The sequence below is a fragment of the Bradyrhizobium sp. ARR65 genome, assembly GCF_000472385.1.
Classification (GTDB): domain Bacteria; phylum Pseudomonadota; class Alphaproteobacteria; order Rhizobiales; family Xanthobacteraceae; genus Bradyrhizobium.
The window spans coordinates 115343-159535 of record NZ_AWZU01000015.1 but is presented as its reverse complement, the minus strand read 5'-3'; the positions used below and the strand labels follow the sequence as shown (position 1 = coordinate 159535).

The following is a 44193-nucleotide window of genomic DNA, read 5'->3' as shown; positions in this document are numbered from 1 at the left end:
CTCGGCCGATGCGCCCGAGCGCCACGTTGGTCACATGCGCGTAGGCAGGCCATGGCGGCTTGAACTCCGGCCGTGCCGTGATCAGCAACAGCACCGGCAAATATTGCACGCGCTCTATCACGAGCGTCAGGATTTCCAGCGTCGTTGGATCGATCCAGTGCACATCCTCGTAAACGAGCAGCATGGGTTGGCGCGCCGCCAGCCGCTCCAGCTGCGCCAGCAGGGCTGCCAGGGTCTTCTCCTTGCGCTTTTGCGGGCTCAGCTCGGGAACAGGGTAGCGCTCAGCGCTCGAGATCGACAGCAACGCGGCAATGAGGCCGATTTCCTCAGGCGGCGCATCGGATTGGACTAGCACGGCTTCCAGCTTGGTGAGCTTCTCCTGGACCGTGTCGTCGCGCGTGAAGCCAGCGGCCCTTTCAAGCTGGCCGATCACTGGGTGCAACGCGGTGTCCTGGTGATGCGGAGAGCAAAAATGGCGCAGCCGGGTGTGCGAATCGCCTTGTAGATGCGCCTGGAGCGCAGCCGCAATGCGAGATTTGCCGATGCCCGCCTCGCCGGCGAGGACCACCACGCGTCCTTGGCCGGACTTGGCCTGCTGCCAGCGTCGCAGCAGCAACTCGAACTCCTCAGTCCGACCGACGAGCGGCGTCGTCCGGCCTGAGTGCAAGGCCTCGAAACGGCTCTCAATGGAGCTGCCCCGCAGCACTGCCCAGGCCCGCGTCGGTCCGGCAAGGCCCTTCAGCTCCTTGGCCCCGAGATCAATGAGCTCAAAGAGATCGCCGAGCAGCTTTCGTGTGCCTTCGCTGATCACGACGCTGTCCGGCTCCGCGATTCCCTGCAGGCGTGCGGCGAGGTTCGGCGTCTCGCCGACGATCCCACGTTCCTGGGCTTCCCCGGACCCAATGATGTCACCGACCACGACGAGGCCGGTTGCAATGCCGACGCGAGTTTGCAGCAGGGCGCGGGTCTTGAGCGCCCTCACGGCCGCGGTCAGCTCCAGTCCCGCCCGCACGGCGCGTTCAGCATCGTCCTCGTGAGCCTTGGGGTAGCCAAAATACACCAGGACCCCATCACCCATGTATTTCGCCACGAAGCCGTCGAAGCGCCGCACTGTCTTGGCTACGCATTTCTGATACGCCGAGATGACCTCGCGCAAATCCTCCGGGTCCATGCGGGCGGAGAGTGCAGTCGAGCCGACGAGATCGGTGAACATCACCGTCACATGGCGGCGCTCGGCATCATGCTCTCGCTCGGCATCATGCTCTTGCTTCGGCTCGGGCGCGGCTGCGGACTGAACCGTGGCGGTCGTGGTGGTGCCAATATCCCGAATCGCGCGCAAAATCTTCCGACGATGCCCCAGCGAAACGCCCAGCTGTTCCAGGTCGCGATCCGTTAGCTCGGGGAGAACGTCGATATCGATGTCGTTTTCGGCAAAACGGCCCGCATACTCAGACAATCCGAGCGAGGCCAGCCACTCGGTAATCGTAGCCACTGGATTTCCCCTCGCGGCTGTACAACAAGGAGAGGGTACATCAAAGCCCGGCCGGTTTGAATAGGCGGATATTGGCAGTGCGCGGTCGTCGGCCTTGCCACTATGCGACCACAAAGCTGCGCGCGTCGTCCTGGTGTTCGGGAATCCCTACAACGGCTGTCTTGGAGGCGCAGAATTTCGCCCAGTGCAGCGCTTCTCAAGCAAATCGCCGCGACGATAGGCCGCTTCAACCTTGCTACTGATTGCATGTGCTAGCACCATCTCGTTGCTGGCCTCACGCTAAGTCATTGGTTCGGGTCGCGACCACGATAAAAGAAGCTATGCTCGGCACCGGGATGCGACCTTGGACAGCCTAAAGACATCCATCGCAATCAAAGCCAAGGCGGCTGGTTTCACTCCGGCGATCTAGCGTGCTCGACGAGCACGGCTAGGTCATCGCCAAGTGTTCGAAAGAAATCATCATCTCAGAGGACGCGAATATCTCCTCCGTCCAGGTCGAGGACATCCTCTAGAAGCAAAGGCCGTGGCCTTTGGCAGCCGTGCTGCAAAGCTTCATCCGAAATGGGGCGAAGTGCCGTGCGCCTTCACTGAACAGAAGCGCGCTAATTTAGCCCAGCCGCAGATGATAGGCTTCTGCCGTGAGCACATGTCGTAGTTGACGGAGATCAAGGAGAAGGACCTTCTGCTCGTCGCCGGCGCAAGCGTTGGCGGGCGCCCCTAGCTAGAGGCCCCCTTCTGCCTATTGCCCGGAGCTCTAGCGAGCTCCGGGCTCTTCTGGTGACAGGCACGAGAGCGAAGGCGGCCCGCGATATTCTTTGCGATCATTCATCTAACCGTAGTTGGCAAGCTAATCTGTCCCCTTGTGTGTTGCCGGGTCCGCATCGAACGCCTGCTTCCCCTTTGCGGCCCAGAGCGCTCGTGCCCGTTCGCCTTGATCGCTCTCGAGCTTGTCGGCCATCCAAAGCAGCGCGCCAAGGATGGTGGCGCGATCATCGCCGGTTAGGTTGACGAGTCCAGCTTTCACGATGAGGCCGCCGAGTTCAATGAGATGCCGCGTGCGCTTGCGGCGCTCGACCTGCCACGAGCGCATGTCATGCCGCGCCCTTGCGGCCTGATGCCGGTTGCGCGCCGCCCGGTTGCGCCGCAACGCCGCCAGCGTCGCGCCCAGGTGCTGGAGCAGATCGCCGCGACCGCCCTTGGAAAAACGTGGCACCGCGTTTCGCCCATGCCTCCCGTTTTGCGGCGTCCTTCGTCTCGGCCAGCACGATCAGCGCGCCTGCTAGTTCGTCGGCACTGAGCGCGTCGGCTCCGGTTGCAATGACCAGTTCGCCGAGCTGCTGCACTTTGCGGCTCTTGAGGTCGCGGGCCTTGTCCTGAAGCGCTTTCAGTTCTCCGTCGAAATCCCGCGGCTTGCGCATCACGTCCTCCACCAATGTTGATGGAGCGATGATAGTTGAGCCTTGGGCATAATGCTGTAAGGTCGCCGGGACGGTTTGAGACGGTGTAATCCCGCCCGAGAATTTTTCGAGGGAGGGCGCGCTTATACGTCGTTCCGACGTGCGCTTCGCTGTGCCACTGATCTGATCGCGATGGCGATCTATCATCTTCACGTCAAGGTCATTGGCCGCAAGTCTGGCTCCAGCGCGGTGGCCTCTGCTGCCTACCGGTCGGGCTCGCGGCTGCGCGACGAGCGGCTTGATCGCAGCCACGATTTTTCCGGAAAGCGCGGCGTCGTCCATTCCGAGGTGATGCTGCCCGAAAATGCGCCGGAGGCATGGAGCGACCGCGAACGGCTCTGGAACGATGTCGAGACGTTCGAAGTCCGGAAAGATGCCCAGCTTGCCCGCGAGGTCGAATTCGCCATCCCGCGCGAATTGACGCAGGCCCAGGGCATCGAACTGGCCCGCGACTTCGTTCGTAGCGAATTCGTCGATCGGGGCATGATCGCCGATCTCAATGTGCATTGGGACGTGGCCGACGACGGCATGCCTAAACCCCATGCCCATGTCATGCTGACCATGCGCGCGGTGGACGAGAGCGGTTTTGGCCCGAAGGTGCGGGACTGGAACCGCACCGAGTTGGTCGAGCGCTGGCGAAGGCGCTGGGCGGAGATAGCCAACGAGCGCCTGGCCGAACTCGACATCGACGCCCGTATCGACCATCGCAGCCTGGAAGCACAAGGCATTGCGCTTGAGCCGCAAAGCCAAGTCGGCGCGTCGGCACAGCGGATCGAGGGTGAAGGGTTCGATGCCGCCGACCGCGCCGAGATGCACCGCGAGATCGCGCGCGGCAATGGCGAGAGGATCATTGCGGATCCTTCCCTTGGCCTGGACGCGATCACCCAGCAGCAATCGACGTTCACACAGCGCGACATGGCGAAGTTTGCGCATCGGCACAGTGACGGGATCGACCAGTTCAATGCGGTGATGGGCGCGATGCGCGGCGCGCCCGATCTGGTCGAGCTCGGCCAGGATGCTCGCGGCGAGGACCGCTTTACCACCCGCGACATGATCCAGGCCGAACGGCGTCTGCACCATGCTGCCAGACTCATGGCGGAATGGGAACGACATGAGGTGAACGACGCCGAAAGGCAAGCGGCGGTGGCGCGTGCGGAAGCACGCGGTCTTGTTCTGTCCGGCGAGCAGGCTGACGCGCTGGCGCATATCACGGACGGGCGCGATCTAGGCATTGTGGTCGGCCATGCCGGAACGGGAAAGAGCGCGCTGCTGGGGGTGGCACGGGACGTCTGGGAATCGGCGGGCTATGAGGTCCGGGGTGCGGCGCTGTCCGGCATCGCGGCGGAAAATCTCGAAAGCGGATCGGGCATACCCTCCCGCACCATTGCCAGCCTGGAGCACGGCTGGGGACAGGGCCGTGACCTGCTCACGAACAGCGATGTCCTGGTGATCGATGAGGCCGGCATGGTCGGCACGCGGCAGCTGGAGCGCGTGCTGTCCCATGCGGCAGCGGCCGGCGCAAAGGTCGTGCTGGTCGGGGATCCGCAGCAGTTGCAAGCAATAGAAGCGGGCGCGGCGTTCCGGTCGATCCATGAGCGTCACGGCGGGGCGGAAATCGGCGAGGTGCGCCGTCAGCGCCAGGACTGGCAGCGCGACGCCACGCGTGATCTGGCGACTGGCAAAATCGACCAGGCGCTTGGAGCCTATCGCGCGCACGGCATGGTGCATGAGGCCCCGACCCGCGAAGAGGCGCGCGGCGATCTGATCGAGCGCTGGGACCGCGAGCGGCAGGCCTCGCCCGACCAGAGCCGGATCATCCTCACCCACACCAACGACGAAGTCCGGGCGCTTAACGAGGCCGCGCGCGAGCGGATGCGGGCCGCCGGCGATCTGGGCGATGAGGTGCGTGTGACGGTCGAGCGCGGCGAGCGAAGCTTTGCCAGCGGAGACCGCATCATGTTCCTGCAAAATGAGCGCGGCCTTGGCGTGAAGAACGGCACGCTCGGGACCATCGAACAGGTCAGCGCGCATTCCATGACCGTGCAGACCGACGATGGCCGATCCGTTGCCTTCGACCTCAAGGACTATAACCGGATCGACCATGGCTATGCCGCGACCATCCACAAGGCGCAGGGCATGACGGTGGACCGGACCCATGTGCTGGCGACCCCGGGGATGGATGCCCATGCGAGCTATGTCGCCCTCTCGCGGCACCGCGACGGCATGGAGCTGCATTATGGCTGCGACGATTTTGCGGGCGAGGGTCGCCTTGTCCGCACCCTGTCGCGCGACCGGGCCAAGGACATGGCCTCGGACTATGATCGTGCCGATCCGGTCCAGAGCTACGCCGAGCGGCGTGGGATCACCTTCCGCGAGCGCGTGGCCGAGATTGTGCGCAAGGTCGTACCGGAAAAGCTGCGCGGCGTGCTCGACGGCCTTCGCGCTCCTTCGGATGTGGCCGACCCGGACGGCGGACGGAGGCCGGAGCGGGAAACGCCGGGAAGGGAAAGGAGCGGTATGCAGACCGACCCGCGGCGCGAAACCCAAGCGCCGGAAAGGAAGGTGGCGGAAGACCCAGAAAAGGAATTGCGTCGCCTGCGCACCCGAGCGCTCCTGCGCCATGCCCGCGCCGTCGATGCGATCTTCGAGGCCCAGGAGATGGGTGGCAAGGCAAGTCCCGAGCAGGTCAAGGAATTGCAGCAGGCCCGCAAGGGTTTCGAGGAGCTGCGACCCTATGGCTCGCGTGACGCCGAAGCCGCCTACAAGAAGAACCCGGAGCTGGCCCGCGAGGTGGCTGGCGGCCAGGTCAGCCGCGCCGTCCGCGCACTCCAGTTCGAAACCGAGCTGCGGACCAATCCGAGCCGCCTCGCCGATCGCTTCGTGGAGCGCTGGCAGAACCTCGATCAGGCCAGCCTGCGCCAGTATCAGGCGGGCGACATGTCCGGCTATAAGGCCACGCGCTCGGCGATGGGCGACATGGCGAGAGGCCTTGAACGCGAACCGCAACTGGAATCCATCCTCGCCAACCGCAAGATCGAGCTCGGCATTGCGTTTGAGTCAGGCCGCCGGCTCGGCCTCGAACTCGCCTTCAGCCTCGGCATCGACCTTGGCAGAGGCCGCGGCCTCGGAATTTGACCCATCCGATTTACCGCCGATCCTTCGCCAGAGTACGGCGACGCCAAAAACTCTCTTGCGCGCCCGCGACGGCCTGCCCTGTCTAGTCTCAGACCTCGTCAGAAACAGCGAGCAGGAGGCAGCGCAGCCATGCGCGAACCAGACCGTATCATCCGTTTGAAAACTGTCCTTTCCCGGACCGGGCTGTCCCGGTCCACTATCTACCGCAAGATCGCCGACGGTACGTTCCCGGCTCAGCTCAAGATCAGCACCAACGGGACTGGATGGCATGAATCCGACATCAACCGCTGGATCGCAGATCCCGCCTCGTGGCATCCGAAACGCGAGTTAGATGAAGTCCGGTGAGGTTGGGTTGTACCGTTTTCTCAGGCAGCTGCTCCGGGCCTCCGCAGCCAAACCCGAGTCTGGAAGGTCGGCATGCCGACCAGCCAGGCTGCCGTCTACCGTCGACAAGACTTCAACAACACGCAGAGCCCTCTTGTCCACGCGATGGTCGCCGTTGCGCACTTCCGAATAAGCCGGCGGCCGTACAGGAACTCGCGCGGCGGGATAAGGGTCGGTCCAAACTCAGGGCCTCGCGGTAATGCACGCTTACGCCTGAGCGCCAGCTTCGCCTGCTAGCCGTCTGTGGTTCGCGGGCTAAGATCCGTCCGCACGCTGGATGCGAGTTCGTGGTGTATGTATGAGTGTATGTAGCCAAACGGTGCGTGCTATCGATCCCATAAAATGGGCGTCTCTTACATTTTTTTGGCGGACACTCTCTCCGCCAGTGCTCACTCCCCTGCAGGCTTCGACCTGACGGACGCCGCCTTCGGCGTAGCTTCATCGGCATCTCACCGCCGCAAATCTGTTCGCAAGGGGCGCGACAGTCGGCAAGGGCTCCGAAGATGGCTTGGCGGCCGGGCGCGTGCCCTCATCGATCATGTCAAGGATCTGGCTGAACGGGAGCGGCTCACGTTCAAATAGGCCTTGCAAACAAGCTTGGTCACAAAAAGCCCGCCGGCACGGCCGGCGGGCTCTCAGCGGCCGGTCAAATCCGGCTTATTTCTCGCGCTGGTCGTTCATGTTGCGCTGATCGTTCATACGGTCGCCGGGCGAATATTCGGAGGCGCCTTTGCTGGAGCCACGCGACATCCCGGTGGTGTTCTTGTCCTGCATGCGATCGCCGGGGCTATATTCCGATGCGCCCTTGCCGGTGTCGGTCGTCGAGTTTTGCATCTCGTGACCGGGTGACATGCTCGATGCTCCCTTTTCCGCCGCATTGGCAAAAGGCCCGGTTCCAAGCAGCACCGCGGCCGCGACGATGAGCGTCTTCTTCATCGATGTTCTCCATTGCTGGGCAAGTGCCCGACAACGAAGCGGTCAGGGGCGTGTTCCCAACGACTCGGCAAAGTTGATCGGAGGCAGGTCACGAAGATGCACAACAAAGAAACAATTCGCGTGTTCGGAAAACTCCTCGGCGATCTCGCGATAGAGCGAAAGCTCGGCATCGGACGCCGAGCGGGTTCGTGAGGTTGGATTGTCGTTCCATTCTTCGCGTTTGCTCATGTAGAACTCGGCAATCGCGCGCGCAAACCAGGCTGCGCCGGAAAATTCCTCTGCCTGCGACAGGCAGTCGGCCTCGAATGCGAATCGTGGCTCGTCGTCGACGTCCAGGACGAAGATGGGACGCTGCGCGTGCGGCATGAGCCAGTCCTTGCTCGAGCGTATGGAGTGCCTCACTAATCCGAGCTGCCGGCCGCCGTGAAGCTGCGGTCCACGGCTTTGCCGATGTCGAGCTGTTTGCTCAGAATGCCGTAGCGCGTCGCGCGATCGGATGCCTGCTGCACCTCCTTGATGATGTCGTCGTCGATCGCAATCGGGCTGGTGTGTTGTGCCGTGTAGGCCGCAAGTAACACGTCCTCGGGCAGCCTCGTCAGCTCGGCTGTGTTCCTGGCGTACTCCGCGAGATGGTCGAGTGACCACAGTCGCGCCTTGTTCAAGCGCTGCACGAGATCGGCCACCGCCTCGCGTTTGGTCGCGATCGCGCTGTCCGAAGCCACGATGAAGGTGATCGTCGGCGTCAGCCCCGCGCCATCAGCGACGACGCGCGCATTGTCCCTCAACTTGGCAAAGGAGACATAGGGCTCCCACACCGCCCAGGCATCGATCGAGCCTGCAAGCAGCGCGATCTTGGCGTCAACGGGGTCAAGCGGCGCGAAGATTGCGTCCTCTATCTTGCCTCCGTCCTTCTCCAGCGTCGCGTCAATCAGGAACTGGCCCCAGCCGCCGCGTGTACCCGCAACGCGCTTTCCCCTGAGGTCGGCAGCCGACTTTATTGGCGAATCCTGGCGGACCAGGATCGCCTGAGTCCTGGGATCGGAGCGCGTGCCTCCGACCGCCTTGATCGGCGCGCCGGTGGCGTAGACGGAGAGAAAAGCGAGATCACCGGTATAGCCGACGTCGAGCGCGCCGGCGTTGAGCGCTTCGAGAATGGGCGCGGCGGCGGGGAATTCCGACCACTGGATTTTGTACGGCAAGTCCTTTGCAAGGCCGGAAATTTCCAGCAGCGAGCGATTGCCGCCCTTCTGGTCGCCGACCCGAAGCACAATGCCGTCGGCCGCAAATGCGGCGATGGCTATGCACAGCGAGAGCGCCGCGGCAAGCAGCGCAGCGATGGCGTTGCGCGCAGTTGAGTTCGATTGGATCGTCCATTTACCGCGTGGGCTCATTGTCCATGCCTGTCTGCCGCATGTCGTCGTGACATGATGAGGAACGTGTAGGGAGTCTATGAGCCGGCCTCGTGCAGTCAATGAAATGACTAACCGAATTGGCGTCGACGCGAACAACGAATGTGTCGCCATCGGCATGCGCGTTAGAAAGCGATATCCGCGAGTTACCCGGCTGCTGAAGACCCATGCAACTAAATGCGCAGCGAATCGCGAGATCGCGCCGGTAAGGCTCGAAAATCCTTTCATCGCCATTGTGGGCGGCGGTGGAGACAATCAATCGCCGACGCGGAACATTCGAAATTCCATTTCATTGACGATGATGCGATCGCACCGCATCATTTGCGTGTTGAACTGATCGGCGAGAAGCCGCCAGGCGGACCACTTACTCTGAACGAAGCTTCTTGGTTTCAAGGCGCGCAACGCGAAGGCGTTCGCGCGCAATGGCGGAGCTTTGTCCAATGCGAGGTACTGAAATGTCTAATGACGAAAATCGCGGCGGATCGCCGCTCGATCGCCGCGCGGTGCTGCGTGCCGGCCTTGCTGCGGCCATGGCCCTGCCGGCCGGTGCGATCGGCGCGCAGGCGTTTTCGCCGCGCGCCATGCGACCCGCGACTGACTTCTCACAATTTCCGCTCTGCAAGACATCGTCCGATGCGCCAGCTCTGACCGGCGCGCCACGCAAACTGAAATTGTCGTGGAATGCCGGCGCGGTGTGCCTAGCTCCGCTCCCCGTTGCGATCGATCACGGCTTCTTCCAAAAGCAAAATCTCGACGTCGAGCTCGTCAATTACTCAGGTTCAACCGATCAGCTCCTGGAGGCGATCGCGACCGGCAAGAGCGATGCCGGGCTTGGCATGGCGCTGCGCTGGCTCAAACCGCTGGAGCAGGGGTTTGACGTCAAGATCGCCGCCGGCACGCATGGCGGCTGCATGCGCGTGCTGACGCGAGCCGATTCCGGCGTAGGCAAGCTCGCCGATCTCAAAGGCAAGATCGTTGCGGTCGGCGACCTCGCCGGACCTGACAAGAATTTCTTCTCGATCCAGCTCGCCAAACTCGGCATCGATCCCAACAAAGAGGTCGATTGGCGCGCTTATCCCGGAAACCTCCTTAATGTGGCGGTCGAAAAGGGCGAGGTGCACGCTTTCCTCTCATCCGATCCGTTGGCTTATCTGTGGCTGAAGGATGCCGCCTATAAGGAGGTTGCTTCCAATCTCGACGGTGAGTACCGCGACAAGACCTGCTGCATCGTCGGCCTTCGCGGCAGCCTTGTGCGCGACGAGCCGCAGGTGGCGCGCGCGGTGACGCAGGCGCTGCTCGATGCGGCGATGTTCACGTCGCAAAATCCGCAATTGGCGGCTAAATCCTTCCAGCCCTATGCGCCGAAGGCGGCGACGCTCGCCGATCTCGAAGGCATGGTGCTATCACACCCACCACCATCATCCCGTCGGCGAGGTGCTCAAGCGCGAGCTCAAATCCTATGCGGATGATCTGAAGGTGATCTCGGTGTTCAAGCCCTCGACCGACACCGCCAAATTCGCGGAGCGTATCTATGTCGACCTATTCTCTGTCTGAGACGGGCGCCGGCCCCCCCGAAACTGCGACGCAGGGGTTGCGGGACTTCCTGCGCGTATCCGGCCCGGGTGTCGCCGCGAGTGCGGCGTGGGTCGCGTTCGGCCTGTCGTGCCTGTTGTGGGAAGATGTCGGCGATTGGTCGCGCACGCATTCGCTCGGCATCGGCGCCTTCGTGGTCGCGGCCGTCGTGCTGCTCGGCACGTTCTCCGCCGACTATCTCGGCGGCGCCGGCCGTGCCTTGCGGATCCGCGCGCCATGGCTCTTGGCGCTCGGGCTCTACTTCGCACTGTGGGAGGTGGCCACCGCGAAATTCGCGTGGCTGCCGCTGCCGTTCTTCCCGCCGCCGCAAGCCATCATCGAGGTCTATACCGACGATCTGCCGAAACTTTTCGACAGCGTGTTTGCTTCGGTCAAGCTGCAGCTCGGCGGCTATCTGATCGGCGCCGCGCTTGGTTTTATCACCGGCGTATCGATCGGGTGGTCGCGCAGGGTCGGCTATTGGGTACATCCGGTGCTGCGCTTCATCGGACCGCTGCCGGCAACCGCCTGGCTGCCGATCGCCTTCTTCACCTTTCCTTCGAGCTGGAGCGCCTCGACCTTCTTGATCGCGCTGGCGACCGGGTTTCCCGTCACCGTGCTGACCTGGTCGGGCGTCGCAAGCGTCAGCAGTGCCTATTACGACGTCGCGCGCACGCTCGGCGCCAAGCCGTCGTTCCTGGTGTTGAAAGTGGCGATTCCGGCCGCGTTGCCGCATGTCTTCGTCGGCCTGTTCATGGGGCTCGGCTCGTCCTTCGCGGTGCTGGTGGTCGCCGAGATGATCGGCGTCAAGGCGGGGCTTGGCTGGTATCTGCAATGGGCGCAAGGCTGGGCCGCCTACGCCAACATGTATGCCGCGCTGATCGTGATGTCGTTGCTGTGCTCGGGCGCGATCACGCTATTGTTCTGGACCCGCGACCGGCTGTTGGTTTGGCAGAAGGGAGTGGTCAAATGGTAGCGGCCGCCGAAGCGATCACCTATCCCGCCGCGGGCGCGGGACTCGACGTCGAGAACGTCAGCCATGCCTTCGATATCGATGGCGCAGCGCTGCCGGTGCTGCAGGAGGTGAACCTCGTCATCGAGCCCGGCGAATTCGTCGCGCTGCTTGGGCCGTCGGGCTGCGGCAAGTCCACGTTGTTGCGGCTCGTCGCCGGCCTGGAGCGGCCCCGGTCCGGCGTGTTGCGCGAGGACGAGACCCGCATCACCGCGCCCAATCCGTCGCGCGTGGTGGTGTTCCAGGATCCGACGCTGTTTCCATGGCGGCCGGTCTGGGACAATGTCGCGCTCGGTCTGGAGGCGCAAGGCATCCTGAAGCATCACCGGCAGCGGGTCGACGATGCGCTCGAGCTGGTCGGGTTGTCGACGTTCCGCAACGCCTATCCGCATCAACTGTCCGGCGGCATGGCACAGCGCGCCGCGCTCGCGCGGGCGCTGGTCAACGATCCAAAGATCCTCATTCTCGACGAGCCGCTCGGCAAGCTGGATTCGCTGACGCGCATTACCATGCAGGCCGAGCTTGTCGCGCTTTGGCAGCGTAAGGGCTTTACCACACTGCTGGTTACGCATGATGCGGAGGAGGCGCTGGTCCTTGCCAATCGCGTCATCGTGCTCAGCGAGCGGCCGGCGCGGATCAAGGCCGATATAGCGGTCGAGCGTCCTTATCCGCGTCATCGCGGCGATCCTTATCTGGCGGGCCTGCGCCGGCAGATTCTTGGCCTGCTCGGATTGGAGGCGACATGGTGAGGGTGCTTGGGACCGTCGCCGCAAGCGAGCGCGCACAGCCGCCCGAGCCCGATCTCTTTGAACGGGCCTCGGAGCTTGCCGCGCGCTTTGCGGAGCGGGCAGGCGCGCATGATCGCGAGGCGAGCTTTCCGTTCGAGAATTTCAAGGACCTCTCCGAGGCGGGGCTGCTGGCGCTGACGGTGCCGGCGGCGCTTGGCGGACTGGGCGCCGGCGCCCGCGACGCGGCGCGCATCCTCGGCGTTTTCGGCAAGGCCGATCCGTCGACCGCGCTGGTGCTATCGATGCATTACATCCAGCATTTGGTGATGGCCAAAAGCACGCGCTGGCCCGGCCGGCTTGCGCGCAAGCTTGCCAAGGAGACCGTCGACGGCATCGCGCTCATCAATGCGCTTCGTGTCGAGCCGGAGCTGGGTTCGCCCTCGCGCGGCGGACTGCCCGCCACCATCGCGCGGCGCACCGAAACGGCCTGGCGACTCACGGGCCGCAAGATCTATTCGACCGGCGCGCCGATCCTGAAATGGTACGCGGTGTGGGCCAGGACCGACGAGCCGGAGGTGCGCGTCGGCCTGTTCCTGGTTCCGGCCGCCCTGCCGGGCACGCGCATTGAGCAGACCTGGGACCATCTGGGCTTGCGTGCCTCGGGCAGCCATGACGTGATCTTCGAGGACGTCGCTTTTCCGCTCGACTACGAAATCGACGTGCGAAAGCCGGAAGACTGGGCCACGCCGGATTTCACGCAAGCAACCGTCCACGCGATCTTCATCGCAGCAATCTATGACGGCGTCGCCCGCGCCGCACGGGAGTGGCTGATCAGGTTTCTGCACGAGCGCGTACCGGCCAATCTCGGCGCGCCGCTTGCGAACCTGCCGCGCACGCAGGAAATCCTGGGCGGCATTGAAGCGCGGCTCGCCGTGAACGCGCGCCTGATCGACAGTTTTGCGGTCGATTTCGATGACGGTGTTCTGCTCAACGCGGCCGAAGCCAACGTGATCAAGCTGACCGTGACCAATAATGCGGTGGCAGTGGTCGAAGATGCGCTGTCGCTGACCAGCAATCATGGCCTCACGCGCGCCAATCCGCTGGAGCGGCATTTTCGCGATGTGCTGTGTGGGCGGGTTCACACCCCGCAGGACGACGCGACGCGCGTCAGCCTCGGCCGGGCCGCGCTCGGCCTTTGAAGAGCATCAAACCGGAGATCACCATGTCAATCGAGTTCATCGGCTATATCAGCAACAACAACTCATCGGAGACGATCGTCCGCCAGGGGCCGGTGCTCGATCCGACCCATATCGAGACGCTAGCGAAGGCGCATGAGAACGCGGGCTTCGATCGCGCGCTGCTCGCGTTTCATTCGACCACGCCCGACAGCCTGCAGGTCGCCCAGCACGTGCTCTCCGTGACCGAGCGGCTCAACGTGCTGATCGCGCAGCGGCCCGGCTTCACGGCGCCGACCCTGCTCGCGCGTCAATTCGCGGTGCTCGACCAATTCTCCAAGGGCCGAGTCGCCTTGCATGTCATCACCGGCGGCAATGCCAAGGAGCTGCGGCAGGACGGCAACACGCTCGATGACAAGGACGAGCGCTACGCGCGTACCAGCGAATTCCTGGACATCGTGCGGGCCGAATGGACCAGCGACAAGCCATTCAACTACGCGGGAAAATACTACCAGGTCCAAAACGCGTTCTCGCAGGTCAAGCCCTATCGTTCGGAAGGCATCAGGATCTACTTTGGCGGTGCCTCCGATTCGGCCATCGAGGTTGCCGGCAAGCATGCCGACACTTTCGCACTGTGGGGCGAGTCCTATGCCCAGGTGCGGGATGTGACGTCGCGCGTTCACAACGCGGCAGTCAAGCATGGCAGGCCGACCCCGCGGTTCAGCCTGTCGGTGCGGCCGATCCTTGCCGACACCGAGGAAAAAGCCTGGGCCAAGGCCGAGGCCATTCTGGAACAGGCCACGCGGCTGCAGGACCAGACCGGCTATCGCAAGCCCGCGGACGGCCATGCCACCGCCGGCGCGCGGCGCCTGCTTGCACTAGCCGACCAGGGCAAGCGGATCGACAAGCGCCTGTGGACCGAGATCGCCAAGCTCACCGGCGCCAACAGCAATACCACCGCGCTGGTCGGCACGCCCGAGCAGGTCGCCGAAGTGTTCGGCGACTACTACGATCTTGGTATCAGCCATTTCCTGATCCGCGGCTTTGATCCGCTGATCGATGCCATCGAGTATGGCCGCGAGCTGATCCCGTTGACGCGCAAGCTGATCGCGGACCGGCAGGCTGCGAAGGGGCTGGCCGCGGAATGATCCGGTTTGTGGTTGCCGTTGCGCTCTTCGTTGGGGCTGGCAGTGTCGCCGGCGCGCAAACTTTGCTGCGCGTCGGCGATCAGAAGGGAAATTCGCAGGCCGTCATGGAAGCGGCGGGCGTGTTGAAGGATGTTCCCTACAAGATCGAGTGGAAGGAGTTTGCGGCCGCGGCACCCCTGCTCGAAGCGCTCGGGGCAGGGGCGATCGACACGGGTCTGGTCGGCGATGCGCCTTTCACCTTTGCTGCCGCCGCCAACATCGCGGTGAAGGCGATCGCGGCAATCAGGCAATCCAGGGAGGGGCTTGCGATTCTCGTTCCTGAGAAATCGCCGATCAAAAGCTTCGACGATTTGAAGGGCAAGAAGATCGCGACCGGCCGTGGCTCGATCGGCCATCAGCTCATCCTTGCCGCGCTGGAAGCAAAGGGATGGACGGCGAGCGATGTGAAGATCGTTTTCCTCGCGCCGTCCGACGCCAAGGTCGCCTATAGCCAAGGCTCGGTCGATGCCTGGTCGACCTGGGAACCCTATGTCAGCCAGGAGGAGGTGTTGTTCAAGTCCCGCCGCATCATGACAGGCGAAGGGCTAACACCAGGCCTAAGCTTCGAGGTCGCCAGGCCGGAGGCCATCAGAGACAAGCGCGACGCGCTTGCGGATTTCGTCCGGCGTCTCGCCGCCGCGCGGGCATGGTCGCTTGGCAATGTCAATGGTTACGCCGAGTCCTGGGGCAAGCTGATGAACATCCCGCCGGCGGTCGCGGTAAATTGGCTGTCGCGTGCAAAGATCCGGATCACGCCGATCGACGACAGTGTCGTGGCCGGCGAGCAGCAGACGATCGATCTTTATGTCCGCTCCGGGCTGATCAGGCAGAAGTTGGAAGCATCGGCCATTGTCGACCGCTCCTTCGCGGCAGCGATCGCCAAGGGAGCGGGACTGTGACCCGCCCCGTCTCATCTCTCATCCTGTGAGGGCCGCCAGCAACTCGTCGGGGCGCTCGGTCATCAGCATATGGCCTGCGCCCGGGAGCACGATGGTACGTGCGTTGGGGATCGCTGCCGCGAGCGCCTTGCCGGCCTTGGCGGGTGTCATCATGTCTCGCTCGCCGAGAATGACGGTGGTCGGCACGCTGACTTTTGCTGCCGCCGTGAGCGCATCCTGATATGAGTTGCAGGCGTTGAGATCGGCATACAGCACGCCCGGCGCGCAATGCTGCAGCACGCGTTGCGCGCCGCCATGCATCCACAAACCGGGTGCGAGGCTGCCGCCGAGTTCTGCGGCAAAACCCAGGCCCCAGATCGAGACCATATCGATCGCCGCCGGATCGTTGGCCTCCGCCGCCTTCAGAAGGTCGGGGCCGACGGTCATGGTGGCTGCCGTGCCGATCAGGCTGAGCGCCGGAACTTTGTCCGGATGCCGCGCCGAAGTCTCCAACGCGATCAGCGAGCCCATGGAGTGACCGATCAGATGCGCCTTGGCCGCGCCGGCCGCAGTCAGCAGGCCCGCGATCCAGTCCGCCATCGCGGTGATGCTTTTCAGGGGCGGGCCTGCCGAACGGCCGTGTCCAGGTAGATCCGGCACCAGCACGGAAAATCCATGATGGGCGAACCAGCGGCTGTGCAGTGCCCAGGTCGAATGATCGAAGCCTGCGCCATGGATCAGGACAATGGCCGGTTGCTTGGCATCGAATTCGCGGCCGCCGGTCGCAACGAAGGCATCGACGCCGTTGACGGACAAATTCATGGCTCAAACCTTTTGCGAGGCGCGCAGCGCGAAGGAGAGATCGTCGATGATGTCTTGCGCGGCTTCAATGCCGACCGAGAGCCGCACCAACTCTTCGCCGATGCCGGCGACCTTCAACTGCTCGGCATCCATCTGCTGATGCGTGGTCGAGGCGGGGTGAATGACCAAAGTTTTGGCGTCGCCGACATTGGCGAGATGGCTGATCATCCGCAGCGATTCAATAAATTTGCGTCCCGCGGCGCGGCCGCCCTTGATGCCGAAGCTGACGATCGAGCCGGCGCCGCGTGGCAGCAACCGCTTTGCCAATTGATAGTCCGGGTGGTCCTCCAGCGCAGGGTGCAGCACCCATTCGACCGCCTTGTTGCTCTTCAGCGCATCAAGCACGGCGTGGGTGTTTTGCATGTGCCGCTCCATGCGGACCGGCAGCGTCTCGACCCCTTGCAACAGTTGGAATGCGTTGGTCGGCGACAGGCAAGCACCGAAATCGCGCAAGCCCTCCGTGCGCGCGCGCATAATGAAGGCGGCGGCTCCGAACTGTTCGTCAAAGACGATGCCGTGATAGCCGGCATAGGGCTCGGTGAGCAGGGGAAATTTTCCGGAAGCGCGCCAGTCGAAGTTGCCGCCGTCGATGATGGCGCCTCCGATCGCAATGCCGTGGCCGCCGAGCCATTTTGTCACGGAATGCATGACGATATCCGCGCCATGCTCGGCCGGGCGGCTGAGGTAAGGCGTCGCGAAGGTGTTGTCGATGAGGAGCGGGATCTTTGCGTCATGCGCGATGGCCGCGACGGCGGGAATGTCGAGCACTTCAAGCCCGGGATTGCCGATGGTCTCGGCGATCACGAGTTTTGTGTTCGGCTTGATGGCGGTGCGAAACGCTTCGAGGTCGCGCGGCTTGACAAAGCTCGTGGTGATGCCGAAGCGCGGCAGCGTATGTGCCAGCAGGTTGATGGTGCCGCCATAGAGGGATGCCGAGGCGACGATATGGTCGCCGGCATTGAGCAGTGTGGCGATCGCAAGGTGCATTGCCGCCATGCCGCTTGCGGTGCAGATCGCGCCGACGCCGTTCTCCAGCGCTGCCAGCCGCTCCTCGAGCACGGCCGTGGTCGGATTGGAAATGCGGGTGTAGATGTGCCCGGCGCGCTCCAGATTGAACAATGCCGCCGCGTGATCCGAATCGTCAAACACATAGGATGTCGTCTGATAGATCGGCACCGCACGGGCGCCGGTCGTGGGATCCGGATGCTGGCCTGCGTGCAGGCTCAAGGTTTCAAACGCTGGTGGCTTCGGCGCGGGCATTTTGTCTCCTCGCGGATCGGCAGGATGCGGAGGTGTTGTGCCATAAACGGCGGCCGGGCGTCAGCTTTTTTGGGGTGTCCCTTTTCGATGAATCGGCTGGTCCGGGCACCGTCATTCCGGGGCAATGCGTCAGCATCGAACCGGAATCTCGAGATTCCGGGTTCACGCTTCGCGTGCCCCGGAATGACGGCGTCTGAGCCACAAGCTGCCGCAAGAGACCTAAAAAAGAAACTCCCCTCTGTCGGCTCCCATTCGCCAGCAGGTTCATTCTCCTGCTTCGATGAAGAAAGAAATTCTGTGAGATTGTCTGTTTCGCCGTGCGTGATTTCATAGACGGCATCGATTTTCACGGCGCTTTTTGCGCCTGTTCTGCTGGGGATCACGATGTCGGACATTGCGGTGAAGTCGGCCACGACGGCCGCCTCGAAGGAGAATTTAAGTGAAGACTGGCTTGCGGTCGTCATCGGCGTGCTTGTGTTCGCGCTGGCGCTGTTCAGCCTCAGCGGTCGCGATCTCCTGGGCTGGGCGGTGACGACGTCCGTTTATACCGACATCACCGCCGCGCTCGCACCCGTAGCCAAGGCGTATGCGGGGCTCGGCGGCGTGGGCGCGCTGCTTGCGACCTATGCCGCGCTGCTGGTCGTGCTCAGCGCGGGCGTGGCGGCGCTCGGCGCCGACGTGAAGAAATTCGCTATTGCCTTCACCGTCGTGTTCGCCATCGCCTATGCGAGCTGGGTCGTCGGCAGCTACGCGCATATCGCGGCCGTGACCCCAGCGGAGCAGCAAAAATTCGGCATTTCCTGGTCGCTCAAGCTCACCAACGAGGGGGGCTTCGTGGTGGCGCTGTTGTCCGGCCTCGTGATCGCCAATTTGTTTCCGCGCTTTGCGGAATGGCTGAAGGAGGCGATCCGTCCCGAGCTCTACATCAAGATAGCGATCGTGATCCTGGGAGCGACGGTTGCGGTCACCGCCGCGGGACGGCTCAACCTCGCCTCCTCGATCCTCTTGCGCGGCGTTGCCGCGATCATCGAGGCCTATCTGATTTATTGGTCGGTGGTCTATTTCGTCGCGCGCAAATGGTTCGGCTTTTCCCGCGAATGGTCGGTGCCGCTCGCGTCGGGCATTTCGATCTGCGGCGTTGCCGCGGCGATTGCCACCGGCGGCGCCATTCGCGCGCGTCCCGCGGTGCCGGTCCTGGTGTCCTCGCTCGTCGTGGTGTTCGCGGTGGTCGAGGTCTTGATCCTGCCGTTTCTGGCACAGGCGTTCCTGTGGCAGGAGCCGCTGGTCGCGGGCGCCTGGATGGGGCTTGCAGTGAAGACCGATGGCGCTGCGGTCGCCGCCGGCGGCATCACGGAATCGCTGATCCTGGCGAAAGCGGCCGCGGAAGGCGTGAAGTATCAGCCGGGCTGGATTTTGGCGACGACCGCGACCGTCAAGGTGTTCATCGACATCTTCATCGGCGTCTGGGCTTTCATCCTCGGCTATATCTGGACCAACCATATCGACAAGCGCGCGGACAAGGCGAAGGCCGGCGAGATCTGGGAGCGCTTCCCCAAATTCATCCTCGGCTTTGTCGGGGTATTCGCGATCTCGCTATGGCTTGCGCTCGGCACTACGCCTGACATCGCCAGGGCGCTGCCGGCGGCCGCGGGCGAGGCGAACGTGTTCCGCGTGATCTTCTTCATCCTGACCTTCTTCTCGATCGGCGTGCTGTCGGATTTCCGCAAGCTTTGGCAGGATGGCTTCGGCAAGCTTGCTGTGGTCTACCTCGTCTCGCTGTTCGGCTTCGTGATCTGGGTCGGCTTGTTGATCTCGTGGCTGTTCTTCGCCGGGTTCAAGCCGCCGCTCGCGAGCTAAGGAGATTTCGATGTCGTCGTCTGGTGTAAAAGTCGAAGAGGGAAGCAATGCCGGCGAGCCGCTGCTGCCGATCGAGAAGAAGCTGATCGGCTACAGCCTCGGTCTCGGCATTGTGCTGTTGATTGTTTTGGTCGGGCTCAATCATCTGTTCCCGGTGAAACTGTAGATTGATCCGATTGGATTGAGGCAGACTCCGAACTATCACCGTCACCCTGACCGCAAGAAAAGAGCGCCCGCCGCCGCGCCTGGAGAACGCGCGGGCGGCGGGCCCTTGCCGCCTAAGCCGGGATCAACCGATCGGCATGGCGACGAAGTGAGTGTTGTCGGCGGTCTTCACCCGCATCAGCACGTCATGCTTGCCCTGGCTCTTGGCATCGGCCAGCGCCTGGCGCAGCTCGCTTGCAGAGGACACGCTCTTGCCGGCCACTTCGAGGATCACGTCGCCGGACTGGAAGCCGTGCTCGGCGGCCTTGCCATCCGGATCGACCTCGGTGACCACCAGACCCTTGCCGCCGGCACCGGCGACTTCGCCCGCCGGTGCGACCGAGAGGCCGAGGTGTGGCACGCCGGGGCCGGAGAAGTCTTCGTGATTGCCTGCATTGGCCTGCTTCTGGTTCGGCATGGTCGCAAGCGTCACTTCGATGGTCTTCGACTCACCCTTGCGCAGGATGTCGAGCTTTGCCGTGGAGCCGGGCGCCATGGTCGAGATCTGGCGCGCGAGATCGCGCGAGTCCTTGACCGCCGTGCCGTTGACCGCCGTGATGACGTCGCCCGCCTGGATGCCGGCCTTTGCCGCCGGCGTATCCGGCTGGGCTTCGTCGACCAGCGCGCCTTCAGCCTTCTTCAGCCCAAGGCTTTCGGCAATGCCGGCGGTGACCGGCTGCACCTGCACGCCAATATAGGCGCGCGTCACGGAGCCGTGCTCCTTGAGCTGGGCGATCACGGCCTTCGCGGTCTGCGCCGGGATATCAAAGCCGATGCCGACCGATCCGCCGGTGGGCGAATAGATCGCGGTGTTGACGCCGATCACGTTGCCGTTGGTGTCGAAGGTCGGGCCGCCCGAATTGCCCTTGTTGATGGGCGCGTCGATCTGGATGTAGTCGTCATAAGGACCGGCGCCGATTTCGCGGCCTTCGGCCGAGATGATGCCGGCGGTCACGGTGCCGCCGAGGCCGTAGGGGTTGCCGACGGCGACCACCCAGTCGCCAACGCGCGGCTTCTGATCCTCGAAATTGGCGTAAGCAAAATCCTTGCCTTTGCCGTCCACTTTGATCAGCGCAAGATCGGTCTTCGGATCGGTGCCGATGACCTTCGCGTCGTAGATCGTGCCGTCGTCCGTCGTGACCTGGACCGACGTGGCGTGGTCAACCACGTGGTTGTTGGTCACGGCATAGCCGTCGGCTGAAATGAAGAATCCGGAACCGACTCCGGTGATGACCTGATGGCGCTGCAGCCCTTTCGGATTGCCATCGAAGCCGTATTGACGGAAGAATTTTTCAAATGGCGTGCCTTCGAAGGGCACGAGCTCGTTGCTGTTCTGGCCGAGCATGTTGTCGGTGGCGCTTTGGTCGACCTTCACGCGCACGGAAATCACCGCCGGCTTTACCTTGGCGACAAGGTCGGCAAAGCCGGTCGGCCCTTGCTGCGCCGCTTGCGTCGCGGCGAACGCTGGTTCGGCGAAATGGCCGTTGCTGAGAGGGCCGCCCAGCACCAAGGCGGAGCCGAGCACTGCAGCCGAGCCAAGGAGCGCGAGCCGCCGGGTGGATAGTATCTGACGAATTGGATGTTCCTTGCCTTCTGTCATCGCGAAATCTCCAAGTAATGCTTGAGCCCCGTGGCCTTGCTTGGAGACGTAACGCTTTGGCCCTTACCGCGTCCTGTCGGGCGGATTAATTTGTGCTTTCGGCGGAATTAATTCTGCGTAAGGCGGCGGGCCGCCCTGAGGCTGGCTGCGAGGAGGATGCGCGTCGCGCGTTACGTCCGGCGGAAGGAGTCGAGCAGGCTGGCGATGATCTTGCGTCCGCGCTCGCGCATCCTCTTCGGGTTGTCCGCCTCCGGCAGCATCAGCGCCATCTTGCAGATCATGGCGTCGACCATGCGGCCGAGCAGATCGACGTCCTCGAAATGAAGCTCGCCGTCGCGCTTGAGCGCGTTCATTGAGGCCAGCAGCAGCGCCATCGGGTAGGCCTCTTCGATCTCCTGAAAACGCTTGTTCCCAAGCACGCCGGGCGCTTCGGATATGACGATGCGCCGATAGGTCGGCTCGAGACAGACGTCGAGATAGGCGTCGATGCCGGTGAACAGCCGGTCCCAGATCCTGCGCTGGCCCTTCGATTTCTCGTCGACGCTCGCGACGGCTTCCGCCTGCATCAAGACGACCACGGCGTCGAACAGCGCCTTCTTGTCCTCGAAGTGGTGATAGAAGGCGCCGCGCGTGACCCTGGCGGCGCGTGAGATCGCTTCGATGCCCGCGGCCTGATAGCCCTCCCTGGTGAAGATCTCGCGGCCGGCTGCGAGCAGCGCCTGCCGTGTCGCTTCCGTGTACTCGTCCCGTCGGCTTCGTCCGGATGTCGTTTCCTGCATGGGGGACAACATAGTGCTTGACGTTCTGGAGGCATTCGATATGTTACATACACGATGTATGCAAAAAACATATCGGATGCATTAACGCGCTGATGCGGCTGCATGGAAGGCGGAGCGTGCATGGACGGCGAGCGCATGTTCGAGCCAGCGCTGGCACTTGCCAGCGCCAAGAGCCGGCAGGACCTGTCGGCGGCGATGAGGCTGTTTCATCCCGACATGGTGCTGGAGACGCCGGCCTTCGGCACTAAGGTGCGCGGGCTCGATGCGAACCGCGAGGTGCTGACGAAATTCTTCGCGTCGTTTCCGGATTACAGCGTGACGCTGGAGGGTCATGCCAGCAACGGCGAGGCCCTGATCTGCTGGGGCACGGTGCGCATGACCATGACCGGCGAGCGCTTCGGCGTGACACCCAACGGCGAGCAGGCCGAACTGCCGGTGTTCATTCAATTCGAATTCAAGGACGGCCTGATCGCGCGCGAGCGCTTCTTCTTCGATCTCTCCGCGCTTTGCGCGCAATCCGGCGTTTCGACGGATGCGGTGCGCGAAAAGCTGTTCGGCAGGCTCGCCGCTTCGGCCGCAATGTGAAAGACGCGAGTTCGACGAACGCGTTCGCTGGACTCGCTGGAATTGGAGAGCATGCCCATGAAACCGGATCCGCGCGTCAAGGCTGTCGGCGACATCACGACGACGCACCTGCTCGACGTCGTGATCGACCTCAATCCGCGCCTCAATATCGGCGAGGGCCCGCTGGGCCGGCGCGTTCTGTTTGGCGCTGCGGGCGGGTCGTTCGCAGGTCCAAGACTATCCGGCAAGGTGCTTGCCGGCGGCGGCGATTGGGCGCTGTTTCGCGCCGACGGCGCGATGGCGCTCGACGTCCGCCTGACGCTGCAGACCGATGATGGCGCGCTGGTGCAGATGACCTATGGCGGCCGCTGGATCGTCCCGCCGGATCTCCGTGCGGACATTGCAGATCCCGTGAAGCGATACCAGGTCGATCCCTCCCGCTATTATTTCCGCACCAACCCGCTGTTTGAAACGGGCGCGAAGGACTACGCTTGGCTCAACGACATCGTCTGCGTGGGGGTCGGCTATCTGGTCGAAGGCGGCATCGCCTACAAGGTGGCTCAACTCGTATGAGGCGGTGAAAAGCAAGAACCCGCCAGCACGTGACTGACGGGTCCTCGCTGCATTGAGCGCGGATGGCTCAGTATTTGCTGCGCGGCTCGGTACTACGATCACCAGGGGCCATTTGCGACGAGCCCCTGGTCGCGCCTCGCGACTGTGACTGTCCGGTCGTGCCTTTGCTCTGCACGCGGCCGCCGGGGTTCACTTGCGAGGCTCCACTGCTCGTGTCTGACGGGGAGCCCTGCATCTCCTGATCTCGCGGCATTGCAGATGTGCCGCCTTTGCTACCTTGGGCGAACGCGCATACGCTCGTTCCAAGCAAGAGTGCAGTCGCGACAGCGATCGTCTTCTTCATCAAAGTCTCCATGGTTGATGAGTCCACGACAACGATGCTTGTCGGTTGCTGTTCCAACGAACGCGACAATGAAATTGGGAAGTCGGCCGCGCAAGTCGAGACTGTGTCAAAAATCCAGCGGCGCGTTGTCGACGACTTCCTTCATCACAAAAAAGGTGCGGGTTTGCCGCACGCTGGGCAATGCGATCAATTGTTCGCCATGAATGCGATTGAAGTCCTCCATGTCGCCGACGCGGATTTTGAGGAAGTAATCGAAGTCGCCCGCCACCAGATGGCAGTCGAGCACGAACTTCAATTTCGCCACAGCCTGTTCGAAGGCGGCAAAGCTTTCGGGTGTGGAGCGGTCGAGCACGACCCCGACCATCGCTAGCGCGCCCTTGCCAACCTTGCGCGGCGCGATCATCGCGCGGACCGCGCCGATAAAGCCCTCCTCGAACAGCCGCTGGGTACGGCGGTGACAGGTGGCAGCGCTGACGCCTACCGTCTCGGCCAGCTCCGCGTTCGAGAGGCGGCCGTTATTCTGCAGCAAACGCAAAATCTTAAGGTCGATCCGGTCGAGTCTTGCTGACATGGAAGATTCTTTCGAAGATGAACCAGATAGAGACCGAAACTACAATGAACGTGCGGAAAGGTGCGACAAATTATGCAACAGTGGCTCAATTTAGAGAGCACATTTCTCGTCGTTGGTGATAGGGCGTCGGCGACGGTCAAACCATCGGGACACCAGATGCTGGAAAAATTCGCGCGCTATCCGCTCACCTTCGGCCCCACCTACATCGAGAAGCTGGAGCGGCTCTCTCGCCATCTCGGCGGCAAGGTCGAGATCTACGCCAAGCGGGAAGATTGCAATTCGGGCCTTGCCTTCGGCGGCAACAAGCTGCGCAAGCTCGAATACATCATTCCGGACGCCATCGCCTCCAATGCCGACACGCTGGTCTCGATCGGCGGCGTACAGTCCAACCACACCCGCATGGTCGCGGCGGTTGCTGCCAAGCTCGGCATGAAGTGCCGTCTGGTGCAGGAAGCCTGGGTGCCGCATGAGGACGCGGTCTACGATCGCGTCGGCAACATCCTGCTCAGCCGCATTATGGGCGCCGACACGCGCCTGGTCGATGACGGCTTTGACATCGGCATCCGCAGGAGTTGGGAGGAAGCGATCGAGGACGTGAAGGCGAAGGGCGGCAAGCCCTACGCAATCCCGGCGGGCGCGTCCGTGCACAAGTTCGGCGGGCTCGGCTATGTCGGCTTTGCCGAGGAGGTACGCGCGCAGGAGAAGCAGCTCGGCTTCGCTTTCGATTACATTGTGGTCTGCACCGTCACCGGCTCGACCCATGCCGGCATGGTGGTGGGCTTCGCCAAGGATGGAAGGCAGCGCCGCGTGATCGGCATCGACGCCTCCTTCACGCCGCAGCAGACCAAGGCGCAGGTGCTCGACATTGCCCGCAATACCGCGCGGCTGGTCGAGCTCGGCCGCGAGATCGAAGACGACGACGTGGTGCTGATCGAGGACTACGCCTATCCGGCTTACGGCATTCCCTCGGAGGCGACCAAGGAGGCCATCCGTCTCTCAGCGCGGCTAGAAGGTATGATCACCGACCCCGTTTACGAGGGCAAGTCCATGCAGGGCATGATTGATCTCGTGCAGAAGGGCTACTTCCCGTCGGGATCGAAGGTGCTCTACGCCCATCTCGGCGGCGCGCCGGCAATTAATGGCTATGGGTACACGTTCAGGAACGGGTGATTCTTCTCCTTCTCTCCGTTCTTCACGCAGAGAGTGTCACCCGGGTCGCATCCTCGATGCGATCCGACCTCTCCCGCGAGCGGGGCGAGGTGAAGTGAGTCGGTTGCGGCGACCCACGGGCCGTAGGACCGTAGTATAGATAGAGCAAAGCGAAACCCATCGCTTTGCGGGTCGCATTTCCAATGGTGGGTTTCGCTTCGCTCTACCGGCCCTACGAATCAGGCCTCGCCGCGGTTTGCGGTGATCACCGCGATCAACTCCGCACCATAATGCTCGAGCTTCTTGTCGCCGATGCCCGCGACGCCGCGTAAGTCGGCAAGCGTTGCCGGGCGTGCGGCGGCAATGCCGTCGAGGGTGGAATCGTGCAGCACGACATAAGCCGGCACGCCGCGCTTGCGTGCCGTTTCCGAGCGCCAGGCCCGCAATGCGGCCTGCAGATTGGGATCGGCTCTGCCCGGGCCGGCGGCGCCGGCTGCGAGATCGCCCCGCCTTGATTTGGCGCGGATCGCGCGGTTGCGTGCGCCCTCCTGCTCCTCGCGCAGCCAGACTTCGGTCTCGCCGCGCAGCACGCCACGCGCCGATTCCGTCAGCTTCAAGGCGCCATAGGCCTCGTGATCGGCGCGCAAATGCCCCATGGCGACGAGCTGTCGCAGCACGACGCGCCATTGCTTCTCGTTGAGCTCGCGACCTACGGCGAACACGCTCAATTTGTCGTGCTCGAATTGCTTGACCCTCTCGGTGAGGCGGCCCACGAGAACATCGATTAGATGCATGGCGCCAAAACGCTGCCCGGTGCGATAGACGCAGGACAGGAGCTTTTGCGCGAGGATCTTGCCGTCGCGCAGTCGCGGCGGTGACAGGCAGTTGTCGCAATTGCCGCAATTTTCGGAAGCAAACGTCTCGCCGAAATAGGACAACAGCCGCACGCGCCGGCAGTTTGCCGCCTCAGCCAGCGCCACCAGCGCCTCGAGCTTCTGCACCGAGACGCGCTTATACGCCTCCGAAGCGTCGGATTCGTCGATCATGCGCCGCTGCTGCACGATGTCCGACAAGCCGTAAGCCATCCAGGCCGTCGAGGGCTTGCCATCGCGCCCGGCGCGGCCGGTCTCCTGATAATACGCCTCGATGCTCTTGGGCAGATCGAGATGGGCGACGAACCGCACGTCGGGCTTATCGATGCCCATGCCGAAGGCGATGGTGGCGACGATGACGATGCCGTCCTCGTTGATGAAGCGATCCTGGTGGTGGGCGCGGACGCTCGCCTCCAGCCCGGCATGGTAGGGCAGAGCGGGGATTCCGGCGTCTTGCAAGGCTTGAGCGACTTCCTCGACCCTGGCGCGGCTCAGGCAATAAACGACGCCGGACTCGCCCGGATGCCGCTCGGCGATGAAGGCTTTGAGTTGCCCGACCGCGTTTTTCTTGTCGACGATCTCGTAGCGGATGTTCGGCCGGTCAAAGCTCGAGACGAACTGCGGCGCATCTGATAGCGTCAGCCGCTCGATGATCTCCTTTCGTGTCAGCGCGTCGGCGGTCGCGGTCAGGGCGATGCGCGGCACGGCCGGAAAGCGCTCCGCGAGCAGCGAGAGCCCGATATATTCGGGCCGAAAATCGTGTCCCCATTGGGACACGCAATGCGCCTCGTCGACGGCGAACAGTGCGATGCGCGCCTGTTCGAGCAGCGACAGGCAGCGCGGGGTGAGCAGCCGTTCCGGTGCGACATAAAGTAGGTCGAGATCGCCCGCGATCAGCCGCCGCTCGACCTCGGACGCCTCCTGATAGGAGAGGGTCGAATTCAGGACGGCGGCATTGACGCCGGCCTCAATGAGGCCCGCGACCTGGTCGCGCATCAATGCGATCAGCGGCGAGACCACGATGCCGCAGCCGTCGCGAAGCAGCGACGGCAATTGATAGCACAGCGACTTGCCGCCGCCGGTCGGCATCAGCACCAGGCAATTGCCGCCCGCCGTGACATGCCGGATGATTTGTTCCTGCGCACCGCGGAAGGCCGTCAGCCCGAACACGGAGTTCAGAACGGAATGGAGGCGGTCTGTCTCGAGCACGCGATTGCAGGTTGGGGTGGCGTCGGGCGCAATGGGATTCGTGATGCCGTCAATCTATCCGCCTTTGCGCGACAGTGCCAGCCTGACGCGCATGGCCGGGCGGCCGTCCGACCCTTGCCCTATTCGGCGGGCTTGGCCAGGAAGCCGAGCCAATTCCTGAAGATGACGCTCGCGGCCACGCCCGCGGCGATATCGCCGCGAAGCGTGAGGCCCGGAAGCTCGGCCGCAAGCGTCGGCTCGCGTTCCGCCTTCGCGTGCCTCTCGAAGCTCGCGAGCCTGGTCTCGGTTGTCGCGTCGAAATAATTGGCGGGGATCGCGGGATAGTCATCGCGCTCGCCGGCCAGGAAACGGGCGAGGTCGCGCATATATTCGCGCTGCAAGGACAGCGCATCATATTCCGGGTGGCCCTGGAAGAAGATGAAGCGGCTTTGATACTGCTTGATAAAAATGTCGACGCCGGCGGCTTGCGACCGCGTCAGTACCTGATAACCGCGGCCTTCGAGCTCGTCTTCGCGCAGCTCGTTGAGGCGCGAATGGGGGATCTTGAGCGGGGCGCGCAGGCCGCGGATCAGCCAATGATCCTGCGTCTTGGCGCAACTATAGATCCCGGAACATTTTGCACTGAGCCGCTGCCGCTCGATGCCGTCCAGATGCAGCACGGCGGCGTGCGCGGCGAGGCAGGACCAGATCGTCGAACGCGTCTTCGTCTTGGCCCATTCAATGATGCCCGCCAGGTCGCGCCAGTAAGGCTCGTTCGCCAAGGCCGGCGCGATTGGCTCGGCGCCGGTCACAATCAGCCCGTCGATGTTGAGCCGGTCGAGCTCGGCGATGTCACTGTACTCCTTCGCGACATGGGATTGCGCCGCCGGCGAACGGCTGATCGAGGGCAGGGAGAAGCAGTGGAAGCGGATGCGCACGTTTCGCGCGGCGCCGCTGAGCAGGCGCATGAATTGGCGCTCGGTGGCCTTGAGCGCGCTGTCCGGCATGTTGTTGATCAGGCCGATGGTCAGCTCAGCCGGCGTATCGCCGACGAGCTCATCCTGCCCGGGCGCGAGCGCCGGACTTGCGATCGACGTATTGTTGTCGAACAGGAGTACCATGGCACTGTTGCCGTCTATTCGGCGGCCTCGAGGCGGTCATGCTGAGGACAAGCTTTTGCGAGCGCCTGATCGAGATCCTCGATGATGTCGGCGACGTGCTCGATACCGATCGAAAGTCGGATGGTTTCCGGCAGCACGCCGGCAGCGCGCTGCTGCTCGCTCGACATCTGGCGATGCGTCGTGGAAGCCGGATGACAGGCGAGTGACTTGGCGTCGCCGATGTTGACGAGCCGGGTGATCAACTTCAGCGAGTCATAGAAGGTCTTGCCCGCCTCCAGGCCACCCTTGATGCCGAAGGTGAACAGCGAGGAAGCGTTGCCATCGAGATATTTCTGTACCAGCGGATAATAGGGGCTGTCGGGGAAGCCGGCATAATTGACCCAGGCGACGCGCGGATCGCTGCGCAGGAACTCCGCCACCTTGCGCGCATTTTCGACATGCCGTTCGACGCGCAGCGCGACCGTCTCGATCCCCTGCAACAGCAGGAAGGCGTTGAAGGGCGACAGCACCGAACCCATTGTGCGTTGATAGACGCTGCGCGCCCGCTCGATATAGGCCTTTGCGCCGAACCGTTGGGCATAGATGAGGCCGTGATAGGAGGCGTCCGGCTGGTTGAAGGCGGCAAAGCGGCGCGGCTGCTCCTTCCAGGGGAAACGACCGCTGTCGACGATAGCGCCGCCGAGCGTGGTGCCGTGGCCGCCGAGAAATTTCGTCAGCGAGTGCACGACGATATCGGCGCCGTAGTCGAAAGGTTTTAACAAGATTGGCGTCGCCACGGTGTTGTCGACCATCAGCGGTACGCCATGGCGATGCGCGACCTTTGCCAAAGCTTCGATATCGCAGACATTGCCGGCGGGATTGCCGATGCTCTCGGCGAACACGGCCTTGGTATCATCGTCGATGAGCTTCTCGATCGCGTCCGACCGGTCGCTTTCGGCAAAGCGCCCGGCAATGCCTTGGCGCGGCAGAATATGCGAGAGCAGCGTATGTGTCGTGCCGTAGAGCTGCGGCACCGAAACGATGTTGCCGCCGCCGTCGGCGAGGTTGACGAGCGAGAAATGCAGCGCCGCTTGTCCCGTCGCCACAGCCAGCGCACCGACGCCGCCTTCGAGTTCGGCGATGCGCTTTTCCAGCACGGAAGTGGTGGGATTGGCGATGCGGCTGTAGCGAAAGCCTTCCGCTTCCAAGTTGAAAAGTGCCGCGCCGTGATCGGCGCTGTCGAAGGCATAGGAGGCGGTCTGGTAGATCGGCACCGCGACTGCCTTGGTGGTCGGGTCGGGGTCGTAGCCGGCGTGAATAGCGATCGTCTCGTTGCGCATCATCGACCTCCAGCCTGGCGCATCGTTTCTTCTTGAAAGTGCGCTGACGCCGGCCGTTTTGTTAGAGAGGAGGGATCAACGGAGCAATAATTCGCGCAAAGATCGACGAAATAACCCTAATGAATTGCAGCGGGCGATGGGTAAAATTTGAATCAATTTTGCTGAGGCGCATTCGGGGGCGCGCGTTAGCGCGAACCCGGAATCTCGAGATTCCGGGTCGGTTCGATGCTTCCCATCGCCCCGGAATGACCGGCAATAAAAGCTCACCCGACCGCGCGCCGGACCTGCTCGCCGATTTGCGAGAGCACAAGCCGCGCCTGCGGCAGCACCGCGCCCATACAATGGAAATTATGAACCATGCCCTCATGGCAGACATGCTCGACGGTGACGCCTGCCGCGAACAGTTTTCGCGCATAGGCGTTGCCCTCGTCGCGCATCGGATCATATTCGGCGGTGTGGATGATTGCGGGCGGCAGACCCGCGACATGGAGCGCGCGCAGTGGCGAGATGCGAGGGTCCGCAAGGTCCGCGCCCTCGGGCAGGTAGTCGGCGAGATCGGCCTGCAGCGTCAAGCGATCGATCAGAAGGTCTTCGGCAAATTCCTCTCGGGACGGTGAGGTTTCCTCGAAGTCGAGCACGGGACAGATGAGGCACTGCGCGGCAATGTCCAGCCACGCGTGCTGGACCGCATGCTGGCAGACCACGGCGGCAAGTGTCGCGCCGGCCGAATCGCCGCCGACCACCAGCCGGCTCGCATCGATGCCGAGGCCGGCGGCATTACTGAGCACAAACTGCGTCGCGGCGATCGCGTCCTCAACCGCAGCGGGGAATTTGTGCTCGGGCGCGAGCCGGTAATCCACCGAGATCAAGCGGCAGGCGGCCGCCTGCGCCAGCGCCGCCGCGATGCGGTCGTGAGTTTCGATGCTGCCCGCGACCAAGCCGCCGCCATGAAAGAACACAAAGCCCGGCGCGGCCACCTCGCCCTGCGCGGCAGCCGGTGCATAGAGCCGGTAGGCGATGTCGCCGGCGGGGCCCGGCAACACGCCGTCTTCGCGCGCGACATCGCCAACATCGCCGCGCGCAAATTGCATCAGCTTTGCCAGGGCTTGCCGGCGCTCCTCGGGCGTGGGTCGCTTCCTCTCCGCGGACGAAGCGGCGGCCATCATCGTGAGCAGGCGTTTGGCGAGAGGATCGAGCGGCATGGCGGCACCGTTAACCAGGCGGGCATTGGGGCAGACAACCATAAATCGAGCACTATTGCGGCGGGAGAGGCAAGGGAATCCTTAAACCTCTAGCGACAGGGTGGCGCCCATGATGCGGCGCGCAGACGCCCGACATGGAGGGCCGCATGGTTCCCAGCAGCAAGCCCGTCAGCTATTCACGAACCTGGACGTCTTTTTCCCGTCATTCCGGGGCGATGCGAAGCATCGAACCCGGAATCTCGAGATTCCGGGTTCGCCTCTTCGAGGCACCCCGGAATGACGGTGCACTCAATTACGGCCCGTAAATCACCAGCTCCGTGTCCGTGAGATCGCACAGCCGCGGAGGGTGCGGGCCCTTGAAATATTTGCGGCCGCGCGCCTGCGTATAGAAGCCGGTCAGACCCTCCACGCGGCCGTTGGCATCCAGCGCGACCGCGATCTTGCCGCGCCGGAGCAGGAGGCGGCCGATCCTGCCCGCGCAGGCGATATAGTCGGCGACGTCGCGGCAGTAGATCAGTTGCATCGCCGGCAGTGCGATCCAGCCGCGGCGGATGCGCATCGGCTGCAGGATAAACGGAAAGGCGCGGCCGCCGGCCGCGCGGCAGACTAGGCTGAGGCAGCCATAGCCGGCGTGCCGCGTCAAAAGCGCGACCTCGGCCGCGGATAGGCCGTCGATCGTGGGCGCCTGTTGCGAGATGATTTCCAGGCGCATTCCTTGCGCGGCGCGCGACAGTGCGGGAAACGAGAAGAACAATCCGCTGCAATAGGGCTGAAACCCCTGTGCTTCGATGATCCGCCAGGTCCAGTGCGCCGGACTGATATTGACGTAAGTAACGTCCTTGTGCCGTTGCGCGATCTTGGTCAGCATCGGCGCGTAACCGCGGAACGCAGGCTCGACGTACCAGCTCGAGAGATTGCAGCGAATTGAGGTCTCGCCGCCCTCGTCATGCGCCGTGTAGATCAAGAGCAGCACGCCGACCGGCGTTCCCTGATGATCGAGCATGTAGCCGAAGCGCGGAAAGCCGTCCGGCACCTCGCGCATCGCCTGCCGGCGCAGGCCGCCCATCCAGTAGCCGCGCGCACGGCCAACAAAGCCGCGCGTCAGGAGATCGGCAATCGCCTCCAGATCGGAGATGCCGATTTCACGACAGCGGATCATGGGCCTGTGCTGCATCACAGCATCCGCTTACGATCGTGATCTCAGCGCCAACCCTCGACATGGGCGTCGGCGTTGGCGTGGATCGAGAACCCCAGCGTTTCGCGCACCTTCGCCGGCCACCGTGTCAGGTCCGTGCCGTGGGTGTGGAACATGGCGACGGCCAGCCTATCCATGCCGAAGGCAACACAGCCGGTGTGGGCCGGCTCGCCGTTCGCATCCTCGATGCCCCACGTGGTGCCGAAATGATCGCGGTGATAATTGAAACTCATGCAGGCGGTCGGCTGATCCTCCGAGCGCAGCGGCACCAGTAGCTCGAATTTCAGTGATTGCTGCTTCTGGCTCACCGCCTTCATCTGGCCGACTCGGCCAAAGAAGGGATCGCTCGCCTGATCGATCTTGAAGGTCAGCCCGAGATCGCGGGCGATACCTTGCGCGCGCACCATCCAGCGCTCGCGGAATGCTGCGACGTCAGAAGGATCGCCGATGCAGACATATTCACGCATCCGGAAGGATTGCAGCCGATCGAGATGGCGCGAAGGCTCGCGGCGGAAGCAATCGGCGGCGACGTCGAAGCGCAAGCCGCCCGATGGCAGCCGGCCACGCTGTGCTGCGATCGGATAGACGGGATAGCAGGCGGCGGGCGACAGCACGAGGTCGGCCGGCGACAGCGATGTGGTCCAATCGCCGCCCGCATCAAAGCGGCTCACCGCGGCGTGGATCTCGCGTTCGGTGCCATGCAGGCCGCAGACGCAGCCGAGCAGATTAGGGAAGCTCTTGAGGTACCCGGACTTCTCGAGCTGGGTACGGCTCATGACCGGCGGAAAGCGCATCACCTCGGTATTCGGCTCGCGATGCTGGCTGATCAGGACTGCAAGCCGCTCCACCACGTCTTCATAAAGCGCGGTGCGCGCATAGACGCCGTCACTGCCCATCCTGTGAAAGAGGATGTCGGCGAGGTGGTCGAGCGGATCGGTCGATTGCGGCGCGAGTTCGGGGGAATCGGTTTGAACGGCGATCGTCATAGCGGCATTCCTGGCATTTCCATCAATCACGAAGGGCCGTGGGCACGGCGCTCATCAAACTGGCGGTGGCGATATTCGCAAGGATACGGTCGTTGTTGATCATCAGTGGCGCAGACAGCGCGTCGCGCAAATGGCGGCCGATCGAGAATTCGCCGTCATTGCGATAGCCGGCAAGGCCGCAGGCCCGCATGGCGTGGGTGGCGGTCTCCACCGCAAGCTCCGAGGCCTGCACCTTCAACAGGTTGATCGCGGACTGGAAGTCGATCGAGCTCAGCACGCGATCGTCATATTCATGCACGGCGTAGAGGTCGAGATGGCCTGCGATCATGGCGCGGAGCTTGGTGAGGGACATCTTCGCGGCCGTGTAATGCGCGGCGCCCGGCGGCATCTGGCCGCCCGCACCGCGCGCGGCTTTGCGGATGAAGCGCTGGGCACGTTCGACGGCCGCCGCCGCGATGCCGGCCCACACCGAGGACCAGGTGAGATGCGCGACCGGAGTCATCGTTTGGGCGTGAATCCTCTCATAGGCCTCGGGGAAGATCATTTCCGCCGGGCCCCTGATCTTCAGCTCGAAGCCCGCGCTGCAGGTGCCGCGCATGCCCAGCGTTTCCCAACCCTGGCCGCGCGCAAGCGTGTAATGATCCTTAGTCACCGCCAGCAGCACCTGGTCGGAAGCCGTGGCATCGCTGGCGCGGCGCGCGATGGTGACGATGCCGTCGGCCTCGGCGCCATAGGAAATCACGGTGGCATTGCGGGTGAGCGAAATCCCATTGGCATCGTGTTCGACGGCCGCGGCGCTCGCGCGGATATTGCCGCCGTTCTGGCCCTCGGTGGTCGATGATGCCAGCAGCAATTGTTCGGTCGCCACGCGCCGCATCAGGTCTTGGTGGTAGCGGCTGCCGACGCTGTGCCGGACCAGGCAGGCGACCTTGGTCTGGTGCATGGCGAAGATCATCGCGCTCGATGCGCAGGCGCGGCCGAGCGTGTAGCAGATTTCGGTCACGTCCTGGATCGAGGCGCCGAAGCCGCCGAATTCGACGGGGATCAACATGCCCAGGAGCTTCTGTTCGCGTGCAGCATCGATCGCGGCCCTCGGAAAGCGAGCGTCGCGATCGACCTCCTCCGCCTCGGCCGCGGCCGCGACCGCAACGGCTGCGGTGCGCTGCAGGAACAGCGAGCCCCGATCCATCAGCAGGTGATCGTCGTCCGCCGCAGGTTTGTCGAAGCTGGCGTGCTGGACATTCATGACCGACCTCCGGTTCTTATCGCGTCGTGCCGCGCGTCAGGTCGAAGCAGCTGCGGGCATCGACTACCTGATTGTTTTCGATTGAGGCCGGAGGCTATGAATTTAATTCAAATGCGTCGATGAAATTCAGGGTAAATGATTGCCTTTCGAAATGGACAGTTAATCTCTGGTGTTTGGCTGGCAAAAAGATCGTGAAGACGCGTTAGCCTTAAATGCAAAAGCCGCATTTGATTAGAATGCGTCAGCCTCAACGCCAGGCATTTGTCCCTATAATCTGCGCTCCGCTGACAGCGGCATCGTATCTCGATTGTAGGAATTAAGGGTTGAGCATGCAAAGCCACGAGGCCGATATTCGCAACCGGATCGTCGCCCTGGTGAAAGCGGTCCTCGAACAGAGTTCGCTCACCGCTGAAGTCGCGCCGGAGGCCAGGCTTGTCGACATCGGACTGACGTCGATGGACATGGTCAACCTGATGCTCTCGGTGGAAGCGGAGTTCGATTTCACGATTCCGCAAGATGAGATCACGCCGGAGAATTTCCAATCGGTCGAGACGCTGCAACGGATGGTTGCGAACCAGCTTCAGCCGACGGCGGCTTAGCGGTTTTCACGCCGTCATTCCGGGTTCGATGCCGACGCATCGCTCCAGAATGACATCTTCGTCAACCATCGCTCCCGCCGCAAATCTCCGCTAGACTGGCTCGGACCAGACCAGCGGGGAGATCATGGCAAAGGCAGTTCTTGGTATCATCGGCGGCTCCGGCATCTACGATCTGCCGGGGTTGGAAAATGCGCGCGACGAGGCGATCACGAGCCCCTGGGGTGAGCCGTCGTCGCCCGTACGCCGCGGCACCATAGCAGGGCTGCCGATCGTGTTCCTGCCGCGGCATGACAAGGGCCATCGGCTGTCGCCCTCTGATATCAACTATCGCGCCAACATCGATGTGCTCAAGCGCGCCGGTGTTACTGATCTGGTTTCGCTCTCCGCCTGCGGCTCGTTCAAGCAAGAACTGCCGCCGGGAACTTTCGTACTGGTCGACCAGTTCGTCGACCGCACGTACAAGCGCGAGAGCTCGTTTTTCGGCAAGGGCTGCGTCGCCCATGTCTCGATGGCTCATCCGGTCTCGCCGCGGCTGCGCATCCACCTTGCGGCGGCGGCGGAAGCCGAAGGCGTCAGAATTGCCCGGGAAGGCACCTATCTCTGCATGGAGGGTCCCCAATTCTCCAGTTATGCCGAGAGCATGACTTACAAGAGCCTCGGCTATTCCGTGATCGGCATGACCAACATGCCCGAGGCGAAACTCGCGCGGGAAGCTGAAATCTGCTACGCTACGGTCGCGATGGTGACCGATTTCGACTGCTGGCATCCGGATCATGATGCCGTCACCGTGCAGGACATCATCCGGGTCCTGAATTCGAATGCCGACAAGGCAAAGGCGCTGGTGGCGCGGTTGGCCCGGGATTTTCCCAGGGAGCACGAGCCCTGTCCGATCGGCTCCGATCGCGCGCTCGACACCGCGTTGATCACCGCGCCGGAAGCGCGCGACCCCGAGCTATTGAAGAAGCTCGATGCGGTGGCGGGGCGGGTGCTTGGGCTTAAGACCGCAACAGAGATGGGTGTGCCGTGAAGGTCGATGGCAAACATTTCCGAAGTATCTGGCTCGACGAGGATGGCTGGTCGGTCCGTGCCATCGACCAGCGGCGGCTGCCGCATGAGTTCGTGATTGCGCGGCTGACGAACTGCGTGGAAGCCGCGGAAGCGATCCGTTCCATGCTGGTGCGCGGCGCGCCGCTGATCGGCGCCACTGCAGCATTCGGCATGGCGCTCGCCATGCGTGAAAATGCGACCGATGCCGCGATCGATCGCGCGTACGGCGTGCTGGTTGCCACGAGGCCGACCGCGATCAACCTGAGATGGGCCCTGGAGGAGATGCGCGCGGCGTTGCAGCCGCTTGATCCGGCGGCGCGCGCGGCCGCGGCTTACGCCCGCGCTGTCGCGATTGCGGATGAGGATATCGTCATCAACCAGGGCATCGCGCAAAATGGGTTTGCGGTGATCGAGGCGATTGCCGTCCGCAAGAAGCCCGGTGAACCCGTCAACGTGCTGACCCATTGCAATGCCGGCTGGCTCGCTACCGTCGATTGGGGCACGGCGACGGCGCCGATCTATCTCGCGCATGATCGCGGCCACAACATCCATGTCTGGGTCGACGAGACCCGTCCGCGCAACCAGGGCGCATCGCTCACCGCCTGGGAGCTCGGCCATCACGGCGTGCCGCACACCGTCATTGCCGACAACACCGGCGGCCATCTGATGCAGCATGGCATGGTCGATCTCGTCATTGTCGGCACCGACCGCGTCGCCGCCAATGGTGACGTCTGCAACAAGATCGGCACTTACCTCAAGGCGCTCGCGGCCTTCGACAATGGCGTGCCGTTCTATGTCGCGCTGCCTTCGCCGACGATCGATTTTAACGTCAGCGACGGGCGCGCGGTGCCGATCGAGCAGCGCGGTGGCGAAGAGGTCGCGACCATGACCGGCCGCACCGCCGACGGACGGATCGAGACGGTGCGGATCGTACCGCAGGAATCGCCGGTCGCGAACTACGCGTTCGATGTGACGCCGGCGCGGCTGGTCACGGGCCTGATGACGGAGCGCGGCGTGCTGAGGCCGGAGCGCATGGCACTGGCCGCTGCATTCCCGGAGCGGATGGCGAGCGCCGCGGAGTAGCTGCTAGCTCCGTCATCCTGCGGCGCTCGCGTAAGCGAGCCTCGAAGGATGACCGGCCACGATCGAGCAGCGGGGCCGTCGCCCTTCGAGACGGCGCTTGCGCGCCTCCTCAAGGTGACGGTGATGGTTTGGCTTACTGTCTTTGGTCAGGTGAGCTTCAACGCCGTCGCCGCCTCGAGCTCCGCAATCGCCTGCGCTGCGCTCGTCACCTTGATCGTCGTCATCCCCATGGCGCGGGCCGGCTTCAAGTTGATTCCGAGATCGTCGAGATAAACGCATCTCTTTGGATCGACCTTCAGCGCCTCCACCATCATCTCGTAGATGCGCGGATCGGGTTTGCGCAGGCCGATTTTGGCGGATTCGATGACATGGTCGAACAGCGCCATCACCTCCGCGATATAAAGCCCACGGCCGGCGGCGCTGCCGATGGCGTTGGCCGGTAGATTGTTGGTGATGCAGCCGGTCTTGAATTTGGCATTGATCCGCTTCAAGGCTTCGACCATCTCCGGCCGCAGATCGCCGGCGAGAAGCGGCAACACGTCACGCCCTCGCACCTCCGCGCCCAGCGCCAGCGACTCCGCGGCGAACAGCTTGTCGAATCCGTCGATGTCGATCTCCGCGCGTTCGAATTTCGCCCAGGCGTTTTCCAGATGATTGGCGGCGTTGGTGCGCCGGATGATGTCCGTCGGAAATCCGCGCTCGCGCTCGAACCGCGCGAAAGCCTCGAACGGCGAGGTGGTCAGCACCCCGCCGAAATCCCAGATCACCGCTTCAATCATCAAGTCCTCTAAGCTTTCAAACGCTGTTTCAAACGGGCAAGCAGGTCAGCCCGGCCGAGGGCCAGTTATGCATCCTTGGCGCGACGTGTGCGAGCGGTTATGGCTGGAGACATGAAGATTCTTGCACCATTCGCGGCCGCCGTCGTGCTGCTGAGTTCGCCCGCCCAGGCCATCGTGGGCGGTGCGGTGCCGTCCAACGAGGGCATTGGCCGCGCCGTGGTCACCATTGTCGGCTCGCGCGGCAATTTTTGCTCGGGCAGCCTGATCGCGCCCGCGCTGGTGCTGACGGTCGCGCATTGCGTGCAGCCCGGCGCCGAATACAAGATCGTCGAGTATGACGCCGAGCGGAAGCCGCAATTGAGGGATGTGAAACGCATTGCCATTCACCCCGGCTTTCAGATGCAGGCGATGCTGGCGCATCGCGCGACGGCCGACGCGGCGCTGTTGCAACTCGAAATTCCGCCAAAGGGAAAAACGTCCGCGATGCTTGGTGCGCCCGTTCCGCCGATTTCGCCGGGCGGCAAATTCACCATTGCCGGCATCGGCGTGACCGTACGCGGCGACGGCAAAAGCGGCGGCATCATCCGCAGCGCAAGCCTGGTCGCGACGGGAAAGCCCGGCAGCTTGCAGATTCGGCTGGTCGATCCGGCAACAAGCGGCTTAAGGGACGGACTTGGCGCCTGCACCGGCGATTCCGGCGGGCCGGTGTTCGAAGATCAGCAGGGCGCGCCGATCATCGTTGGTGTCATTAGCTGGTCGACCGGGCCGAACGGCAGCGCTGGCTGCGGCGGTTTGACGGGAGTCACACCCCTCACGCTCTACAAGGACTGGATTCTGCAAACCGCGCGGCAATGGGGTTTTGTGCTGTGATTGCGTGAGCAATTGATCTAAATCATTTTGCGAGGCGTCGCCGCTAAGCGACGACCGGAGAACATTAAGGTCCGGAAAGAGACCAAGTCCAGGGAACGGAAGCAACCAAATGAATATCGAGACCGCGCGATCGATCTCCAATCTCACGGCCCCAACACCCGAACATTTCGATGTGCTGATCGTCGGCGCCGGCATTTCCGGCATCGGCAGCGCCTATCATTTGACGACCCAGCTTCCCGGCACGAGCTTCGTGATCATTGAAGCGCAGGAGAGCTTCGGCGGCACCTGGATCACGCATAAATATCCGGGCATCCGCTCCGACAGCGATCTCCACACCTTCGGCTATCGCTTCAAACCCTGGGTCGGCCCTCCGATCGCGACGGCCGCCGAGATCCTTTCCTATATGGGCGAGGTGATCGAGGAGAACGATCTCGCCAGGCACATCCGCTACAGGCACCGCATCCTGTCGGCGAACTGGTCGAGCGAAACCAGGCTCTGGACCATCGCGGCGGAGAAGACGGACAGTGGCGAGCGCGCGACCTTCACTGCGAATTTTTTGTGGATGTGCCAGGGCTATTATCGGCATTCCGAAGGGTACACGCCGAATTGGCCGGGCATGAACGAGTTTGATGGCCGTATCGTGCATCCGCAGCGCTGGCCCGACGAGCTCGATCTGACAGGAAAGAATGTCGTCGTGATCGGCTCCGGCGCGACGGCGGCCACGCTGATCCCCAACATCGCCGAAAAATGCGAGCACGTCACCATGCTGCAGCGCTCGCCGACCTATTTCCGGCTCGGGCGCAATGCCATTGAGGTCGCCGAGGAGTTGCGTCGCCTGCAGGTGAAGGAAGAATGGATCCACGAGATTGTCCGGCGCAAGATTCTTTACGAGCAGGATGCCTTCACCAAGCGCTGCGTGGCCGAGCCGGAGCAGGTGAAGAAAGAGCTGATCGGCCAGATCACCGCTGTGCTCGGGCCGGACTATGATGTCGCTGCCCATTTCACGCCGCGCTATCGGCCGTGGCGCCAGCGCATCGCGTTCGTGCCCGATGCCGATATGTTTTTAGGCATCAAAAGCGGCAAGGCCTCCGTGGTCACCGACGAGATCGAGCGCTTCACCAGGAAAGGCATTTTGCTCAAATCGGGCAAGGTCCTGGAGGCTGACATCATCGTCACGGCGACGGGCTTCAACCTCAATGTGCTCGGCGATATCGATTTTGAGATCGACGGCAAGCCGCTCGATTTCTCGCAGACCGTCACCTATCGCGGCATGATGTTCACCGGCATTCCGAACATGGCCTGGGTATTCGGCTATTTCCGCGCAAGCTGGACATTGCGTGCCGATCTCGTCGCGGATTTCGTCTGCCGGCTGCTCAAGCACATGAAGCAAAAGGGCGCCGGGAAAGTCGAGGTCGCGCTGCGGCCCGAGGACCACAACATGCCGCTATTGTCCTGGATCGATCCGGAGAACTTCAATCCCGGCTACATGATGCGCAACATGCATCTCTTGCCCAAGCGCGGCGACAAGCCGGAGTGGCAGCACAGCCAGGATTATTGGGCCGAGAAGGACCAGATCCCGGCGATCGATCTGGACGACAAGGCGTTCGTGTATGGGTGAGGTATTGCCGTCATTTCCAGCGAAGCAAAGCGATCCGGACTTTCTCCGCGGATGCAGTCTGGATTGCTTCCGCCTACGCGCAAAGGCGCTTCGGCGGGACTTCACGCCTCGCCATAGCTCGCGCAGCGAGCGACGGCGGGTCGTCGCTTTCGCTCCTCGCAATGACGGAGAAGGCGACGTCGCGCAGCATTCGCTGTGATGGCTGTCGCGGCGGCGCCGCTTTCGTACAGAACGGCGGAAATATCACTCCGCCGCGCCGGCCGATCGCAGCAGTGGCTCTCGGCCGCTGCCGTTGAAGCCAGCATGAAGATTGATCTGGCCCGCCGGGAAATCCTTGCCCAGCGGTACCGATAAACGGCAAATAAGGCCCTCCGCGCGCCAATCGAAGTCGGCCCGCCCGCCGAGTTGCGACTCGATGCTGGCGATCACGCTGCGGGTGCCGAAGCCGCGCGATATCGGCGTTTGCACCAGCGGTCCGTCGCGCTCTTCCCAAAAGATTTGCAGGAGATCGGGCCGCACCTCCCACCGGATCTTCAGCCGGCCGGAATGCGAGGAGAGCGCGCCGTATTTGGCGGAGTTGGTGACCAGCTCATGGACGGCCAGCGCCAGCGTCTGTGCGGTCGCGGGCTCAAGCTGCAATTCCGGCCCATAAAGCTCGATCTGTTCGCCGGTGGAATAGGGTGAGATCTCCTCGTCGACCAGCCGTCCGATCTCCGCGCCCTGCCAATTCGAGAGTGAGAGGATGGTGTGGACGCGCGCCAGCGCGCTGATCCTTCCCTCGACCGCCTGGATGTACTCCTTCAACGTCGCCCCGCGCGTCAGCCGCACGATGGACTGCGCCAGCGCCAGCGCATTCTTCGCGCGATGATCGACCTCCCGCGCAAGCAGGTTTTGCCGGTCCTCCGCGCGTTTGCGTTCGGTGATGTCGATGGTGACCCCGCTCACCCGCACCACCCGGCCGGTCCGATCGACGGATGCGGCCGCAGTGCCGACGCACCAGCGCTCCTCGCCATCGGGGCGCACGATGCGGAATTCCGTTTCATAGGCGTGGGTGCCGCGCTCGAAATGGCTGACCGCCTTGCGCAACCGCTCGAGGTCATCCGGGTGCAGCAGCTTCTTGATGTTCTCCGAGGTAACCTCAAAGCTCCTGGGATCAACGCCAAAAATCCGGTATTGACCCTCGTCCCACATCCAGTCGCCGTTGACCCAGTCCCAATCCCACGACCCCATCTTGCCGGCGGCGAGCGCCATGCTGCGGCGTTGCTCGCTCTCGACCAGCTTGGCGTTCGAGTTCTCCAGCTCGGCCGTGCGGGCGTGGACGCGGTCCTCGAGCTCGGCGTTGAGCCGCTCGAGCTGTCTCGTCTTGCGGTAGAGCTCGGCAAAGACCTTGATCTTCGCGCGCAACACTTCGGGAACGACGGGCACCGGAACGTAATCCACCGCCCCCATCTCGTAGCCGCGCAGACGATCGAGATCGCTGACCTGGATGGCCGAGATGAAGATCATCGCCGTCTTCTGAAATCGCGGATGCTCCCGGATCATGGCGGCGAGCTCGAAGCCGTCCAGTTCGGGCATGCATACATCGACGAGAATGACAGCTACCTCGTTCTTGAGCAGATATTCCAGAGCTTCGCGGCCGGAGGTCGCGACCGCGAGATTCTCGCCGAGTTCCTTCAGGATAACTTCATAGGCGAGCAACTTGGCCGGCTGGTCGTCGACCAGAAGAATGTTCACCTTTTCATGGTCCATCATGGAAGCCATCGATCAGCGGTGCAGCCACATGCGAATGGCAAGCAGCAATTGCTCGGTATTGACGGGTTTTGCGAGATAATCGGAAGCGCCTGCCTCCAGGCATTTCTCGCGGTCGCCTTTCATCGCTTTCGCGGTCAACGCAATGATCGGCAGCCGTCCGAATGACGGGTTCTGCCTGATTGCGCCGATCGTTTGATAGCCATCCATCTGCGGCATCATGATGTCCATGAGCACGATGGCGATCTCCGGGTTCGACTCGACCAGCGCCACCGCCTCGCTCCCCGTCGTTGCGGTCAGAACCTTCATGCCGCGCCGTTCCAGCACGCTCGAGAGCGCAAAAATGTTGCGCGCGTCGTCGTCGACCAGAAGCGCGGTCTTGCCGACCAGATCCTCGTCGGAACTGTTCAGCTTTTCCAGCATCCGCTGCTTTTCGATCGGCAGTTCCGTGATCACGCGGTGCAGGAACAGCGAAGTTTCGTCGAGCAGGCGTTCCGGCGATTCCACCCCCTTGACCACGATACTGCGCGCCATCGTGTGGAGTTCCGCATCCTCTTCGGGGGAAAGCTCGCGCCCCGTGAACACCACGACCGGAACATTCGACAGGATTTCGTCGTTGCGGATCTCATCCAGCACCTCGAACCCGCTCATGTCGGGAAGGCGCAGGTCCAGCACCACACAGTCGCAAGGCATTTCCCGCATCAATGACAGCGCGCCGCTGCCGGTATCGGCCGCGAGGATCTCGATGTCGTCGTGGTGCAGCAGTTCGCGGATCGAGAGCTGCTCCGCCTCGTTGTCCTCGACGATGAGGAGCCGCTTGCGGCGTGGTTTGGCATACTCCTTGATCTGCGCCAGCGCGGCGGAGACGCCTTCGGTCGTGGTCGGCTTGTTGACGAAGGAGAAGGCGCCACGCGCCAGCGCATGTTGGCGATCTTCATCCAGCGTGATGATCTGAACCGGAATGTGCCGCGTCAGCGGATTGTGTTTCAATTGGCTCAGCACCGTCCAGCCCAGCATGTCAGGCAGGAACACATCGAGCGAGACCGCCGCCGGCTGGTATTGTTTGGCAAGATCCAGCGCCTCGGCGCCGCGCGCCGCAACCAGCACCTTGAACCCCTTGTCGCGTGCGAGATCGACCAACACGCGCGCATAATGCGGGTCGTCCTCCACGATCAAGAGAATCGTGTCGCCTGGCTCGAGATTGAGACGGTCGTCGGGGAGCTGCTCGATCGTGCGCTCCTGCGTCGGGGTCTGCAGTGCGGGCGTGCCGCCATACGAGGAGGACGTGACCTGTGCGCGCGCTGCGATGGTCGGGCCGGAATATTTGAGCGGCAGATAGAGCGTGAAGGTCGAGCCCTTGCCGGGCGCGCTCTTCAAGTGAATCTCGCCGCCGAGCAGGCTCGCAAGCTCGCGGCTGATGGCAAGGCCAAGGCCCGTGCCGCCATATTTGCGGCTGGTGCCGGCATCCGCCTGCTGGAAGGCCTCGAAGATCAGTTTTTGCTTCTCCAGGGGAATGCCGATGCCGGTGTCGGAGACCTCAAAAGCGATCACGGCGGGCGCTGTATTCAGCACTGGATGATCGCCGCTCCACCCCGACAGCGCGGCTCCGACCTTGAGCTGCACGCCGCCTTCTGCCGTGAACTTGAAGGCGTTGGACAACAAATTCTTCAGCACCTGCTGCAGACGCTTGGAATCGGTGACGATGCTGCGCGGCAGGTTGGGGTCCACCTCGATGGTGAACGACAGTTGCCGGTTGTCGGCCTCATGGCGGAATGGCCGCCCCACCGTCTCCAGCAGGTTCGAGGTGAGGATCTCCTCGGCGTCCACCGTCACCGTCCCGGACTCGATCTTGGACAGGTCGAGAATGTCGCTGATCAGGTTCAAGAGGTCGGTTCCGGCTCCGTGAATGGTGCGGGCGAATTCGACCTGCTTGGGCGTGAGGTTGCCGTCCGGGTTTTCGGTGAGCTGCTGGCCGAGAATGAGGATCGAATTGAGCGGCGTGCGCAGCTCGTGCGACATGTTGGCCAGGAATTCGGATTTGTACTTCGACGTCAGCGCAAGCTCGGTCGCCTTTTCCTCGAGCGCGCGGCGCGCCTGCTCGATTTCCTGGTTCTTGCGTTCCACCTCGACGTTGCGTTCGGCGAGCTGCTGCGCCTTCTGCTCGAGCTGCTCGTTGGTCTGCTGCAATTCGCG

Annotated in this window: 40 protein-coding genes and 2 pseudogenes (1 of these 42 running past the window's edge); 20 read left to right on the top strand and 22 right to left on the bottom strand. The window is 63.1% G+C overall.

What is annotated here, in order from left to right:
• The coding region (locus tag F758_RS0118480; protein WP_024509255.1) for an adenylate/guanylate cyclase domain-containing protein at positions 1-1492 on the bottom strand (1492 nt) is incomplete at its 3' end.
• Between the two features lie 381 nt (positions 1493-1873).
• Between F758_RS0118480 and F758_RS51895 the strand changes: the two are divergent.
• A pseudogene (locus tag F758_RS51895) lies at positions 1874-2144 on the top strand (acyl-CoA synthetase); the annotation flags it as partial.
• A 195-nt stretch (positions 2145-2339) separates the two neighbouring features.
• Here F758_RS51895 and F758_RS0118475 read toward each other — a convergent pair.
• Positions 2340-2582, bottom strand: coding sequence for a conjugal transfer protein TraD (locus F758_RS0118475; RefSeq protein WP_024509254.1), 243 nt, complete (start codon positions 2580-2582; stop codon positions 2340-2342).
• A 1-nt stretch (position 2583) separates the two neighbouring features.
• Positions 2584-2910: a conjugal transfer protein TraD gene (locus F758_RS0118470; protein ID WP_024509253.1), complete on the bottom strand. Its 327-nt coding sequence runs from the start codon at positions 2908-2910 to the stop codon at positions 2584-2586.
• 171 nt (positions 2911-3081) lie between these two features.
• On the opposite strand from F758_RS0118470, the gene traA reads away from it, so the two are divergent.
• Together traA and F758_RS47910 are read left to right on the top strand one after the other, a co-directional pair.
• Entirely contained in the window at positions 3082-6084 is a 3003-nt protein-coding gene (traA, locus tag F758_RS0118465) for a Ti-type conjugative transfer relaxase TraA (RefSeq protein ID WP_024509252.1), read from the top strand.
• Between the two features lie 129 nt (positions 6085-6213).
• Positions 6214-6429 carry a helix-turn-helix transcriptional regulator gene (locus F758_RS47910; RefSeq protein WP_084305495.1) on the top strand — a complete coding sequence of 72 codons (216 nt, stop codon included), beginning with the start codon at positions 6214-6216 and terminating at the stop codon, positions 6427-6429.
• 696 nt (positions 6430-7125) lie between these two features.
• Here the strand turns inward: F758_RS47910 and F758_RS0118460 are convergent.
• The 3 genes from F758_RS0118460 to F758_RS0118450 are packed head-to-tail and all read right to left on the bottom strand — an operon-like array spanning position 7126 to position 8795.
• Positions 7126-7404, bottom strand: coding sequence for a hypothetical protein (locus F758_RS0118460; protein WP_024509251.1), 279 nt, complete (start codon positions 7402-7404; stop codon positions 7126-7128).
• A 42-nt stretch (positions 7405-7446) separates the two neighbouring features.
• The gene (locus F758_RS0118455; RefSeq protein WP_024509250.1) at positions 7447-7770 is read right to left on the bottom strand and encodes a hypothetical protein; all 324 of its coding nucleotides are present in this window, start codon (positions 7768-7770) and stop codon (positions 7447-7449) included.
• A 35-nt stretch (positions 7771-7805) separates the two neighbouring features.
• The gene (locus F758_RS0118450) at positions 7806-8795 is read right to left on the bottom strand and encodes an ABC transporter substrate-binding protein (protein WP_024509249.1); all 990 of its coding nucleotides are present in this window, start codon (positions 8793-8795) and stop codon (positions 7806-7808) included.
• 85 nt (positions 8796-8880) lie between these two features.
• Between F758_RS0118450 and F758_RS49650 the strand changes: the two genes are divergently transcribed.
• The 7 genes and pseudogenes from F758_RS49650 (at position 8881) to F758_RS0118415 (ending at position 15386) form a co-directional block, all read left to right on the top strand.
• Entirely contained in the window at positions 8881-9150 is a 270-nt protein-coding gene (locus F758_RS49650) for a hypothetical protein (protein WP_157450056.1), read from the top strand.
• A gap of 118 nt (positions 9151-9268) precedes the next feature.
• Positions 9269-10367 (top strand): annotated as a pseudogene (locus tag F758_RS44190) (ABC transporter substrate-binding protein).
• On the top strand, positions 10345-11361 hold the full coding sequence (locus F758_RS0118435) for an ABC transporter permease (protein ID WP_024509247.1): 1017 nt from the start codon (positions 10345-10347) through the stop codon (positions 11359-11361). Before F758_RS44190 ends, F758_RS0118435 begins: the two are co-directional and overlap by 23 nt.
• A complete protein-coding gene (locus F758_RS0118430) occupies positions 11355-12146 on the top strand; it encodes an ABC transporter ATP-binding protein (RefSeq protein ID WP_024509246.1) in 792 nt (263 codons plus the stop codon). The genes F758_RS0118435 and F758_RS0118430 overlap by 7 nt, the downstream gene beginning before the upstream one ends.
• Positions 12140-13324: an acyl-CoA dehydrogenase family protein gene (locus F758_RS0118425; protein WP_024509245.1), complete on the top strand. Its 1185-nt coding sequence runs from the start codon at positions 12140-12142 to the stop codon at positions 13322-13324. The genes F758_RS0118430 and F758_RS0118425 overlap by 7 nt, the downstream gene beginning before the upstream one ends.
• Positions 13325-13347: 23 nt before the next feature.
• Entirely contained in the window at positions 13348-14448 is a 1101-nt protein-coding gene (locus tag F758_RS0118420; RefSeq protein ID WP_024509244.1) for an LLM class flavin-dependent oxidoreductase, read from the top strand.
• Positions 14445-15386 (top strand): ABC transporter substrate-binding protein, encoded by a 942-nt coding sequence (locus F758_RS0118415; protein ID WP_024509243.1) that lies wholly within the window; start codon positions 14445-14447, stop codon positions 15384-15386. Before F758_RS0118420 ends, F758_RS0118415 begins: the two co-directional genes overlap by 4 nt.
• 18 nt (positions 15387-15404) lie before the next feature.
• Here F758_RS0118415 and F758_RS0118410 read toward each other — a convergent pair whose 3' ends face one another.
• The 3 genes from F758_RS0118410 to F758_RS49645 are packed head-to-tail and all read right to left on the bottom strand — an operon-like array spanning position 15405 to position 17899.
• Positions 15405-16187: an alpha/beta fold hydrolase gene (locus tag F758_RS0118410; protein WP_024509242.1), complete on the bottom strand. Its 783-nt coding sequence runs from the start codon at positions 16185-16187 to the stop codon at positions 15405-15407.
• 3 nt (positions 16188-16190) lie between these two features.
• On the bottom strand, positions 16191-17486 hold the full coding sequence (locus F758_RS0118405) for an O-acetylhomoserine aminocarboxypropyltransferase (protein ID WP_024509241.1): 1296 nt from the start codon (positions 17484-17486) through the stop codon (positions 16191-16193).
• Positions 17450-17899, bottom strand: coding sequence for a hypothetical protein (locus F758_RS49645; RefSeq protein WP_157450055.1), 450 nt, complete (start codon positions 17897-17899; stop codon positions 17450-17452). Before F758_RS49645 ends, F758_RS0118405 begins: the two co-directional genes overlap by 37 nt.
• Here F758_RS49645 and F758_RS0118400 point away from each other — a divergent pair.
• Complete coding sequence (locus tag F758_RS0118400; protein WP_024509240.1) at positions 17871-19343, top strand: putative sulfate exporter family transporter; 1473 nt, start codon at positions 17871-17873, stop codon at positions 19341-19343. The two genes, F758_RS49645 and F758_RS0118400, sit on opposite strands and share 29 nt — an antisense overlap.
• A 10-nt stretch (positions 19344-19353) precedes the next feature.
• A complete protein-coding gene (locus tag F758_RS50870) occupies positions 19354-19509 on the top strand; it encodes a hypothetical protein (RefSeq protein WP_198026525.1) in 156 nt (51 codons plus the stop codon).
• A 123-nt stretch (positions 19510-19632) separates the two neighbouring features.
• Here the strand turns inward: F758_RS50870 and F758_RS0118390 are convergent, their stop codons facing one another.
• Positions 19633-21147: a Do family serine endopeptidase gene (locus F758_RS0118390; protein ID WP_024509239.1), complete on the bottom strand. Its 1515-nt coding sequence runs from the start codon at positions 21145-21147 to the stop codon at positions 19633-19635.
• Positions 21148-21317: 170 nt separating this feature from the next.
• A complete protein-coding gene (locus F758_RS0118385) occupies positions 21318-21926 on the bottom strand; it encodes a TetR/AcrR family transcriptional regulator (protein WP_024509238.1) in 609 nt (202 codons plus the stop codon).
• A gap of 120 nt (positions 21927-22046) precedes the next feature.
• On the opposite strand from F758_RS0118385, the gene F758_RS0118380 reads away from it, so the two are divergent.
• Complete coding sequence (locus F758_RS0118380; protein WP_024509237.1) at positions 22047-22511, top strand: ester cyclase; 465 nt, start codon at positions 22047-22049, stop codon at positions 22509-22511.
• 57 nt (positions 22512-22568) lie between these two features.
• Positions 22569-23063, top strand: a complete 495-nt coding sequence (locus F758_RS0118375; RefSeq protein ID WP_024509236.1) for a DUF3237 domain-containing protein — start codon at positions 22569-22571, stop codon at positions 23061-23063.
• A gap of 449 nt (positions 23064-23512) precedes the next feature.
• Here the strand turns inward: F758_RS0118375 and F758_RS0118370 are convergent, their stop codons facing one another.
• Positions 23513-23977: an Lrp/AsnC family transcriptional regulator gene (locus F758_RS0118370; protein ID WP_024509235.1), complete on the bottom strand. Its 465-nt coding sequence runs from the start codon at positions 23975-23977 to the stop codon at positions 23513-23515.
• Between the two features lie 156 nt (positions 23978-24133).
• Between F758_RS0118370 and F758_RS0118365 the strand changes: the two genes are divergently transcribed.
• Entirely contained in the window at positions 24134-25147 is a 1014-nt protein-coding gene (locus F758_RS0118365) for a 1-aminocyclopropane-1-carboxylate deaminase (protein WP_024509234.1), read from the top strand.
• 218 nt (positions 25148-25365) lie between these two features.
• On the opposite strand, the gene recQ is transcribed toward F758_RS0118365, so the two are convergent.
• From recQ to F758_RS0118330, 7 genes are all read right to left on the bottom strand, one after another.
• Positions 25366-27207 carry a DNA helicase RecQ gene (recQ, locus tag F758_RS0118360; RefSeq protein ID WP_245286526.1) on the bottom strand — a complete coding sequence of 614 codons (1842 nt, stop codon included), beginning with the start codon at positions 27205-27207 and terminating at the stop codon, positions 25366-25368.
• A gap of 119 nt (positions 27208-27326) precedes the next feature.
• The gene (metA, locus tag F758_RS0118355) at positions 27327-28307 is read right to left on the bottom strand and encodes a homoserine O-succinyltransferase MetA (RefSeq protein WP_024509232.1); all 981 of its coding nucleotides are present in this window, start codon (positions 28305-28307) and stop codon (positions 27327-27329) included.
• A 14-nt stretch (positions 28308-28321) separates the two neighbouring features.
• Positions 28322-29626, bottom strand: coding sequence for an O-acetylhomoserine aminocarboxypropyltransferase/cysteine synthase family protein (locus F758_RS0118350; protein WP_024509231.1), 1305 nt, complete (start codon positions 29624-29626; stop codon positions 28322-28324).
• Positions 29627-29889: 263 nt separating this feature from the next.
• Entirely contained in the window at positions 29890-30828 is a 939-nt protein-coding gene (locus F758_RS0118345; RefSeq protein ID WP_024509230.1) for an alpha/beta hydrolase, read from the bottom strand.
• A 292-nt stretch (positions 30829-31120) separates the two neighbouring features.
• Positions 31121-32002, bottom strand: coding sequence for a hypothetical protein (locus F758_RS0118340; RefSeq protein WP_024509229.1), 882 nt, complete (start codon positions 32000-32002; stop codon positions 31121-31123).
• Between the two features lie 26 nt (positions 32003-32028).
• Positions 32029-33009 (bottom strand): amino acid--[acyl-carrier-protein] ligase, encoded by a 981-nt coding sequence (locus tag F758_RS0118335; protein ID WP_024509228.1) that lies wholly within the window; start codon positions 33007-33009, stop codon positions 32029-32031.
• A gap of 22 nt (positions 33010-33031) precedes the next feature.
• Positions 33032-34255: an acyl-CoA dehydrogenase family protein gene (locus F758_RS0118330; RefSeq protein ID WP_024509227.1), complete on the bottom strand. Its 1224-nt coding sequence runs from the start codon at positions 34253-34255 to the stop codon at positions 33032-33034.
• Between the two features lie 329 nt (positions 34256-34584).
• On the opposite strand from F758_RS0118330, the gene F758_RS0118320 reads away from it, so the two are divergent.
• The 3 genes from F758_RS0118320 to mtnA all read left to right on the top strand — a co-directional run bounded on the left by F758_RS0118320 (position 34585) and on the right by mtnA (position 36984).
• Entirely contained in the window at positions 34585-34854 is a 270-nt protein-coding gene (locus tag F758_RS0118320; RefSeq protein WP_024509226.1) for a phosphopantetheine-binding protein, read from the top strand.
• 124 nt (positions 34855-34978) lie between these two features.
• The gene (locus F758_RS0118315; protein ID WP_024509225.1) at positions 34979-35881 is read left to right on the top strand and encodes an S-methyl-5'-thioadenosine phosphorylase; all 903 of its coding nucleotides are present in this window, start codon (positions 34979-34981) and stop codon (positions 35879-35881) included.
• On the top strand, positions 35878-36984 hold the full coding sequence (mtnA, locus tag F758_RS0118310; protein ID WP_024509224.1) for an S-methyl-5-thioribose-1-phosphate isomerase: 1107 nt from the start codon (positions 35878-35880) through the stop codon (positions 36982-36984). The genes F758_RS0118315 and mtnA overlap by 4 nt, the downstream gene beginning before the upstream one ends.
• Before the next feature lie 146 nt (positions 36985-37130).
• On the opposite strand, the gene F758_RS0118305 is transcribed toward mtnA, so the two are convergent.
• Positions 37131-37766, bottom strand: coding sequence for an HAD-IA family hydrolase (locus F758_RS0118305; protein WP_024509223.1), 636 nt, complete (start codon positions 37764-37766; stop codon positions 37131-37133).
• Positions 37767-37874: 108 nt separating this feature from the next.
• Here F758_RS0118305 and F758_RS0118300 point away from each other — a divergent pair, with 108 nt between their 5' ends.
• The gene (locus F758_RS0118300; protein ID WP_024509222.1) at positions 37875-38633 is read left to right on the top strand and encodes a S1 family peptidase; all 759 of its coding nucleotides are present in this window, start codon (positions 37875-37877) and stop codon (positions 38631-38633) included.
• A gap of 109 nt (positions 38634-38742) precedes the next feature.
• Positions 38743-40251, top strand: a complete 1509-nt coding sequence (locus F758_RS0118295) for a flavin-containing monooxygenase (RefSeq protein WP_024509221.1) — start codon at positions 38743-38745, stop codon at positions 40249-40251.
• Positions 40252-40494: 243 nt separating this feature from the next.
• On the opposite strand, the gene F758_RS0118285 is transcribed toward F758_RS0118295, so the two are convergent.
• Positions 40495-42000, bottom strand: a complete 1506-nt coding sequence (locus F758_RS0118285) for a sensor histidine kinase (protein ID WP_024509219.1) — start codon at positions 41998-42000, stop codon at positions 40495-40497.
• A 15-nt stretch (positions 42001-42015) separates the two neighbouring features.
• Positions 42016-44193, bottom strand: the end of a protein-coding gene (locus tag F758_RS0118280) for a HAMP domain-containing protein (RefSeq protein ID WP_024509218.1). Its footprint extends 4107 nt past the window's final position; only the last 2178 of its 6285 coding nucleotides appear in the window; its start codon lies beyond the right edge, outside the window — the gene reads right to left on this strand; the stop codon is at positions 42016-42018.

Coding starts and splice junctions, on each gene's coding strand:
- F758_RS50870 (WP_198026525.1), top strand. CDS start 19,354: ATGTCGTCGTCTGGTGTAAAAGTCGAAGAGGGAAGCAATGCCGGCGAG.
- F758_RS0118455 (WP_024509250.1), bottom strand. CDS start 7,770: ATGCCGCACGCGCAGCGTCCCATCTTCGTCCTGGACGTCGACGACGAG.
- F758_RS0118385 (WP_024509238.1), bottom strand. CDS start 21,926: ATGCAGGAAACGACATCCGGACGAAGCCGACGGGACGAGTACACGGAA.
- F758_RS0118425 (WP_024509245.1), top strand. CDS start 12,140: ATGGTGAGGGTGCTTGGGACCGTCGCCGCAAGCGAGCGCGCACAGCCG.
- F758_RS0118345 (WP_024509230.1), bottom strand. CDS start 30,828: ATGCCGCTCGATCCTCTCGCCAAACGCCTGCTCACGATGATGGCCGCC.
- metA (WP_024509232.1), bottom strand. CDS start 28,307: ATGGTACTCCTGTTCGACAACAATACGTCGATCGCAAGTCCGGCGCTC.
- F758_RS0118285 (WP_024509219.1), bottom strand. CDS start 42,000: ATGGACCATGAAAAGGTGAACATTCTTCTGGTCGACGACCAGCCGGCC.
- F758_RS0118330 (WP_024509227.1), bottom strand. CDS start 34,255: ATGAATGTCCAGCACGCCAGCTTCGACAAACCTGCGGCGGACGACGAT.
- F758_RS0118370 (WP_024509235.1), bottom strand. CDS start 23,977: ATGTCAGCAAGACTCGACCGGATCGACCTTAAGATTTTGCGTTTGCTG.
- F758_RS0118380 (WP_024509237.1), top strand. CDS start 22,047: ATGGACGGCGAGCGCATGTTCGAGCCAGCGCTGGCACTTGCCAGCGCC.
- F758_RS0118315 (WP_024509225.1), top strand. CDS start 34,979: ATGGCAAAGGCAGTTCTTGGTATCATCGGCGGCTCCGGCATCTACGAT.
- F758_RS0118350 (WP_024509231.1), bottom strand. CDS start 29,626: ATGCGCAACGAGACGATCGCTATTCACGCCGGCTACGACCCCGACCCG.
- F758_RS0118430 (WP_024509246.1), top strand. CDS start 11,355: ATGGTAGCGGCCGCCGAAGCGATCACCTATCCCGCCGCGGGCGCGGGA.
- F758_RS0118475 (WP_024509254.1), bottom strand. CDS start 2,582: ATGCGCTCGTGGCAGGTCGAGCGCCGCAAGCGCACGCGGCATCTCATT.
- F758_RS0118335 (WP_024509228.1), bottom strand. CDS start 33,009: ATGACGATCGCCGTTCAAACCGATTCCCCCGAACTCGCGCCGCAATCG.
- F758_RS0118415 (WP_024509243.1), top strand. CDS start 14,445: ATGATCCGGTTTGTGGTTGCCGTTGCGCTCTTCGTTGGGGCTGGCAGT.
- F758_RS49650 (WP_157450056.1), top strand. CDS start 8,881: ATGACTAACCGAATTGGCGTCGACGCGAACAACGAATGTGTCGCCATC.
- F758_RS0118295 (WP_024509221.1), top strand. CDS start 38,743: ATGAATATCGAGACCGCGCGATCGATCTCCAATCTCACGGCCCCAACA.
- F758_RS0118365 (WP_024509234.1), top strand. CDS start 24,134: ATGCTGGAAAAATTCGCGCGCTATCCGCTCACCTTCGGCCCCACCTAC.
- F758_RS0118420 (WP_024509244.1), top strand. CDS start 13,348: ATGTCAATCGAGTTCATCGGCTATATCAGCAACAACAACTCATCGGAG.
- F758_RS0118300 (WP_024509222.1), top strand. CDS start 37,875: ATGAAGATTCTTGCACCATTCGCGGCCGCCGTCGTGCTGCTGAGTTCG.
- F758_RS0118470 (WP_024509253.1), bottom strand. CDS start 2,910: ATGCGCAAGCCGCGGGATTTCGACGGAGAACTGAAAGCGCTTCAGGAC.
- traA (WP_024509252.1), top strand. CDS start 3,082: ATGGCGATCTATCATCTTCACGTCAAGGTCATTGGCCGCAAGTCTGGC.
- F758_RS0118405 (WP_024509241.1), bottom strand. CDS start 17,486: ATGCCCGCGCCGAAGCCACCAGCGTTTGAAACCTTGAGCCTGCACGCA.
- F758_RS0118375 (WP_024509236.1), top strand. CDS start 22,569: ATGAAACCGGATCCGCGCGTCAAGGCTGTCGGCGACATCACGACGACG.
- F758_RS0118340 (WP_024509229.1), bottom strand. CDS start 32,002: ATGCAGCACAGGCCCATGATCCGCTGTCGTGAAATCGGCATCTCCGAT.
- F758_RS0118410 (WP_024509242.1), bottom strand. CDS start 16,187: ATGAATTTGTCCGTCAACGGCGTCGATGCCTTCGTTGCGACCGGCGGC.
- F758_RS0118460 (WP_024509251.1), bottom strand. CDS start 7,404: ATGAAGAAGACGCTCATCGTCGCGGCCGCGGTGCTGCTTGGAACCGGG.
- F758_RS0118450 (WP_024509249.1), bottom strand. CDS start 8,795: ATGAGCCCACGCGGTAAATGGACGATCCAATCGAACTCAACTGCGCGC.
- F758_RS0118435 (WP_024509247.1), top strand. CDS start 10,345: ATGTCGACCTATTCTCTGTCTGAGACGGGCGCCGGCCCCCCCGAAACT.
- F758_RS0118400 (WP_024509240.1), top strand. CDS start 17,871: ATGTCGGACATTGCGGTGAAGTCGGCCACGACGGCCGCCTCGAAGGAG.
- F758_RS47910 (WP_084305495.1), top strand. CDS start 6,214: ATGCGCGAACCAGACCGTATCATCCGTTTGAAAACTGTCCTTTCCCGG.
- F758_RS0118320 (WP_024509226.1), top strand. CDS start 34,585: ATGCAAAGCCACGAGGCCGATATTCGCAACCGGATCGTCGCCCTGGTG.
- F758_RS0118390 (WP_024509239.1), bottom strand. CDS start 21,147: ATGACAGAAGGCAAGGAACATCCAATTCGTCAGATACTATCCACCCGG.